Consider the following 57040-nt stretch of genomic DNA (forward strand, 5'->3'; position numbering starts at 1 on the left):
CCCCATGATCTCTCGCGTGACCCAGACCACGATGACGCAGACGGCGATGCGCCAGCTGCAGTCCAACCTCTCCGAGCTCGCCCGTCTGCAGGAGCAGGCCACGTCGCAGAAGGCGTTCGCCGCGCCCTCGGACGATCCGGCCGCGGCCGCTGCCGCCCTCGCCCTGCACGCCGAGCAGCGCCGCACCGAGCAGTATGCGCGCAACATCGACGACGGCCTGGCGTGGGTGACCGCGGCCGACACGGCGATCACCTCCAGCACCTCGCTGCTCTCGCGGGTGCGGGACCTCACCGCGCAGGGAGCGAACGACGGGGCGCTGGACGCCGCGGCGAAGGAGGCCCTCGCGGTGGAGCTGGAGGGCATCCGCGATGAGCTGCTCTGGCAGGCGAACACCCGGCTGCTCGGGCGGTCCGTGTTCGCGGGTACCTCGGACACGGCGGCCTTCGCCGCCGACTACTCATACAGCGGCGTCGCCGGCTCCGAGGTCACGCGACGTGTGTCCGATGCGGCGGCCGTCCGCGTCGACACCGACGGGGCGGCGGTGTTCGGCACGGGCGACGACTCGGTGTTCGCCCTCGTCGACCGCATCGTCGCCGACCTCCGCTCCGGCACCAACGTCGGACCACGGCTCGCGGAGATCGACGACCGCCGCACGGCGATGCTGGGCGTGCAGGGCGCGGTCGGCACCAGGCAGGCTCAGATCGAACGCGCCAAGGAGGCGGCAGTGCAGAATTCCGTGTCCCTCGAGTCCCGCCGCGCCGCGGTCGAGGACGTCGACTCGGTCGAGGTGCTCATCCGCCTGCAGGCGCAGGAGCTCGTGTACCGCTCGGCGCTCGCGGTGAACGCGCGCGTGCTGCAGCCGTCGCTGATGGACTTCCTGCGATGACCGCCGCGCTCACCTTCACGGCCCCGCCGCCCGGACTGGCACCCCATGTGGACTTCGCCCTCGCACCGGTCGAGGGCGCCGACGGGCTCTTCGCGATGCGGGCGGTCGAGGACGAGGCCCTGCGGCTCTACCTGGTCGACCCGAACACCGTGCTCACGGAGTACGCGCCGACCCTCACGGACGCGCAGGTCGCCGACCTCGCTCTCTCCTCGGCGGACGACGCCTTCGTGCTCGTGGTCGCCCACCCCGCCGCCGAGGGTGTCAGCGTCAACCTGCTGGCACCGGTCGTCGTGAACCGGGCGACGGGAGCGGCGACGCAGGTCATCCTCGAAGGCCAGGACTACCCCGTGCGGGCGCCGCTGGGCTGACCCGTGCGGGGTCGGATCGCCGGCCGTGACGGGCGGGGTGACGACTACCCTGGAGAGGTGATCCTCGCCGTCGACACCTCCCTTGGCACCGCCGTCGCCCTCATCGACCCGGACGGGACGCGTCGTGCCGAGGCCGGTACCGCCGACCCGCTGGGCCACGCCGAGGTGATCGGCGACCTGGTGCGCGACGTGCTCCGCGAGGGCGGGTCCGACGGCATCACGCACGTCGTGGCGGGAATGGGCCCCGGCCCGTTCACCGGGCTGCGCATCGGCATCGCGACCGCGCGGGCGTTCGCCCTCGGCCGCGGCGTCCCCGTCGTCCCGGTCCCCAGCCACACGGCGGCCGCGCTCACGATCCAGGCCACCGTGACCGGACCGTTCGCCGTCGTCACCGACGCCCGCCGCCGCGAGGTCGCCGTCACCGTGTTCGACGGGCAGGACGAGGACGGGATCCCGCGCACGATCGCCGACACCGTGCTCGTGCGCGCCGCCGACGCCGACGAGCATCTCGCGGGCCTCCGCCGGGTGGACGTGACGACGCTGTCCGCGGTCGACCTCGCCCGGGTGGGGGCGCGGGCGCTCGCCGCCGGCCGGGTCCTCGCCGGCGAGGAGCCCCTCTACCTGCGGCATCCGGACGTCACCCTGCCCGGTGCCCCGAAGAAGGTGGGCGCATGACGCTCCGGGACGCGCGGCCGGACGACCTCGACGCGATCATGGCCATCGAGGAGCGCTCGTTCCCGACCGACGCGTGGAGCCGGGAGACCATGGCGAGCGAGCTGGCGAGCCCGCACGGCCGCTACCTCGTCGACGAGCAGGGCGGGGCGATCGTCGGCTACGGCGGGGTCCGAGCCCTGCAGGGCGGCGCGGACGCCGACATCCAGACCATCGCCCTCCTCGCCGAGGTCCGGGGGCAGGGGCGCGGGCGCGCGCTGCTGCGTGCCCTGCTGCGGACGGCTGCCGCCCGGGGCGCGCACGAGGTGTTCCTCGAGGTGCGCGCCGACAACCCGGCGGCCGAGGGGCTGTATCGCACGGAGGGCTTCGAGGAGATCGGCAGGCGCCCCCGTTACTATCAGCCGGACGACGTCGACGCGATCGTGATGCGTCTGGACCTGCGCCGCCACCCGGCGCCCGCCGATACGCCGGAGGAGGCGACCGCATGAGTGAGCCCCTGGTGCTCGGCATCGAGACGAGCTGCGACGAGACCGGCATCGGCATCGTGCGGGGGCGCACGCTGCTGTCCAACACGATCGCCTCCAGCATGGACGAGCACGCCCGGTACGGCGGCGTCGTGCCGGAGGTCGCCGCCCGCGCGCACCTCGAGGCGCTGCAGCCGGCCATCGACGCCGCCCTGGCCGAGGCCGACGTCCGTCTCGCCGACCTCGATGCGGTGGCGGTGACGAGCGGCCCCGGCCTCGCCGGAGCGCTCATGGTCGGCGTGGGAGCGGCGAAGGGACTCGCCGTCGCCCTCGACAAGCCGCTGTATGCGGTCAACCACCTCGTGGGTCACATCGCGGCCGACATCCTCACCCCGGATGCGGCGCCGCTGGAGTACCCGACGATCGCGCTGCTGGTCTCCGGCGGCCACACCTCCCTGCTCCACGTGCGCGACCTCACGACCGATGTCGAGCTGCTCGGCGAGACCGTGGACGACGCCGCGGGCGAGGCGTTCGACAAGGTCGCCCGGCTGCTGTCCCTGCCGTATCCCGGCGGCCCCGAGATCGACCGGGCCGCGGTCGGCGGAGACCCGGACGCGATCCGCTTCCCGCGCGGGCTCTCGCGTGCCTCGGACCTCGCGAAGCATCGCTACGACTTCTCGTTCTCCGGGCTGAAGACCGCTGTCGCCCGCTGGGTCGAGCGCTTCGAGGCGGAGAACGCCGCCGCGGGCGCCGACGCGCGCGAGCTGCCGATCGCCGACGTCGCCGCGAGCTTCCGGGAGGCCGTCGTCGACGTCCTCGTCACCAAGGCGCTCAACGCCTGCGCCGACCTCGGGGTGCCGCGCCTGCTGCTCGGGGGCGGCGTGATCGCGAATCGCCGGCTCCGCGAGGTCGCGCTGTCGAGGGCCGCCGAGGCCGGGGTCACCGTGCGCATCCCGCCGCTGTCCCTCTGCACGGACAACGGCGCCATGATCGCCGCGCTCGCCGCCGAGCTCATCGCATCGGGGCGTCCCGCCTCGACCCTCGGCTTCGGCGCGGACTCGACGCTGCCGGTCACGGAGATCCAGGTCGCGGAGGCGGTGCCGGCGTGACCGGGCTCGCGCAGGAACCGGAACCGGACGGGGTCGCCCCCCGCGCGCGGGTCGAGCGCGCGAGCGGGCAGGTCGAGCGCCCGGCCGGGACCGCGCGCCTTCCCGGAGCTCCGCGGGAGGGCTACACGAAGCTCCCCACGGGCCCGGTGGGCATCGAGCCCGTGGTCGTGAGCGGGCCCGACCTCGACCACGGGGAGGAGGACGCCTGGGAGCCGGCGTCCGAGCCCGTGCCCGTGGACGACACGCGGCTGGCGCCGTGGGCGCTGCTTGCGGCGATCGTCGCGCTCGGCGCATCGTTCTTCGTGGGCTGGGGGATCCCGGTCGCGGTCGTCGCCGTGATCGCCGCCATCATGTCGCTGCGCCGCCCCGTCGAGAACCGCGCGATCGCGCGCTGGGCGCTCGTGCTGGGGCTGTGCGCGACCGTGTACAGCCTCGGCTGGCTGGTCTGGGCGGGGATGCAGTTCGAGAGACTCGGCTAGGCGGGATGGCCATGACGGACGACGACGATGTCGAGGAGCGCAGGGCCCTGCAGCGCAAGGCCTTCGGCCCGGGCGGAGGCCTCACGGACGCGGAGGCCGCGCGCCTGCGACAGCTCGACGATGCCCGGCGGCGTCCGTCTCCGGGACCGAGCACGTCGGATCCGATGGCCGGCTCTGTGCAGGAGACCCGGCAGCCCGGTCCTCCGCGGTCCCGGCACTCCCTCGCCACTGTGCCGGACGACGGCGAGACTCCGACAGGAGACGACGCTCCCGTGGTGCCGGACGACGAGCCCGTGGACGACGCCACCCGGACCGACCGCCCCGCCGTGACCGAGGCGCGGCACCGTTCGCGCGGGATGCTCGCGCTCGCCGCGGTCGTCATGGTCCTCCTGGGGCTCGGCATCGGGTGGCTCGCCTTCGGCCGGACCGGCGGTGCCGCGGTCGCGCTCAGCGCCGAGCAGCAGGGGTGGCAGTCCGAACTCATCGCATCCGGGAAGTACGACCCCGGATCGGTGCGCGCCGTCGCGACGGAGGAGGGCGCGGTCGTCTGGATGGCGACACAGAACGGCGGGGCGAGCGTCTGCCTGGTCCTCGGATCGGCGGAGAGCACGACGCCGAGCTGCAACCAGCGGGAAGCCGTCCAGAAGGAAGGGCTGTGGGGCGAGGTGACGACGCAGCGGGACGACGAGTACACCCGACAGGTCATGGCGCAGTTGCTCCTCACGCCCGACGGCGAACCGGCGGTGGCCGTCGGCGTCTCGGAGTTCGGCTCCGGTGAGGGCAGCGGCATCACCTATGCGAACGAGGAAGAGACCCGCACGGCCGCGCGTCTGGTCGAGGACGGGTTCGACCCCCACTCGATCTGGGTCGTGGGGTACGACCGCGACGTCCCGATCTGGACGGCCTCCGAGGCCGAGACGGGGCGGCAGTGCCTCGTCTACGACGGGGCGACACCGGACGCGCCGAAAGCCTGTGAGACGACGGAGACGCTGCAGGAGCACGACGGTCGGCTGAGGTTGCAGCTGACCGACGCGGAGACCGGCGGCCTGACGACCTACGAGCTGCCGGGCGGTGGCTCCCCGTCCTTCGTGATCATCCGAGAAGGGAGCGACGTCGGTGCGGGAGGAGACTGACCGACCCCAGTCCAGAGACGACGACGCGGAGCGCCGGGCGCTGGAGCGTGCGGCATACGGCCGTGACGGCGGGCTCGACGCTGCCGCAGCCCTCCGGCTGGAGGAGCTCCAGGCGGAGCGCCGCCGCACGGCCCTGTCCGCGTCCGAGGAGCCGGCGACGTCCGCACCCCCGGACCCCGGCGGTGCGAAGGAGGTCGCGGACGCTCTCCCGGAGCCGGAGAAAGGGCCGGTCGCGGAAGACGCCGCGCCGGAGGACACGGAGGACGTCTCCGCGTCCGAGGCGCCGGCCGCGAACCGCCGCGGTCTCGTGCCGGTCCTCGTGGCGTCGGCGGCTCTCCTCGCGATCGGCGTGGGGGCCGGGTGGGCGCTGTTCGCCCCGCGACCGGACGCGTTCCCCCTGACGGAGGCGCAGGAGGACCGGCGGATCGAACTCGCCGGGGAGGACTACGATCCCGGCTCCGTCCGCCCGGTGGGAGAGGCGGAGGGGGCGCTCGCCTGGTTCGCCACACAGGACGACGGGGCCACCCGGTGCCTGATCCTCGACGTGGGCGCCGACTCCCAGTCGACCTGCCTGGCCGGGGAGGAGGTGGGGACGGGCCTGTACGCCTCGCTCCCCGTGCCGGTCTCCTCCGCGGACGACGAGGAGAGCTCCTTCTCCTTCGACAGCGTGACGGCGGTCATGCTCTTCTCCACCACGGACGAGCCGATGGTGAGCATCCAGCGCTGGGGAGGCAGCTCCACGCTCGTCGCCCAGTTCGGCGAGGCGGAGCGCGCGAGGGCGGAGGAGCTCGTCGGCGACGGTTACAACCTCAACCTCTCCGTCCTCGGGTCGTTCCGCGAGCAGCCGGTCTGGCTCGGCGACCGCAGCACGGAGAGCGGGCCCTCCCAGCGCTGCCTGATCGTCGACGCCGACGGCTCGCGTCAATGCGCCACGATCGACGAAGCCGTCCAGTCCGGGCTCCGCGTGCAGCTCCTCGACGTCGATCAGGAGACCGGGGAACTGCTGTCGGCATCCGTCATCGAGGTGGACTTCACGCGCTGGCAGACGCCCTACCTCACCGTGACCTCGGGCCCCGCCGTCGTCGACGCGGCGACGGGCGAGTCCTACCTCGTGACCACCGGCCCGCCCGGGGATCCGATCCGCGTCGACATCCCGGGCCGCGACCCGGAGGGCTGACCCGCTCTCAGTCCGCGGCGGGCACCCGGTCGGCGAGGATCGCGCGGCGCTGATCGCCGAACCGGGCGAGGATCAGGGTCGCCTCGGCGTCGCCGCGCAGGGTCAGCTTGCGCCGGAAGGCCGCCGGATCGACGTCCACCCCGCGCTTCTTGATCTCGATGCGGCCGATGCCGTGGGTCTTCAGGGCCGCGTTGATCGTCTTCGGCGTGATCGGCAGCGTCTCCCGGACGCGGAAGGACTGCACGAACGGGCTCGTCAGGGCGGCGTCCGAGGTCAGGTACGCGATGCGCGGATCGAGCATCCCCGCATCGAGGCTGCGGGCGACGTCGCCGATGAGCCGGGCCCGGATGACGGCCCCGTCCGGCTCGTGGAGGAAGGCCCCGAGCGCACGGACCGGCGCGTCCTCGGCATCCGCGGATCCGGTGAGCTCGTGCGAGCGCTCGCCGCGGATGACGAGAGCGGAGCGCCGCACCCCTTCCCTCGCGAGCTCGCGCGACCACACCACGAGCTCGACCACGCTCCCGTCGGCGCTGACCCACTGCGTCTCCGCGTCCGCGGGCAGGGCGTCGCGGTCGTGGGCGGGGCCGAGCTTGATCCCGGTGGGGCGCTGCGCGGCGACGGCGAACGCCCAGTCGAGCGACGGCGAGTAGACGTCGGCGGAGACGCGCCGGGTCTCGCTGTGCCCGGAGGTGCGGCGGGCGGGGTCCATCCAGATCGCCTGGCCGGGGACCGGTTCCCCGAGCGCCTCCTCCGCGGTCGCGTGGCGCACTGTGGCGTCGTCCCCGAACGGGGCGAGGTTGTAGGCGGCGAGGGCCGCGGTCACCTCGTCGGCGTCCACGGCGTGCACCGCCAGTCCGGCGCCGGCGAACGCGAGGGCGTCGCCGCCGATCCCGCAGCCGAGGTCGGCGACGCTCGTGAGGCCGGCCCGGCGGATCCGCTGGGCGTGGCGGGCGGCCACTCCGAGGCGGGTGGCCTGCTCGAGGCCCGCGCGGGTGAAGAGCATGCGGGCGGCGAACGGGCCGAACTTCGCCGTGGCCTTGGCGCGCAGGTGCGCCTGGCCGACGACGGCGGAGACGAGGTCGGGGGAGTGGCCGGCGGCGCGCAGCCGGGAGACGGCTGCGGCCGCCTCGGCGGTGGAGGTGACCGGCCCGAGCGCATCGAGCAGCTCGAGGCCGGCGGGGGTCAGCAGGGCGCGCAGCTCGGACATCTCCACCCTCCCACCCTAGGACCCGGTGGCCGCCGGAGCGGGGTTGGCACTCGCATTGCATGAGTGCCAGCCGACCGCCTACACTGGCATTAGCACTCTCGGGTTGAGAGTGCGAACGAGTCTTTCGTGTCAGCGTCAAGAAAGAAGAGGTAGACCGTGTCGGTTTCCATCAAGCCGCTCGAGGACCGCATCGTCATCAAGCAGGTCGAGGCCGAGCAGACCACCGCGAGTGGCCTGGTCATCCCCGACACCGCCAAGGAGAAGCCCCAGGAGGGCGAGGTCGTGGCGGTCGGCCCCGGCCGTATCGACGACAACGGCAACCGCGTTCCGCTCGACGTCGCCGTCGGCGACCGCGTGCTCTACAGCAAGTACGGCGGCACCGAGGTGAAGTTCGGCGCGGACGAGTTCCTCGTCCTGTCGGCTCGCGACGTCCTGGCGGTCGTCGTCCGCTGATCGCACACCCGGTTCCCTCCGCTCGCCGGACGGGAACCCGGTCCGCAGAAGAGGGCCCGGATGCATCGGCATCCGGGCCCTCTTCTGCGTCCCGAACGGCGCGTCGCCCGGCGGCGCAGGCATAGGGTTGTGCGGTGACCGTTGAGACGACCCGCGCCACCCGGACGGCGGGCGTCGCCTACGCCGGGAGCGCCTACCTGCTGTGGGGCGTCCTGCCCCTCTACTTCCTCCTGCTGCAGCCCACCGGTCCGTGGGAGGTCGTCGCCTGGCGGGTGCTGCTCTCCTTCGTCTTCTGTCTCCTGCTGCTCACGGTCACGAGGGGATGGGCCGCCTTCCTCGCGATCGTCCGGAGTCCGCGGCTGCTGGGGTGGACGGCCCTGGCCGGCCTCCTCATCTACGTCAACTGGCAGGTCTTCGTCCTCGGCACGCTGAGCGGGAACGTGGTGGAGACGGCGCTCGGCTATTTCATCAACCCGATCACGACGGTGCTGCTCGGCGTCTTCGTGCTCAAGGAGCGCATCCGCCGGCTGCAGTGGGTGGCCGTCGGCATCGCGGCCATCGCGGTCGTGGTCATCGTCGTGGCGTACGGCCACGTCCCCTGGATCGCCTTGACGCTCACGGCCTCCTTCGGCCTGTACGAGCTCATCAAGAAGAAGATCGGCCCCGCCGTCGACGCGGTCAGCGGGCTGACGCTCGAGTCGTTCTGGCTGATCCCCATCGCGGTGGTGCAGCTCGTGATCGTGGCGACGACGCCGGCCGGCCTGACCATGGGGACTGCGGGCGGGCCGCATGCCGTGCTGCTCGCGTTCGCGGGAGTGGCGACGGCCGTCCCTCTGCTGCTGTTCGCGGCCGGCACGCGTCGCGTCGACCTCGCCGTCATCGGCATGCTGCAGTTCCTCACCCCGATCCTCCAGTTCCTCATCGGGGTCGTCGTGCTGCACGAGCCGATGCCGCCGGAGCGCTGGATCGGGTTCGTCCTGGTGTGGATCGCGATCGCGGTCTTCGTCGTCGATCTGCTCCTCGCCGCACGGCGCGGCCGTCGGGACACCCTCGCCGCGGGGCTCTGATCCCGCCCGCCCACCGGCGGAAACAGCGGTCCTGGATCGTTAACGCACCGAGATACTTGCCCCTCCTGCGCGCGGGGCGCACGCCCTAGTGTTAGAGCACCCGACTGTGGTCACCATCCACGTTCGTTTACGCAAGGGAGCATCATGAACGCACTGAAGGGCTCGCGCAGCGCGAGGATCTTCGCCGGGATCGCGCTGGTCAGCGCCTCCGCCCTCATCATCGCGGGCTGCAGCAGCACGCCGAACGCGGAGCCGTCGGACGGGGGTGGCGACAAGCCCGCCGCCGACCTGACGCTCAAGCTCGGTTCGCTGCTGCCCGCCACCGGTACGCTCGCGTTCCTGGGCGCGCCGATGGAGGCCGGCGTCCAGCTCGCCGTGGACCAGATCAACGAGGCCGACGCCGGCATCACGATCGACCTCAGCACGGCCGACGAGGGCGACCTCGACAACAAGGCCTACGAGACGTCCATCACCAACCTGCGCAACGACGGCATCACCGCCATGATCGGCGCGGCGTCCTCGAGCGTCACCAAGCTCATCCTCGACGGCAACGCGGGCGCGGACATCCTGACGGTGTCCCCGTCCAACACGTCGCCGGACTTCACGGGCATCAACCCGCTGTACTTCCGCACCGCGCCGAGCGACAACCTGCAGGGCGAGGTGCTCGGCAACGAGATCGCCGAGGACGGTCACAAGACGCTGGGCATCATCTACCAGAACGACCCGTACGGCACGGGGCTGTTCGAGGCGATCAAGGCCACCTTCGAGAGCACCGGCGGCGAGGTCGTCGCCGACGCCTCGTACAACCAGGGCGACGGACAGTTCAACGCCCAGGTCTCGGAGATCGCTGCGGCCAAGCCGGATGCGGTCGCCGTCGTCTCCTACGACCAGTTCGCCACGATCGCGCCGCTGCTCGGCAACGCCGGGGTCGACACGGGGTCGCTGTACCTCGTCGACGGCAACCTCAAGGACTGGGGTGCGGACGTGTCGGTCAGCCTCGAGGGCTCGAAGGGCACCCGCGCCGGCGCCGAGCTGCCGCAGGACTTCCTCGACCAGCTGAACGCGGTCTGGACGGCCGAGGGCAACGACCCGATCGACGCCGTGACGTACTCGGCCGAGGCGTACGACGCCGTGGTGCTGATCGCTCTGGCCGCGCTGAAGGCCGGCTCGGTCGAAGGCCCGGACATCGCCGCGGAGATGATCACCGTCTCCGGTGGTGACGGCGACGGCGAGAAGTGCGACAACTACGCCGACTGCGCCGCGATCATCAACGACGGCGGCACGCCGGACTACGACGGCCTCTCCGGTGAGATCACGTTCGACGAGAACAACGACCCGAAGGGCGCTGCCATCGGCGTCTACGAGTTCGACTCCGAGAACGTCACCTCGCGCATCAAGTAACGCAGCGACGACGAAGGCCCCGGATGCTTCGGCATCCGGGGCCTTCGTCGTTCCTGGGCCGCGTCTCAGGCCGCGTCGGTCCCGAGGGTGCCGAGGTAGAGGCCGATGACCTTCGGGTCGTTCAGCAGCTCCCGGCCGGTGCCCTCGTAGGCGTCCTTGCCCTGGTCGAGCACATAGCCGCGGTCGCAGATCTGCAGGCACCGGCGGGCGTTCTGCTCGACCATGATCGTCGTGACGCCCGCCTTGTTGATGTCGGAGACGCGGATGAAGGCGTCGTCCTGTCGCACGGGGGAGAGACCGGCGGACGGCTCGTCCAGCAGCAGCACCGAGGGGTCCATCATGAGCGCGCGCGACATGGCCACCATCTGCCGCTCACCGCCGGAGAGCGAGCCGGCCCGCTGCTTCAGGCGCTTGCCGATCTCGGCGAAGATGCTGCTGACGAACTCGAGTCGCTCCGCGAAGATCTTCGGGTTCTGGTAGAGGCCCATCTCCAGGTTCTCCTGGATGGTGAGCGACGGGAACACGTTGTTCGTCTGCGGCACGAAGGCCACACCGCGGCGCACGAGCTTGTCGGCCTTGAGACCGACGATGCTCTCACCCTTGACCGTGATGTCGCCCTCGCGGACGTTCACCATGCCGAAGATCGCCTTGAGGAGCGTCGACTTCCCGGCGCCGTTCGGGCCGATGATGCCGATGAGCTCACCCTGGCGGGCGACGAGGTTGGCGCCGTTGAGGATGTTGACTCCCGGCAGGTAGCCGGCGTGCACGTCCTTCAGCTCGACGACCACGTCGTCGGCCCGGGCGGCGCCCTCGGCGGGGGTTGCGGTGCTCATGCCTTGCCCTCCTCGGCGGCGTCCTCGGCCTCGACCTCGGCCTCGACCTCGGTCTCGATCTGCTCGCGGATGCGCTCCGCGTCGGCGTCGGAGATCACCGGGAGACGGCCGGTGACGGCGCCGAGGTCCACGTCCTGGTGGGCGCCGAGGTAGGCGTCCACCACCGCGGGGTCCTCCATGACGGTCTCCGGCGGCCCCTCGGCCACCACGCGCCCCTCGGCCATCACGACCACCCAGTCGGCGATGTGACGGACCATGTGCATGTCGTGCTCCACGAACAGCACGGTCATCCCGAGGTCCTTGAGGTCGAGGATGTGATCGAGGAGCGACTGCGTGAGGGCGGGGTTCACCCCGGCCATCGGCTCGTCGAGCATCACCAGGCTCGGGTCGCTCATGAGGGCCCTGGCCATCTCCAGCAGCTTGCGCTGCCCGCCGGAGAGCGACGCCGCGAAGTCCTGCTCCTTGGCGTCGAGCTTGAAGCGCACGAGGAGCTCGTGGGCGCGCTGCTCGATCTCCTGCTCCTGCTTGCGCCAGAGGAAGGGGAACAGCCCTGCCCAGAAGCCCTCGCCGCGCTGGTCCTTCGCGCCGAGCTTCATGTTCTCCAGCACGGTCAGCAACGACAGCGACTTGGTGAGCTGGAAGGTGCGCACCTGTCCCATCCGGGCGACCTTGAACGACGGGATTCCGGACAGGTTCTTGCCGTCGTAGGACCACGTGCCGCTGTTGGGCTTGTCGAAGCCGCACAGGAGATTGAACAGCGTGGTCTTGCCAGCGCCGTTGGGACCGATGAGCGCCGTGATGGCGCCGCGCGGGATCTCGAGGTGGTCGACGTCGACCGCCGTGAGGCCGCCGAAGCGCCGCTGCACGGCGTCCACGACGAGGATCGGGTCGACCTTCTTGACTCCGGGGGCGGCGGGACCCGCGGCGAGGCCGGTGGTCTTGGCGCGGGGAGCGCTCTTCGCGGGCGTGACGGCCGCGTCGTTCTCACTTGACAAAGGTCATCTCCCTCTTGTTCCCCAGGATGCCCTGCGGGCGGAACACGACGATGAGCATCAGCACGATGCCGATGAGGATGTAGCGCACCACGTCGGCCTGAGCGCTCGTCATGGGCAGGTAGCCGGCCGTGGCCATCGCGGGCAGGAGCGCGCCGAGGAAGGCGAACACCACCCAGAACAGGACGGCGCCGAGCGTGGGGCCGAACACCGTGGCCGCGCCGCCGAGGAGCAGGATCGTCCACAGGAAGAACGTCAGCGACGTCGAGTAGCTGCCGGGGATGACCGCCGACGGCAGGACGAAGACGATGCCGCCGAGCGCACCGATCACACCGCCCACCACGAGCGCCTGCATCTTGTAGGCGAAGACGTTCTTGCCGAGCGAGCGCACGGCGTCCTCGTCCTCGCGGATGCCCTTGAGCACCCGGCCCCACGGGCTGCGCATGAGCGCCCAGACCACGAGGATCGTCAGAGCGAGCGTGAGCAGTCCGAACACCCGCACCCAGAGGTCGTTGGCGTTGTACGTCCACGGGCCGAAGCCATAGGTCCCCGGGGGGAACGGGTTGGCGTCGCGGAAGCTCTGGTGGTACCCGGACAGACCGCCCGCGGAGTTCGTCCAGTCCTTGAAGAGCTCGGTGACGAACATCAGGCGGACGACCTCGGCGGCCGCGATGGTCGCGATGGCGAGGTAGTCGGCGCGCAGCCGCAGGGTCGGGATGCCCAGCAGCAGGGCGAAGAGCGCGCCGCCGGTGATGCCGACGAGCACGCCCAGCCACCACGGGAATCCGAAGGTGAGGATCGAGATCGCGTAGCCGTAGCCGCCGATCGCCATGAACGCCGCCATGCCGAAGTTGAGCAGACCCGTGTACCCGAAGTGCACCGCGAGGCCGGTGGCCGCGAGCGCGTAGGCGATCGTCGTCGGGCTGAAGAGGTAGGAGGCGGTGTTGCCGAAGATGCTTCCGAAGTCCATGCGTCAGCCCAACCTTTCCTTGCGTCCGAGGATGCCCTGCGGTCGCACGAGCAGGATGATGATCAGCGCGATGAGGGCGCTGGCGTACTTGAGGTCGGTCGGCACTCCGAGGAGCGTGGAGACCTCGACGGCGAGGCCGACGATGATCGAGCCGATCAGCGCGCCGATCGCGGAGCCGAGGCCGCCGAGCGTGATGGCGCAGAACATCAGCAGCAGCATCTGCATGCCCATGTCCCACTTCACGCCGGGGCGGAAGTACGCCCAGAGGATGCCGGAGATCGCGGCCAGGGTACCGGCGAGGATCCAGACGACGCGGATGACCTTGTCCACGTCGATGCCGGAGGCGGCGGCGAGCTGCGGGTTGTCCGAGATCGCCCTCGTCGCCTTCCCGGTGCGGGTGCGGGTGAGGAAGAACGCGACGCCGAGGATCACGATGATGCTCGTGGCCATGCCGATCATGTCGATGTACGACAGGGAGATCGGACCGAGGCGGATCGGCTCCGGACTCGCGCCGGGCAGCTGGTAGGTGTTGCCGCCGATGATGTACTGCAGGCCGTAGCGCAGGGCCAGCGAGAGGCCGATGCTGACGATCATGAGCTGGACGACGCCCAGACCACGGCGCCGCAGCGGCTTCCAGATGCCGGCGTCCAGCGCCCAGCCGAGCGCCGCGCCGCCGATGACCGCGGCGATGATGCCGGCCCACAGCGGGAGCTGCCAGAAGGAGGTGACGACGAGGGTGATCACCGCACCCCACGTCACCATCTCGCCGTGCGCGAAGTTCGACAGCCGGGTCGTGCCGTAGATGAGCGCGGCGCCCATCGAGGCGAGCCCCAGCAGGAGTCCGAAGTTCAGACCGCCCACCAGGCGCGACAGGAGCTGATCGAGGAAGGAGACGGTCACCCGCTCGCCTTCGCCGAGGAAGAGGTTGACGATCTTCGTCCCGGTGAGACCGAACTCCAGCTCGAACGAGGCGGTGGTGCCGGCGACGGGCTGGATGCCCTCGGGAAGCTGCGTCGCGTCGACGATCACGCCGTCCGGAAGCGTGGACTCGTCCACCGTGAGGGTGTACGTCTCCTTCTCCGGCACGTAGAGGCGCCACTTGCCCTCGGCGTCCGTCTCGGTCTCGGCGTCGAAGCCGTTGCCCTCGATCGTCATGACGACGCCTTCGACGGGCTCGTCGCCGTTGGTGACGACACCGGCGAAGTAGAAGTCGGTGACCTCCTGTCCGTCGTCCGTGGTCTCGGCGGAGGCCGCTGAGGGAGGGAGCAGGAGCGATGCCGCGAGCGCCATCAGGATTCCGAAGAAGGCGAAGGCCCAAGGGCGCTTTCGCGGTCCGGCGAGTGCTGTGGGTCCCACGCAACCTCCACTGTGAGTGCTGTCTCCGCGGGCTCGGGTCGAACCGCGGGGATGGACGACGCACTTGAGCGTAATGGGCGATCGGCGAATCACCTATCGTCCCGGCCAACGGTCCGGTAACGACAGGGCCCTGGGAATGTTCTCGGGCGTGTCTCGCTTAGAATCTCCATACGGGTCACGCCCGCGCACCGGCCGACGTCGACCCCCCCATTCGCACCCGGATCCGCGCCACTCGCGCAGGAGGAGATTCCATGGACCAGCACGATCCCTTCGGCTTCGTCGGACTGACCTACGATGACGTGCTGCTGCTCCCCGGGCACACCGACGTCATCCCCAGTGAGGCCGACACGTCGTCCCGGATCACCCGACGGATCTCCGTCGCGACGCCGCTGCTCTCCAGCGCGATGGACACGGTGACCGAATCCCGCATGGCGATCGCCATGGCCCGGGAGGGCGGCATCGGCATCCTGCACCGCAACCTCTCGATCGCCGACCAGGCCGCGCACGTCGACCGCGTGAAGCGCAGCGAGTCCGGCATGATCACCGACCCGATCACCACGACGCAGGACGCGACGGTGGAGGAGGTCGACGCGCTGTGCGCCAAGTACCGGATCTCCGGCCTCCCGGTCGTGGACGACGAGGGTCGCCTGGTGGGCATCATCACGAACCGCGACATGCGCTTCGTCTCCGGCTTCGAGCGTCAGAGCACGTTCGTCAAGGACGTCATGACGAGGGAGAACCTCGTCACCGCCCCCGTCGGCGTCGCCGCGGGCGAGGTCATCGCGCTGTTCGCGAAGCACCGCGTCGAGAAGCTGCCCCTCATCGACGAGGACGGCAAGCTTGCCGGCCTCATCACCATCAAGGACTTCGACAAGAGCGAGAAGTACCCGCTCGCCACCAAGGACGACCAGGGCCGCCTGCGAGTGGGCGCGGCGATCGGCTTCTTCGGCGACGCGTGGGAGCGCGCCGAGGCCCTCCGCGACGCCGGGGTGGACGTGCTCGTCGTGGACACCGCCAACGGGCAGTCGCAGGGCGTGATCGACCTCGTCAAGCGCCTCAAGGCCGACGAGTCGTTCGCCCACATCGACGTGATCGGCGGCAACGTCGCCACCCGTGAGGGCGCGCAGGCGCTGGTGGACGCCGGTGTCGACGCGGTCAAGGTCGGCGTGGGCCCCGGCTCGATCTGCACCACCCGCGTGGTCGCCGGTGTCGGCGTGCCGCAGGTCACCGCCGTCTACGAGGCCTCGCTCGCGGCGCGCCCCGCCGGCGTCCCGGTGATCGCCGACGGCGGCCTGCAGTACTCGGGCGACATCGCGAAGGCGCTCGTCGCGGGTGCCGACGCTGTGATGCTCGGCTCGCTCCTGGCCGGCACGGACGAGTCGCCGGGCGAGATCGTCTTCCAGTCGGGCAAGCAGTTCAAGCAGTACCGCGGCATGGGCTCGCTCGGTGCCATGCAGACGCGCGGCAAGCAGACGTCCTACTCGAAGGACCGCTACTTCCAGGCCGACGTGCCCAGCGACGACAAGCTGATCCCGGAGGGCATCGAGGGCCAGGTCCCCTACCGCGGCCCGCTCTCGGCCGTCGCCTACCAGCTCGTCGGCGGCCTGCGGCAGTCGATGTTCTACGTCGGCGCCCGCACCATCGAGGAGCTCAAGCAGCGCGGCAAGTTCGTGCGCATCACCTCGGCCGGGCTCAAGGAGTCGCACCCGCACGACGTGCAGATCGTCGTCGAGGCGCCGAACTACAAGAAGTGACCGCGACCCCCGCAGGGGGACGCACGAGGGGCCGGATGCGCTGCATCCGGCCCCTCGCCGTTCGCGGTGCGGTCAGCCGCAGCGGTAGGTGACGCCGCCGACGTCCCAGACCCCGGGGCCGAGCTCGGCGCACGTCCCGATCACGCCGGCCAGCACGGTCGCCAGCAGGATGATGCCGATGATCGCGAAGATCGTCAGGACGGCGCCGATGATGATGCCGGCGATCGCGATGCCCTTGGGAGCCTTCGCCTTGCCGAGCTGCACGGCGGCGATGATGCTGAGGATGAGGCCGACCGGCGGCAGCAGGAACGCCAGCACGAGGCCGATGATCGACAGCACCCGCCCCGGGGGCGACGTCGGCACGTCCTGCGCGGAGGCGGTGCCGGGCGGGGGAGCGGAGGCGGCGGGATACGGCGAGGGCGTGCTGCTGGGCGGCGGCGGGTTGTAGGGCGGCGGGGCGTCGGGCGGCGGTGCGTCAGTCATGATCTCTCCTCGGTTCCGGTCGTAGCCCAGAGCGTAGCGACGGCGGGACGGGCATGCCATCCCCCTTTCGCGGCTCGTGAGCCGCGCGTACGGTGCCGGTATGTGCCGGAACATCGTGCCTCTGAACAACCTCGAGCCCGCGGCCACCGACGAGGAGTGCCGCGAGGCTGCGCTCCAGTTCGTCCGCAAGATCTCCGGGACGACGGCGCCGTCGCGGGCGAACCGTGAGGTCTTCGACCGCGCGGTGGCCGAGATCGCCGTGGCCACGCGGCGGCTGCTCGACGATCTCGTGACCTCGGCGCCGCCCAAGAACCGCGAGGAGCAGGCGGCGAAGAGACGGGCGCGGTCGGCGGAGCGGTACGAGGCGATCCGGCTCTACCAGGAGGAGAAGCGGGCGGCGCGCGCGGGCTGAAGCGCTGCGGGCCGGGGGTGGAGCCCTGTGCCAGAATCGACGTACCCCGCTCGACTTTCCCTGCGGCCCGGTGATGAAGGCACCGCGGTCGCACCGCCGAATCCCCTCGGCAGGGAATCTCCCCAAGGAGAGCTGTACATGGCTGAGGTCCCCCCTCGCATCCTCGTCGTCGACGACGACCACGACGTCGCCCTGCTCGTGAAGACCGTCCTGGAACGGCGTGCGGGCTGCGTCGTCGATCTCGCGGACGACGGCCGGTCGGCGCTCGAGAAGGCCGCGGCGGTGAAACCCGACGTCGTCGTCACCGACATCGAGATGCCGGGACTCAGCGGCCTGGAGCTCCTCGCGGAGCTGCGCCGCCTCATGCCCACCGTGCCGGTCATCGTCATGACGGCGCACGTCTCGGTCGAGTACGCCGTCTCCGCGCTCCGGGCGCAGGCCGACGAGTTCCTCACCAAGCCGCTCGACAACGCCCGGCTCGTGGAGTCGGTCACCCGGCTCGTCGAGGAGTCCCGGCGCCGGACAGCGGAGGCGAAGACGGGTGAGGTCGTCCTCGCGATCGGAGCGCACCCGGACGACGTCGAGATCGGTGTCGGCGGCATCCTCGCAGCCCATGCGGCCGCCGGCGATCGCATCACCATCCTCACGCTCTCCCGCGGAGCGCGCGGCGGTGATGCGGACAGCCGCCAGCACGAGTCCCTCGCCGCCGCCGAGCAGGTGGGCGCCCGGCTGTTCGTGAAAGACCTCGTCGACACCGAGATCTCCGGTGGCGGGTCGACCGTCCGCCTCATCGAGGAGGTCGTGCAGGAGATCCAGCCGACCATCGTCTACACGCACTCGCACCATGACCGCCACCAGGATCACCGCGCGGTGAACGAGGCGACGATCGTCGCGACGCGCCGCGTCGGCACGGTCGCGTGCTACCAGAGCCCGTCCGCGACCATCGACTACCGGCCCACGCGCTTCGTCCGCATCGACCGCTTCCTCGACGACAAGCTGCGGCTGCTGGAGTGCTTCCAGTCCCAGGCCGCCGCGAACCGGGAGTACCTCGCGCCGGAGTTCGTCACGGCCACCGCCCGCTACTGGTCGCGGTTCGGCGGCGGCGTGGCCGTCGAGCCGCTGGAGGTCGTGCGCGAGACCGCCGAGTTCATCGGCGCCCATGAACTGACCCGACGGGAGAGCTGATGACGAAGCGCGTACTGGTCACCGGAGCCGGGGGCCCCGCCGGAGTCGCGGTGATCCGCTCCCTGCTGCGCCGGTCCGATCTGACGGTCTTCGCGGCCGACATGGACGGCTGGGCGAGCGGCATCTACCTCGTCCCGCCGGCGCAGCGTCGTCTGGTTCCCCCGGGGCGGGATGCGGACTTCGTGCCGGCGATCGCGCGGATGGTCGCCGAGGACGGTCTCGACCTCGTGATCTCCACCGTCGACGTGGAGCTGATCGCGCTCGCGGACCGCCGGGACGAGCTGGCCCCCGCGGTCCTCGCCGCGCCGCCCGCCGACACGCTGCACACCGCCCTCGACAAGCTCGCCCTCGCGGAGCGCTGCGCGCCGACCGGTCGTGTGCCGCGCACCGTGCTCGCCGGCCCGGATGCCGCGGAGGTCGCGTGGGAGTTCCCCGTGTTCGCCAAGCCCCGGCAGGGGGCGGGCAGCCGCGGCGTGCGCCTCGTCCCCGACGCGGAGGCGCTCGCCGCCCTCCCCACGGATGAGGGGCTGATCGTGCAGGACTTCCTCCCCGGCGAGGAGTACTCGGTCGATGTGATCGCCGACGCCTCCGGTGGCGTGGTCGCGGCGGTGCCGCGCACCCGTGCCCGGGTGGACTCCGGGGTCGCGATCGCCGGCCGCACCCTCCGCGACCCCGAGCTCGAGGAGACCGCCGCCGCCATCGCGCGGGCGATCGGCCTCGTCGGCGTCGCCAACGTGCAGCTCCGCCGCGATCGGGACGGGCGGGCCGTGCTGCTCGAGGTCAACCCGCGCTTCCCCGGGGCGCTCCCGCTGACGATCGCCGCCGGGGTCGACATCCCGTCGCTCGTCGCCGATCTCTTCCTCGGCCGGGAGATCCCGGTGCAGGTACCCTTCCGTGAGGTCGCCTCCGTGCGCTTCCTGGAGGACGTGATCGTCGAGGTCGACGACGTGCTCGTGTCGGCGCACGCCGGTCACCAGGAGGAGCTGTGAGTCATCCCGCCCTGCGCGGAGACCACCACGTCCACTCCACGTTCTCCGACGACGCGGTCTCCACCCTGGAGGAGAACGTCGCCGCGGCTGCGGCCGTCGGTCTCGACACCGTCCGTCTCGTCGACCACGTGCGGCAGGGCACGACCTGGGTGCCGGAGTACCTCGCCGCCGTCCGCGGCCTGTCCGTCCCGGACGGGCTGACCGTGCTCACCGGAGTGGAGGCGAAGATCCTCGACGCCTCGGGCGCGCTCGACATCCCGGCGCTTCCGGCGGGCATCGACCGGATCCTCATCGCCGATCATCAGTTCCCCGGCGTGGACGGGCCGCTCGGACCCACCGCGGTCCGCGAGCGCATCGCCGCGGGCTGGGCGCCGGCCGACGTCCTCGACCAGTTCGTGGACGCCGTCATCGCCACCATGCGCCGCCATCCGGGCAACCAGCTCGCGCACTGCTTCTCGATCCTGCCGAAGATCGGCCTCGCGGAGGAGGAGCTCGGGGGCGAGCGCCTCGACGCGTGGGCGCGAGCCGCCGCCGAGACGGACACGCTCGTCGAGGTCAACGAGAAATGGGTGTGCCCCGGGGCGGAGGCGCTGAACGCCCTGGAGCGCGCGGGCGCCGGCATCGTGGCCTCCACCGACAGCCACGTGGCCGCAGACGTCGGCCGGTATTCCCGCATCGTCCCGCTGCTCACCGGGACGGAAGGACGCTGATGCCCGAACTGACCTGGATCGAGACGGTCGTCGTCGTCATCCTCCTCCTCTGCGTGCTGATCGGCACGCTGCCGGTCGTCAACACCGGTCTGCAGTTCCTCATGCTGCCGCTGCACGCCTTCCGCAATCACTACGGCAAGGCCGCCCCGTACCACCCGAACGTGGCCGTGGTCATCCCGGCATGGAACGAGGGCCTCGTCATCGGCCCCGCGATCGAGCGGCTGCTCCAGCTCGAGTACCCCGCCGAGCGCCTCCGTGTCTTCGTCGTCGACGACGCCTCCACGGACGACACCCCGGCCATCGTGCAGCAGAAGGCGGCGACCTATCCGGGGCGGGTCGTCCACCTGCGACGCGAGAAGGGCGGCGAAGGCAAGGCGCACACGCTGAATCACGGCCTCGACGTTGTGCTCGCCGACCCGTGGACCGAGGCGGTGCTCATCATGGACGCCGACGTGATCTTCGCGCGCAACTCCCTGCGCAAGCTCACCCGGCACCTCGCGGACGAGGAGGTCGGGGCCGTCACGGCCTACATCGCGGAGGGCAGCAGGGACCGCAACTACCTCACCCGGTTCATCGCGATCGAGTACGTCATCGGCCAGCTCTCGGCACGGCGCACGCAGAACGTCGGAGGAGCGATCGCCTGCCTCGCCGGGGGCGCCCAGCTGCATTCCCGCGCGAACCTCGAGGCGATCGGCGGACGCATCCCGACGGGCACGCTCGCCGAGGACACCATGACGACCTTCGAGAGTCAGCTCCACGGCCGCCGGATGGTGTTCGAGCCGCACGCCGTGGTGCTCGCCGAGGAGCCGCGGACGATCGACAGTCTCTGGAAGCAGCGGCTGCGCTGGGCGCGCGGCAACGTGCAGCTCACCTCGATCTACAAGAAGCTCTGGTTCCGTCCGAGTCGCGACCACAACCTGGGCAGCATCCCCTTCGGGCTGGCCTGGTTCACGATCCTGCTGATGCCGGCGCTCCTGCTCCTCGCCGCCACCGCGATGATCGTCCTCCTGCTCCTGCACAGCGACGTCGCGGAGTTCGTGTTCCGGTTCATGTGGATCGCCGCGGCGGCCATCTACATCTTCTCGATGCTCTACTCCGTCCAGCTCGATCCGCGCATCGGGCGGCAGTCCTGGCGCGAGGCGATCATGTTCCCGGGGCTCGGGGCGCTGATCCTCATGGCCCTGGCGCTGTTCCCCTGGGCCCTGGACGGCCTGATCGGCGCGGCGGGGCAGGAGTCGACGGAGCAGACGCGGGTGCTGTGGCTGATGGCGTTCGCCCTCTGGGGGCCGGTGTCGATGCTCGGCATCTGGCTCGCCCGGGCGGTCGAGCCGCTTCCGGCCGGACGCTTCTTCGCGGGCCTGCTGCTCTACGTCTGTGGGTACGGATCGCTGCTGTGCGCGATCACCGCCGACTCGTACCTCAAGGAGTGGCGTCGCGCGGACGCCTCCTGGATCAAGACCGAGAAGATCGGACGGGTCGACTCATGACCGACGCACCATCGCACGACGCCGAGGTGGAGGAGATCGCCGCCGACGCCCGGAAGGAGCGCCGCCTCATCCCGCAGGCGCTCATCTCCCTCGCCGTCGTGGTCGTGATCGTCGTCGTCCGAGAGCTGCTCCTGCGATGACCGGACGGCCGCTCGCCCTGGTCGTCGAGGACGCTCCGGATCAGGCGACCCTCCTGGGGCGGTACCTCGACCGGGAGGGCTTCGACGTGTTCGTCGCGCCCGATGCGGAGTCTGCCATCGCCGCCTTCCCGGACATCGACCCCCAGGTCGCCGTCCTGGACCTGCTGCTCCCGGGCATCTCCGGGCAGGCCTGCTGCCGCCTGATCCACGAACGCTATCCGGAGTGCTTCCTCATCGTCAGCTCGGTGCTGGACGTCGCGGAGTACCCGCCGGCGGACGCGGCCCTGCCGAAGCCGATCACCGGGGCCGACCTGCATCGCGCCGTGGAACGGGTCCCGCGATGAGGGCGACACCGCTGGAGCGCGCCGAGAACCGCTGGTATCGGGTCGTCGACAACCCGAATCCGATCGTCAAGCAGATCCCGACGCTCGTCGCCGCCGCGATCGCGGGCGTGATGACCTGGGCCATCCCCAGCCTGCCGTTCACCGATGTCGCCCTCGCTCTGGCCGGCCTCGCGATCGTCCTCGTCGCGACGCTCCACGCCGGAGTGCTCAGCGCGTTGCACATCCGGGAGGGCTGGATCGTGCTCCTGGTCCCGATGGTCGACATCCTGGGACTGGGGCTCTTCCGCGCGGGGACGGGAGGCGCGGCCTCGCTCTTCAGCTCGCTCGTGCTGCTCCCCGTGATCTGGATCGCGGCGGCGCCCGGCATCCGCTGGGTCTTCGCCGTCGGCGCGTTCACGTCGCTCGCGCTGCTGATCCCCTACGTCATCGAACCGCCGACGAACGCGGTCGCGTGGCTCCGCGGCGTCGTCGGCCCTCTCGTCTTCGCGGCCGTGGCCGCCGTGGTGAACGAGCTCTCCCGGCAGCAGCGCCTGCGGGTGCAGCAGGCGGAGGAGCTGGTCACGGAGCGGACCAAGGCGCTGTCCGAGAACGTCTCGATGATCGTGCAGCTGCGACAGAAGGAGCACGAGTACCGCGTGCTGCTCGACTCGTTCGAGGGCCTGTGGGCGTCGATCACGGCGCAGGCCGTGATCGGCACCGATCGCGAGGGGCGCGTCACGGCCTGGAACCCCGGGGCTGTCCGCCTGCTCGGGCTCTCTCACGACGAGGCTCTCGACGACGTACGTGTCGATCGCTTCTTCTCGTCGTCGGCGTTGACCATGCTGGCCGAGGACACCGCCGCACGCGAGGGGGTCGCGCGCGCACCGCGCGTGCCCGGTGCGCCCGACGAGCGCGCGGACGTGCCGGAGGGCCTCTGCGAGCTCTTCGCCCAGGCGGACGCGGGGAACACGGTCGACGGCGACATCGAGGTCAAGACCGCGGGCGGCACGACGGTACCCGCCCGGGTGACCGTGACGCCGCACAAGGATCCGTCCGGCGCGCAGCAGGGCTACCTGTTCGTGCTCACCGATGAGACGAGAGCCGTCGAGGTCGCGCGCATGAAGGACGAGTTCGTGGGGATGATCTCCCATGAGCTGCGGACGCCGCTGAGCGCGATCATCGGCTTCCTCGACCTGCTGCAGAACGATCCGGGTCAGCCGCTGACGGAGGACCAGCAGGAGTTCGTCGGCATCATCGAGCGCAACGCGAAACGCCTGCTGAACCTCGTCGGCGACCTGCTCTTCACGGCGCAGGTGGAGTCGGGGCGCTTCCCCCTGGAACGGGACGAGGCGGACGTCGCGGCGCTCGTGCGTACGGCCGTGGCCTCGGCGGGACCGCACGCGCAGCGCGAGGGGATCGAGCTGGACCTGCAGGTCGGGGACGAGCCGATCCCGCTGCTCGTCGATCCCGGACGCCTCGGGCAGGCCGTGGACAACCTCCTCTCGAACGCCATCAAGTTCACCCCGCGCGGGGGTCGGGTGACGGCCGCCGTGCGTCGCCTCGACGGCGGGGTGCAGGTGGCCATCGCCGACACCGGGGTCGGGATCCCGCAGGACGAGCAGCGCATGCTCTTCACCCGGTTCTTCCGGGCCTCGACGGCCACCCGCAACGCCGTGCCGGGGGTGGGGCTCGGGCTCACGATCACGCGGGCGATCGTGCTGGCCCACGGCGGGTCCATGGACGTGACCAGCGAGGAGGGGGTGGGCACCGAGTTCCGGTTCTTCCTCCCGGCGGCGCCCAAGACCGAGGTGCTGCAGACCCTCAGCCGCGCGGACTGACCACGCGAGGACGGGCAGTGGTATCGTGGGTTGATGGATACCACCTTCGTCGCTCCGATGGGAGACCGCGGCCGTCTGGTGATTCCGGCTGAGCTGCGCGCGCGGCAGCACTGGGATCAGGGCGTTCCCCTCCTGATGATCGAAGCGGAGGGTGGCGTCGTCCTCCTCACTCGCGAACAGGCGAAGGCGCTCATCCGCAGTCAGCTCGAGGGGCAGAGCGTCCTGGAGGCTCTGCTCGCCGAGCGCCGCGCGGCCGCTGCGCAGGACGACGCGGCGTGACGGTCCTCGACGCGTCGGCTGTGCTGGCATTCCTTCAGGACGAGCCCGGTGCCGCCCGCGTGGAGCAGGCTCTCGATGGCGGCGTCATCGGTGCGGCGAACTGGTCGGAGGTGGCCCAGAAGGTGCGCGCCGCCGGGGCCGACTGGGGCATCGCCTCCGGACTCCTCCTCAGCTATCGTCTGACGATCGAGCCCGTCTCGCATCGCGACGCGGAAAGGGCGGCAGCGCTCTGGGCCCGGGGCACCGGGCTCTCTCTCGGAGACCGGTTGTGCCTGGCGCTCGCCGAACGGATGGACGCGGCGGTGCTGACCGCGGACCGGGCATGGGGCGACGGCGGGCGCATCGAGCAGCTACGACCGTAGCTCGTCCCGGTCGTCGCGAAGCCCCGCGGACTGATAGCCTGGTCGGCTCGCTGTCCGCGGGCGGAAGGACGGCCACGCCTGTGGGGTACATCGACGCATCCGGAGTCTCGCTGACGCTTCCCGATGGCAGACCTCTTCTCGACGAGGTGTCGTTCCGTGTCGGGGCGGGCTCGACGAGTGCTCTCATCGGACCGAACGGTGCCGGGAAGACGACGCTGCTGCGGATCATCCGCGGCGAGCAGCCGGCCGACGACGGGGTCGTGACCATCGACGGCGGCCTCGGCGTCATGGACCAGTTCGTCGGACACGGCGAGCCGGGCCAGACCGTGCACGAGCTGCTCGTGCGGGTGGCTCCCACCCGCCTCCGTGCCGCCGCGGAGGCGCTGGAGGCCGCGGAGAACGCCCTCATCGACCGCGACGAGCACGACACCCAGATGGCCTACGCCTCCGCGATCGCCGAGTACGCGGATGCCGGCGGCTACGAGCACGAGACCGTGTGGGACCAGTGCACCGTGGCGGCGCTCGGCGTGCCGTTCGAGCGGGCGCGCTACCGCGAGCTCACCTCCCTCTCCGGCGGCGAGCAGAAGCGGCTCGCCCTGGAAGCGCTGCTGCGCGGCCCGGACGAGGTGCTCCTGCTCGACGAGCCGGACAACTACCTCGACGTGCCGACCAAGCGATGGCTCGAGGAGCGGCTGCGCGCCACCGACAAGACCGTGCTGCTGGTCTCGCACGACCGCGAACTCCTCGCCAGGGCCGCCGATCGTCTGATCACGCTGGAGCCCGGCGCGGCGGGGTCGACCGCCTGGGTGCACGGCGGGAGCTTCGCCACCTATAACCAGGCGCGCACCGATCGGATGGACCGGCTCGACGAGCTGCGCCGACGGTGGGACGAGCAGCACGAGAAGCTCCGCGTCCTCGTCGCGAACCTCAAGGTCAAGGCGTCCGCGAACGACGGCTTCGCGTCCCGCTACCAGGCGGCGCAGACGCGGCTGCGGAAGTTCGAGGAGGCGGGCCCGCCCGAGGAGCGGCCCCCGGCGCAGGAGTTCGACATGCGCCTCCGCGGCGCCAGGACCGGCAAGCGGGCCGTCGTCGCGGACCGGCTGGAGCTGACCGGCCTCATGCGTCCGTTCGACACCGAGATCTGGTACGGCGACCGCCTCGGCGTGCTCGGCTCCAACGGCTCGGGCAAGTCGCACTTCCTGCGGCTGCTGGCCTGCGGCGGCACCGACCCGGACCCGTCCCTCGGGCACGTGACCGCGGTCGCGGAGGAGCTCCGTCCCGTCGCGCACACGGGGCGTGCGGTGCTGGGCGCCCGCGTGGTGCCGGGGCTCTTCGCGCAGACCCACGCGCATCCGGAGTTCGTCGGCCGCACCCTGCTCGAGATCCTGCACCGCGGGGACGACCTCCGAGACGGGATGCCCCGCGACGCGGCGAGTTCGGCGCTGGACAGATACGGCCTCGTCCGCCAGGCCCAGCAGCCGTTCGAATCGCTCTCCGGCGGACAGCAGGCGCGGTTCCAGGTGCTCCTGCTCGAGCTCTCCGGCGCGACCCTGCTCCTCCTCGACGAGCCCACCGACAACCTCGACCTCGAGTCGGCCGAGGCGCTGGAGGAGGCGCTCGGACGCTTCGAGGGCACCGTGGTGGCGGTCACGCACGACCGGTGGTTCGCGCGCTCCTTCGACAGGTTCCTCGTGTTCGGCACGGACGGCGAGGTCTACGAGTCCGACGAGCCGGTGTGGGACGAGCGGCGGGTGGCGCGTGCGCGCTGACCGCCGCGGAGGCCGCCGGGTGCCGGGTAGGCTGGACGGGTGACCATGGAGATCGAGCTCGGCCGAGGAAAGCGCGCGCGTCGCGCGTACACGTTCGACGACATCGCGGTGGTGCCCTCGCGGCGCACGCGCAACCCGGAGGACGTGTCCACCGCGTGGACGATCGACGCCTTCGGCTTCGAGATCCCGGTGCTCGGTGCGCCGATGGACTCGGTCGTCAGCCCGCGCACCGCGATCATGCTCGGGCAGCTCGGCGGTCTGGGAGTGCTCGACCTGGAGGGGCTCTGGACCCGCTACGAGGACCCAGAGCCGCTGCTCGCCGAGATCGCGGGCCTCGCGGAGGACCGGGCGACCGTGCGCATGCAGGAGCTCTACTCCGAGCCCATCAAGCCCGAGCTCATCACCCGCCGCCTCGCCGAGATCCGGGAGGCGGGCGTCACCGTCGCCGGCTCCCTCACTCCGCAGCGCACGCAGGAGTTCTACGACACCGTCGCCGCGGCCGGGGTCGACCTGTTCGTCATCCGCGGCACGACCGTCTCCGCGGAGCACGTGTCGAGCGTGGCGGAGCCGCTGAACCTCAAGAAGTTCATCTACGACCTCGACGTTCCGGTGATCGTGGGCGGAGCGGCGACCTACACCGCGGCGCTCCACCTCATGCGCACCGGCGCGGCCGGCGTGCTCGTGGGCTTCGGCGGCGGTGCGGCGTCCACCACCCGTGCCACCCTCGGCATCCACGCCCCCATGGCGACCGCGGTGTCGGACGTGGCGGCCGCGCGTCGGGACTACCTCGACGAGTCCGGCGGGCGCTACGTGCACGTGATCGCCGACGGCGGCGTCGGCACCTCGGGCGACATCGTGAAGGCGCTCGCCATGGGCGCCGACGCGGTCATGCTCGGTGTCGCCCTGGCCCGTGCCACGGACGCCCCCGGCCAGGGGTTCCACTGGGGTCCCGAGGCGCACCACCCCAAGCTCCCGCGCGGACGACGCGTCGAGGTGGGCGGCATCGGCACGCTGGAGGAGATCCTCTACGGCCCCGCTCCGGTCGCCGACGGCACCGCGAACCTCATCGGCGCGCTGCGCAAGTCGATGGCCACCACCGGATACTCCGACCTCAAGGAGTTCCAGCGGGTGGAGGTCGTGCTGGCTCCGTACGAGGCCTGAGGTCTCCGCATCACCGTGACCGCACCTGCTCCCTTCCCGCCGACCCTCCGTGAGGTCATGCTGCGGGGACGCTGGATCGCGATGCTGCTGCTGTGCCTGGTCGTCGCCGGCGTGTTCGCCTGGCTCGGTCAGTGGCAGCTGGAGCGGGCGATCGAGACCGATCCTCCGGCGCCGGGGGCGACGGAGCAGGTCCGACCGCTCGACGAGGTCGTGGAGCCGGGGGAGTACCTGCCCGAGCCCCTCGTCGGACAGCGCGTGGAGACCGAGGGCGTCTGGATCCCCGGAGACTTCCTCGTCGTGGGCAGCCGCTTCAACGACGGCGCCGAGGGGTACTGGGTCACCGGTCAGCTCCGCGTCGACGAGCGCGTCTCGCTGGCGGTGGCGATCGGCTGGGCGCCGGATCGCGAGGCCGCCGATGCCGCGGTGGAGCGCCTCGAAGCCGAGGCGGACGGCGGCGTGGTCCCCGTCGCCGGTCGCATCATCTCGGATGAGGGGCCGGCGGTGCCTCCGCGCTCGGATCCGGAGCAGATGGACCGGATGTCGCCGGCCGCTCTCCTGAGCCGCTGGCACGACACCGAGCAGCTCGACGTCTACCGTCCCTACCTGGCCGCCACGACCGCGACCGCGGGACTCGTGGACATCGCCTCCCCGGCGCCCGACGAGCAGTCGCCGGTCAACTGGCTCAACGTGTTCTACGCCGCCGAGTGGGTCATCTTCGCCGGCTTCGCGTTCTACCTCTGGTACCGCCTGGCGAAGGACGCCTGGGAGCGCGAGGTGGAGGAGTTCGACGAGGCGCAGGGCTCCGCGGCTCCCTGACACCCGCTGCGCATCCGCGCGTCGGATGCTGCGCTTCTGCGCGTCGGGTCGGCCCGGTGTGAACCTTCGTCAGGGGGTGTCGCGGCCATTCGGTGAGCGCTCGGTGACCAATGGGAAAACTCCGTTGAGGATGTCCGAACCGCTCCGTATGCTCGCTCCATGTGCGCACGCTGGGAGTTCCCGATGTGTGCGATGACAGCGTCCTGAGCAGCGCCGGAACACGATCGAGGAGACAGCACCGATGATGTCCGCTCCTGAGCACGGGGAGACCCTGACCCCCGTCTCGCACCGCAGAATCCGAGGGCGCGTGGGCGCTCTCGCAGCGACGTGCGTCGCCGCCCTGAGCCTCGGCTCGCTGGTGGCCGCGCCCGCGTCGGCGAACACCGACGGCACCGGGGTGGTGATCAACGAGGCGTATCTGTCCGGCGGCAGCGCCGGGGCGGCGTTCACGAACAAGTTCGTGGAGCTGTACAACCCGACGACGGCGCCCGTCACCCTGGACGGCCTGTCCCTGCAGTACCGCTCCGCGACCGGGACCGGCGCCTTCAACGGCGTCGCACCGCTGAAGGGGACGATCCCCGCGGGCGGCTACTTCCTCGTGCAGGGGAACAGCAACGGCACCAACGGCGCCGCCCTCCCGACCCCCGACGCCACGACGACGCTGAGCCCGAGCGGCACCAACGGCACGCTGGCCCTCGTCGAGGGCACCGCGGCGGTCACCCTGACTCCCGGCTCGACGGTCGGCGTCGACGGCGTGATCGACCTCCTCGGCTACGGCACCTCGAACACCTTCGAGACGGCGGCCGCCGCCGCCCCCACGAGCAACACCGACGTCCGGTCGCTGAACCGCACGGACGGCGCGGACGCGGACGACAACAAGACGGACTTCGCGCTGTCGGCGACCATCACCCCGCAGAACTCCGGCGGCACCGATCCCGGCACCGACCCGGGCGAGGAGCCGGGGACGGAGCCCACGACCGCCACGATCGCCGAGGTCCAGGGCACCGGCGACGTCTCGCCGCTGGCCGGACAGCGCGTCCGCGTCGAGGGCGTCGTCACCGCCGATCACCGGACGGGCGGCTACAAGGGCATCGTGATCCAGACGCAGGGTTCGGGCGGCGAGACCGACGCGACTCCCGGCGCCTCGGATGGCGTCTTCGTCTTCCTGAACGCGCTCGCGCCCACGCTCGAGATCGGCGACCTCGTCTCGGTGACCGGCACCGTGAGCGAGTACTACGGCCAGACCCAGATCGCTCCCGCCGCGGTGGCCGACGTCTCCGTCGTCACCGCCGGTGTGGGCGTGCCGGCCCTCACGCCGCTCCCGGACACCGTGCGCGGTGCCGACCGCGAGCAGTACGAGAACATGTACGTCGCCCCGACCGGCACCTACCGGCTCGCGTCGAGCCACCAGCTGTACAACTACGGGGCGCTGTGGCTGAACGCCGGCGACGACCTCAACGTCAAGAGCACCGAGACCACGCGTCCCGGGGCCGACGCGGCCGCCATCGCGGCCGAGAACCGCGCCAACCGCATCCTGCTCGACGACGCCTGGTCCATCCAGGTGACCAACAACGGCCACCCGGGCCAGCAGCCGTACTTCACGGAGGACACGGTGGTCCGCAACGGCGACACCGTCGACTTCGGGTCCAACGGCTACGTGCTCCAGTGGGGCTTCGACGACTGGCGCCTGCAGCCTGTCGTCCCGATCGACGACGCCTCCCCGGCGGAGCGCAAGGTCACCTTCGAGCCGACGAACCCGCGCCCCGAGAAGGCTCCCGAGGTGGGCGGCGACGCGCAGGTGGCGTCGTTCAACGTCTACAACTACTTCACGACGCTGAAGAGCGAGAACGCGGACGCCCGCGGTGCGGCGAACGCCGCCCAGTTCGCGATCCAGAAGTCCAAGATCGTCTCGGCCATCAACGGCCTCGACGCGGAGATCGTGGCGCTGATGGAGATCGAGAACTCGGTCAAGCTCGGCAAGCCCGTCGACACCGCCCTGAAGGATCTCGTCGCGGGCCTCAACGCCGACGCGGGCGCGGACGTGTGGGACTACGTGCGCACGCCCAAGGCGCTGCAGGACCCGGCGACGACGGACTACATCACCAACGCGATCATCTTCAAGAAGGACGCCGTCAGCACGGTGGGCGACAGCGCCACCGTCACCGACGAGTCGGTGTGGGGCAACGCCCGCGAGCCGATCGCGCAGGCGTTCGACATCGACGGCCGCGTCGTCACCGTCGTCGCCAACCACCTGAAGTCGAAGTCCCCGCCGCAGGGTGCCGGCGCGGAGCCGGCCGACGGCCAGGGATTCTTCAACGCCGACCGGGTGAAGCAGGCGCAGGCCATCCTCGCCTTCACGGATGAGCTGACCGAGAGCAGCGGCAGCAGCGACATGCTGCTGATCGGCGACTTCAACGCCTATGGGCAGGAAGACCCGATCGACGTGTTCACCTCGCAGGGGTGGAGCGACGTGGCCGCCGACAGGGCCGCAGGGCAGTACACGTACACGTTCGACGGGGAGCTCGGCTCGCTCGACCACGTGATCGCCTCGCCGTCGCTCGTCTCCTCGATCACGGGCGCCGGTGTGTGGGGCATCAACTCGCCGGAGTGGAGCGACCGCGGCTACGCGTTCGGCGCCACCGAGGAGGGCACCCCGTACCGGTCCAGCGACCACGACCCGATCCTCGTCGGCGTCTCCTCGGAGGTCCCGCCGGTGAACATCGACGTCGTGACGGTGAACGACTTCCACGGCCGTATCGAGGCCGACGGGGCCGCGGCCGGCGCCGCCGTGCTCGCGGGGGCGGTGCAGCAGTTCCGTGCGGCGAACCCGAACACGATCTTCGCCGGAGCCGGCGACCTCATCGGTGCGTCGACGTTCACCTCCTTCATCAACGACGACAACCCGACCATCGACGCGCTCAACGCCGCCGGCCTGGACGTGAGCGCCGCGGGCAACCACGAGTTCGATCAGGGCTGGGAAGACCTGCGCGACCGGGTGCAGGAGCGCGCGGACTGGGAGTACATCTCCTCGAACGTGTTCCTCACGGAGACCGGTGAGCCCGCGCTCGCCCCGGCGTGGGTCAAGGAGCTCGACGGCGTGCGCGTCGGCTTCGTGGGCGCCGTCACGGAGGATCTCGACTCGCTCGTCTCGCCCGAGGGCATCGCGGATCTCGAGGTGCGCAGCATCGCCGACTCGGTGAACGCCGTGGCCGACGACCTGCGTGACGGGGATCCGGCCAACGGCGAAGCGGACGTCGTGATCCTGCTCGTGCACGAGGGTGCGGAGAGCACCGCGCTGTCCGCGATCACCGAGGACTCGCCGCTGGGCGAGATCGTCTACGGAGTCGACGACGACGTGGACGCGATCGTCTCGGCGCATACGCACCTGGCCTACAACCACGTCATCGACGGCCGACCGGTCGTCTCGGCGGGGCAGTACGGCGAGAACCTCGGCCTCATGAACATCCAGGTCGACCCGAAGACGAAGGAGCTGCTCTCGATCACCAACGAGATCAAGCCCCTCACATCCGCGGGCAAGCCGCTGTACCCGGCGGTGCCGGAGGTGCAGGCCATCGTCGATAAGGCGAAGGCGGAGGCCGACGTGCTGGGAGCGGTGAAGGTGGGCGACATCACCGCCGACTTCAACCGCGCGCGGCAGACCAACGGCTCCGAGAACCGCGGTGGCGAGTCCACCATCGGCAACTTCGTCGCCGACGTGCAGAAGTGGTCCACGGGTGCGGACATCGCTCTCATGAACCCCGGTGGCATCCGTGCCAACCTGACCTACGCGTCGAGCAACCCCGAGGACCCCGACGGCAACGTCACCTATCGGGAGGCGGCGACCGTCCAGCCCTTCGCCAACACGCTCGTCACGCTGACCCTCACCGGCACGCAGCTGAAGGGTGTGCTGGAGGAGCAGTGGCAGCCCGCCGGATCGGCCCGACCGTTCCTCAAGCTCGGCGTCTCCGAGGGTCTGGTCTACACGTACGACCCGACGGCGGCCGCGGGTTCGCGGATCACCTCGATCACGCTGAACGGCACCGCGATCGACCCGAACGGGGAGTACACGGTGGCGGCGAACTCCTTCCTCGCGGCGGGCGGCGACAACTTCGCCACCTTCAAGGAGGGGGCGGGCAAGCGGGACACCGGCAAGATCGACCTCCAGTCGATGGTCGACTGGTTCGACGCGAACAAGACGGCCTCGCCGGACCTCGCCCAGCGTGCGGTCGGTGTGACCGTCAGTCCGGCGGACGCCGACGGCTACCGCGCCGGCGACCAGGTGACGGTCTCGCTCTCCTCGCTGGCGTTCAGCGGTGGTGAGGCGGCGCCGGGAGCGGTCACGCTGTCGCTCGGCGACACCCAGCTCGCGGCCGGCACGGTCGACCCGACCATCGTGGACACCACCGACGAGGGCGGCCGCGCCACCCTCACCTTCACGGTGCCGTCCGGGGTGTTCGGTGAGCAGCAGCTCACGGTCGAGGTCCCGGCGACGGGCACGACGGTGCAGGTGCCGTTCACGATCGCCGGCGAGGAGGAGTTCGCGGGGACCATCGCGCTCGGCTCGTCGAAGGTGGCCGCGGGCAAGAAGCTCGACGTCACGGGCAAGGACTACCAGCCCGGCGAGACGGTCACGGTCGAGCTCCGGCCGAAGAAGGGCCAGGGCGTCCAGGTGGGCACGGTGCAGGTCCGTCAGGACGGCACGTTCAGCACCTCGGTGACGGTGCCGAAGAACGCCCAGCCCGGCAAGTACACCGTCGCGGTGGCTCAGGCCGACGGGGACGAGGCCACGGCCACGGTCACCGTCAACCGCGCCGGCGGCATCGGCGGGATCATCAAGGACATCGTCGACTGGCTGTGGGACCTCCTGACCGGATGGTTCTGATGCCGATCGGCGGATGACGAGGCGGAGGCCGTCGGGGAGACCCGGCGGCCTCCGTCGTTTCCGCGGGGTCGGGGCGTCGCCCGCCGCCGACTAGACTGGGGGCATGCCCGAACCGAAAGTCGCCAGATTTCCGGCGATCCGCGGTGCGCTGAAGTTCTACCAGATCGCGTCGATCATCACGGGAGTCATGCTGCTCCTGCTGCTCGCCGAGATGGTGCTGAAGTACACGCCCATCCACCTCGAGCTCTTCGCCGGAGGATCGGGCGGCCCTCTCTGGTTCGCCGGCGTCATCGCGGGGCCGGACTGCCAATGGTGGTCGCTGTTCGCGCCGTGGACGAACTCGTGCGAGATGACCTCCCTCGGGGACGGCTTCAACATCTCGCTGTTCATCCTCGTCGCCCACGGCTGGTTCTACGTGGTCTACCTCTTCGCGTGCTTCCGCATGTGGAGCCTGATGCGCTGGCCGTTCCGCCGGTTCATCCTCCTCGCGCTCGGCGGCGTCATCCCGCTGCTGTCGTTCTTCATGGAGGCGATCGTCGCCCGTGAAGTCAAGACCTATCTCGCCACCCGGGAGGCCGCTGAGGCCTCCGCGATCGCCCCGGAAGGTGTCCGTTGACCGAACAGTCCGAGACCCAGCAGCGCCCCGCGCTCGTCGTCGACTTCGGCGCCCAGTACGCGCAGCTCATCGCCCGCCGCGTCCGCGAGGCCGGGGTCTACAGCGAGATCGTGCCGCACACCGCCACGGCGGAGGAGATCGCCGCCAAGAACCCCGTCGCGATCATCCTCTCCGGCGGACCTTCGTCGGTGTACGAGGAGGGCGCGCCGAAGCTCGACCCGTCGGTCTTCGACCTCGGCGTCCCCACGCTCGGCATCTGCTACGGCTTCCAGTACATGGCCCAGTCCCTCGGCGGCGAGGTCGCGCACACCGGCCTCCGCGAGTACGGCGCCACGGATGCCGTCATCTCCGGTGACGGCGGCACGCTGCTCAGCGGGCAGCCGACCGAGCAGAACGTGTGGATGAGCCATGGCGACCAGGTCGCGAAGGCACCGGAGGGCTTCGAGGTGCTCGCGACGACGGAGGCCACGAAGGTCGCCGCCTTCGCGAACGAGGAGCGCGGCTTCTACGGCGTGCAGTGGCACCCGGAGGTCAAGCACTCGGATCACGGTCAGCGCGTGCTCGAGAACTTCCTCCACAAGGGTGCGGGCCTCGCGTCCGACTGGAACCCCGACAACGTGATCGCCGAGCAGATCGAGCGCATCCGCGAGCAGGTCGGCGACGCCCGGGTCATCTCCGCGCTGTCCGGCGGCGTGGACTCCGCCGTCTCGACCGCTCTCGTGCACAAGGCCATCGGCGACCAGCTCACTGCCGTCTTCGTCGACCACGGTCTCCTCCGCAAGGGCGAGCGCGAGCAGGTCGAGAAGGACTACGTCGAGTCCACCGGTGTGCGGCTCATCACGGTCGACGCCGCGGAGACCTTCCTCGGTCACCTCCAGGGCGTGACCGACCCCGAGGAGAAGCGCAAGATCATCGGCCGCGAGTTCATCCGCGCGTTCGAGAAGGTGCAGCTCGACCTCGTGGAGGAGGCGAAGGCCGACGGCGGCGCCCCGGTGAAGTTCCTCGTGCAGGGCACGCTCTACCCGGACGTGGTGGAGTCGGGCGGCGGTGCGGGCACCGCCAACATCAAGTCGCACCACAACGTGGGCGGTCTTCCGGACGACCTCGACTTCGAGCTCATCGAGCCGCTGCGGGCCCTGTTCAAGGACGAGGTCCGCGCGATCGGCCGCGAGCTCGGCATCCCCGAGGCGATCGTCGGGCGCCAGCCGTTTCCGGGGCCCGGTCTCGGCATCCGGATCATCGGTGAGGTCACCGCTGACCGCCTCGAGATCCTGCGTGAGGCCGACGCCATCGCCCGCGAGGAGCTGACCAAGGCCGGGCTCGACCAGGAGATCTGGCAGTGCCCGGTCGTGCTCCTCGCCGACGTGCGCTCGGTGGGCGTGCAGGGCGACGGCCGCACCTACGGCCACCCGATCGTGCTGCGTCCGGTCTCCAGCGAGGACGCGATGACCGCCGACTGGACCCGTCTGCCGTACGACGTGCTCTCGAAGATCTCGAACCGGATCACCAACGGTGTCCGCGACGTCAACCGGGTGGTGCTGGACGTCACGTCGAAGCCGCCGGGGACGATCGAGTGGGAGTAGGGGGCGCGATGCCCCCGGTCTCGGCACCGGTCCTCCCGGACGCCGAGTACCTGGTGCTGTCCAGCCGTCTGATCCCCGGGCTGGACGGCGGGTACACGATCGCGACACTCGCGCGAGCCCGGCTGCTCGCCGGAGCGGGCGCCGGCGAGGGCCGGGGTCCGCAGCTGCTGACCTTCGATCCGGGGACGATCGCCGATCACGCCGAGCATCGCCGCGTGTTCGCCGACCGCGGCGCGCTTGCGGACCCGGATCGTCTGCGGAACCTCTTCGACGAGGCCGTCGCCCCGGAGGGCGGAGCCGCCGCCTGGCTGCGAGACGCGGCTGATGACGCGGTGACGGCCGACCCCGACGTGGAGTACCGGGTGCTCGCGGACCCGGAGGGTCGTCCCTTCGTGGCCCTCCCGGTGATCCCCGGCGACCCGGACTGGCACCTCACGGACGAGCCCGTCCTCGTCCACGACGAGAGCGGTGCGGTCGTCGGGGCGTTGCACGGCTTCCGCGGGCTCTACGGTGCCTGGCTCGACCACATCACGGCGGCGCTGGGCGACCGGCCGATCGTCGTGATCTGCGAATCGCGTCAGCTCGGCGAACTGGTCGCCGACTGGGACGACCCGCGCGTGCGCATCCTGCACCCCATCCACACCATGCACGTCGAGGCTCCCTACACGCCGGACGCACCCATGAACACGCTCTGGACGCGGTGGTTCCGCCTGGCCGACCGCTTCGACGCGGTGATCTGGCCGACGGCCACGCAGCGCGACGACGTGGTGGCGCGATTCGGCTCCTCCGCGAACCACGTCGTGGTGCCGAACCCCATCGAGCCCGTGGAACGTCGGGAGAGTCTGCGCGAGGACGGCCTCGTCGTCGTGCTGGGCCGACTCGCGGCGGGCAAGCGCGTCGACCACGCGATCCGCGCCTTCCTGGCGGCGGACGTGCCGGGCACCCGGATGGAGGTCTGGGGCACGGGTGCGGAGGAGCAGCGGCTGGCGGCGCTGATCGCCGAGCTCGACGGCGCCGACCGCGTGCGGCTCTGCGGGTACACCGCCGATCCGGCGACCGTGCTCGATCGTGCGTCCGTCCTGGTGACCTCGACCGCGTTCGAGGGACAGCCGCTCGGCGTGGTCGAGGCGCTGCTGCACGGCACCCCTGTGGTGTCGTACGACGTGCGGTACGGCATCCGCGATGTGCTCGGCGCCGGCGGAGGTGTGCTCGTGCCCGCCGGTGACATCACGGCGCTGGGGGAGGCCCTGCGGGACCTCCTGACCGATCCGGACCGGCTCGCGGCGCTCCGCGCGGAGGCGCCGCTCGTCGCGGCGGCGTGGAGCCCGGCGCGCTCCGTGGAGGCGCTGACCGCGACGATCGCCGCGGCCGTCCGCGCTCCCTCGCGGCGCTGACCGTCCGCGACCCGGTCGACCGCCGGGGAGTCGCGGACGACGCCCCGGCGGTCGACGGTCCTATCGCGTGCGCCGCCGGAAGGCGGTCACTCCGACCGTGACGGCGCCGGCGGTCAGCAGCAGTCCGCCCAGGAGCAGCGCCATCGTCGGGACATCGCCGCCGGTCGCGGCGAGGTCGCCGCGGTCGCCGCGCGACGCGCCGCCGACGGGAGAGGCAGCGGCGTCATCGTCACCCCCGGAGTCCGGGTCCTCCGGCGTGCCGGGGTCGGTGGGATCCGTCGGAGTTCCCGGATCGGTGGGATCCACCGGCTCGTCCACCGCGACAGCCATCGGCGCGCTCTCGACGGCGGCCGCGTCCAGCGCGGTCACCACCCAGGTCTCCGTCGCGGCGCGCGCGGCGGCCGGGGCCTCGTCGGCGGGGAGGGGGAAGCGGAACGACGCCGCACCGCCTGCCCAGACCGTGTCGACCAGCGCGCCCGGGGTGGTGACGATCTGCGCCGGATCGCCGGTACCGCGATAGATCGCATACTGGCGGGCCTCCCGCGCGTCGCCGGCCTGCCAGCGGAGCTCGCCGTCGACGACCTCGGGGGCCACCGGGGCGGCCACCTGTCCGTCCGAGAGCCAGGGCTTGGCCGGAACGAGCGTGGGGTGGGCGAAGGCCTCGCCCTCGAGGAGCTCGATCGCGGTGTTCTTCGCCTCGTGCTTGGGCTGCTGATCCGCGGGCAGAGCGGCCAGGTCGCTCGGCTTCATGTCGTTGTAGCTGAACAGGACGCTGCCCTCGATGCCGTCGAGCTTCTGGTTGTACCGGATCTGATTCGGCACCTCTTCCGGATTCATCCAGGCCTGCTCCCAGCCGCCGTTGTTGACGTGCTTGTAGAGCGCATGCCCCACGTAGACCTGGGTGCGGCTGCCGGCGGCCACGTCGCTCCACCACTGCGCCAGCTCCCCGTACGGGGCGGCCGCCTGATCGAAGCTCCAGTAGATCTGCGGCACGATGTAGTCGATCAGCTCGTCCTGCACCCACCCGCGGGTGTCGGCGAAGACCGCCTGACTGTACGTCTGCGACGAGCTCGTCGGCGTGTGGGATCCGGCCGGGTCGATCGCCTCGTGCTCCCAGATCCCGAACGGGCTGATACCGAGCTGCACGGCGGTGCCGCGGGCCGCGTTGCCGGCGTCGATCGCGTCGCCGACGAGGGTGATCAGACCCGTGATGTTGTCGCGCCGCCACGCCTCGATGCCGGCGACGGTGTCGGGATAGCCCGCCGTGAGGCCGAACTCCTCGAACGTCGCCCGGTCCTCGCCCTGCGCGCCGAAGAACACGTTCTGACCGTCGACGGTGATCCGGTACGGGTAGAAGTAGTCGTCGAAGTGGATGGCGTCGACGTCGTAGTTCTCCGTGATCTCGGCGACGGTGGCCGCGACGTACGCGGGGACCTCGGGCTGGCCGGGGTCGAGGAACAGCTTCTCCTCGAAAGACAGGACCCAGTCGGGGTGCTGCACGGCGAAGTTGTCGTCGGCGAGGATGCCGGCGTCGTTCAGTGCCGCGATGTACTGCGGGATGGAGAGTGCCTTCACCTGGTCCGCGGTGAGGCCGAGGGCGGTGAGGATCCCCGGCGAGGTCATCTTCGCGTTGGTCACGCGATAGGGGTTCAGCCACGCGTGGAACTCCATGCCGCGGGCATGGGTGGCCTCGACCATGCGCTGCAGCGGGTCATAGCCGGGATCGGCGCCCTGGGCGCCGGTGAGGAACTCGGACCACGGGTTGAGCGCCGACGGGTAGTAGGCGTCCAGCAGCGGACGCACCTGGAAGATCACGGCGTTCATGTTCCAGGAGGCGAAGTCGTCGAGCACCGTCGCGTAGCGGGCGTCGAAGTCCGCCGCGTCGGCGGGTTTGCCGAAGTTCAGGTTGCCGATCGTCCCGACCCAGGCGCTGGAGAAGCGGCGGTTCTCCGGCGTCAGCGTCGTGGGGATGGCGACCTGCTCGCCGGATCCCGGATAGGTGTACACGGGCTCCGTGCCGTAGCCGTACGTGCCGGAGGCGTGCTTGACGTACCGGGTCAGCGGCTCCTCGTCGGGGGCCGCTCCGGCGGTCGTGGGGAGCGCCAGCAGGAGCAGGGCGGCCGCGGCGGTGGCGGCGATGCGTCTCTTCATCGAGTCCTCGTTCGATCTGGAAAAGAATTTCCACTGAAAGGGATTGAACTGAAACTCTATGCCGATGTGGCTCTCGGCAGAAGACCGGGAGGAATTCTCGCCCCGATGTCGATCTCCGCCGTTCCTGTTCGACGTCTGTGATGAGAGGGTCGAGGAACGGCCCTTCGGAACAAGGAGAACATCATGAAGTTCATGCTCATCATGCGCGCGACCGACGACGCGGTGGCGGCCTATCAGGAGATGCCCTTCGAGCAGGTCATCGAGGCCATGGGCCGCTACAACGAGTCGATGATGAAGGCGGGCGTCCTCGTCGCCGGGGAAGGCCTGACCGACGCGGCGGAGGGCTTCGTCGTCGACTTCAGCGCCGAGAAGCCGCTCATCACGGACGGCCCCTACGGGGAGACGAAGGAGCTCTTCAACGGCTTCTGGATCATCGAGGTCTCCTCGCGTGAGGAGGCCGCGGAATGGGCGAGCCGGGCGCCGCTCGGACCGGGATCGTTCCTCGAGGTGCGCCGGGTGACCGGCCCGGAGGACTTCCCCGCCGACAACGAGTGGATCGAGAAGGAGGCGGGCTGGCGGGAGGAGCAGGCCCGCCGCGCCGAGCAGGCGTGACCCCCGTCCGCTGATGGACGGCTTCCCGGGCCCCGCGACGACCTCGGCCGCCTCTGCGCAGGAGGCGGCCGAGCGCGCAGTCGCGGCCGTGTGGCGCATCGAGTCCGCGCGCATCGTCGGCGCACTGACGCGGATGGTCGGCGACTTCGGCCTGGCGGAGGATCTCGCGCAGGAGGCCCTGATCGCCGCGCTGCGGCAATGGCCCGCCGAGGGCGTGCCGCAGAACCCCGCCGCGTGGCTGACGGCCGTGGCGAAGCGGAAGGCGGTGGACGGATGGCGCCGCCGCGAGCGGCTGGACGACCGTCTGGCGCTGATCGCGCACGACCTGGAACAGGAGCAGGCGCAGGGGCACGAGCTGCCGTGGGACCCGGATGCCGTGGACGACGATGTGCTGCGCCTCCTCTTCATCGCGTGCCACCCGGTGCTCTCCCGGGAGGCGCAGGTCGCGCTGACGCTGCGGGTCGTGGGCGGTCTGACGAGCGAGGAGATCGCCCGCGCCTTCCTCGTCCCCACGGCGACCGTGCAGCAGCGGATCGTGCGCGCGAAGAAGACGCTGGCGGCCGCGCACGCGCCGTTCGAGGTGCCACCGCGGGAGGAGCATGCGGCGCGGCTCGGCGCGGTCCTCGGGGTGCTCTATCTCATCTTCAACGAAGCGCACGCGGCCAGCAGCGGTCCGGAGTGGATGCGGCCGGAGCTGAGCGACGAGGCCATTCGTCTCGCCAGGGTGCTCGCCGCGCTGCAGCCCCGGGAACCGGAGGTGCACGGCCTGCTCGCGCTCCTGGAGCTCACGGCCGCACGCTTCCCGGCGCGGACCGACCGGAACGGCGACCCGGTGCTGCTCGCGGATCAGGACCGTCGGCGGTGGGACCGCAGCCGCATCGCGCGGGGGAGAGCGGCTCTGGCCCGGGCGGACGGACTCGGCCGCGGACGCGGGCCGTACAGCCTGCAGGCCGCCATCGCCGAATGCCATGCCGTCGCGCCGTCCGTGGACGAGACCGACTGGGACCGCATCGTCGTGCTCTACGAGGCGCTCGGCCGGCTCACCCCGTCCCCGGTGGTGGAGCTCAATCGCGCGGCCGCCGTGGCCATGGCCACCGGGCCCGCCTCCGCCCTGCGGCTGCTCGACGACCTGGCCGGGTCCGGCGCGCTGCGCGGCTACCACCTGCTCCCGGCCACGCGCGGCGAGCTGCTGCGCCGACTCGGGCGGGAGAGCGAGGCGCGCGGCGAGTTCGCGACCGCCGCGGCACTGGCGGGCAACGACCGCGAGCGCGAGCTCCTAGAACGCAAAGCGCGAGGGGCCGAGCGCTGACCTGACCGTCTGCGGCACGAAAAGACCCGCCCCTCACGGATGCTCTCGCAGCCGTGAGGGACGGGCGTGGGTGACGCGGAGCGCGTCGAGTGGGGTCTGCGTCAGTCGTTGACCCGCTGGCCGCGGCCGGCGATGAGACCGTAGATCAGCAGCACGATGATCGAACCGCCGATGGCGAGGAGCCAGGTGCCGAGGTCCCAGAACTCGGTGAGCGGACGGTTGAGGATCAGGCTGCCGAGCCAGCCGCCGAGCAGGGCGCCGACGACGCCGAGCAGCAGGGTGATGAACCATCCGCCGCCCTGCTTGCCGGGCAGGATCAGCTTCGCGATAGCTCCGGCGATGAGGCCGAGAAGAAGAAAGCCGAGAAAACTCATGGTCAGCTCCTTGGGTCAGGAGCCCCGGGGTGCCGGGGCTTCGTGACACCTACTGTGCCCGGCCGCGGAATCGCGTGCCAACCCCTTGCGCGCTCCCTCCCGGATATGGCAAGAGGCCCGCCTCCCCAGGGAGACGGGCCTCTCATCGCGACGGATCGCGTCAGTTGTTGCCGCGGGCGATCGCGATGATCCGCAGGATCTCGACGTAGAGCCAGACGACCGTGACCATGATGCCGAAGCCGCCGAGCCAGCCGTACTTGCGCGGAGCGCCGTTGCGGACGCCCTGCTGGATCTGGTCGAAGTCGAGCACCAGGGAGTACGCCGCCATGATCACGACGAGGACGCCGATGATGAGGCCGAGCGGGATGCCCATGATCTCCTGGCTGAACAGTCCGAACGCGTTGGTGTTGACGCCGGTCCACATGAGGACGAGGTTCAGGAGCGAGAAGACCAGGTAGCCGATCATCGCGATCATGAAGATCTTTGTGGCCTTCTTGGACGCGCGGATCTTGCCACTGGCGAAGAGGGCGAGGGTCACGCCGACGACCGAGACGGTCGCGAGCGTCGCCTGGAAGACGATGCCGGGCCAGCGGACCTCGAAGAACGCCGAGATGCCGCCGATGAAGAGACCCTCGAAGGCCGCGTAGGCGAAGATCAGCGCGGGGCGGACCTTCTTGCGCGAGGTGAAGGTGATGACCATCGCCAGCACGAAGCCGCCGAGCGCCCCGAGGGCCCAGGGCAGCACGTTGACGGCGGCGGGGTTGTACGGGTCGTAGCGCGGCACGTCGAGGCCGCCGAGCGTCAGCACCCAGCCGACGACGGCGGTGACGAGGAGGATGCCGAAGAGGCCGGCGGTCTTCCACACGGTGTCCTCGACGGACATCCGGTCGGTCTCGAGCGCGCCTGCGGCGGGAGCGGCGTACATGCCCTCGAGCTGGGCGTTGGCGGCGGCGTCCATCGCGCCGTGCTGGAGCGACGCGGCCTGCGCGCCCTGAGCGCCCTGGGGCGCACCCGGGTAGGTCGCGACGTTGCGCGGGTCCTGCTGCTGGAAAGCAGGATTGTTGAAAGCGAAGTTGCTCATCAGGTGGGCCTCACTCCAAAAGGGGGGTCGTAGGTCGCTTTCCTCCACGATACCCGTGAGGCGACACTCCCGGGGTGCCTTACGCTGTGAGCGTGCCCAGCAAATCTCCGCTCGTCATCGGGCATCGCGGTGCCCCGGGTCACCGACCGGAGCACACCCGTTCGTCTTACGAGCTCGCTCTCGCGATGGGGGTCGACGCGGTCGAGCCGGACGTGGTCGCCACCCAAGACGGTGTCCTGGTCGTGCGGCACGAGAACGAGATCTCCGGCACCACGGACGTCGCCGATCACCCGGAGTTCGCGGATCGCCGCACGACGAGGCGCGTGGACGGTGCCGCACTGACCGGCTGGTTCACGGAGGACTTCACCTGGGCAGAGCTGTCCACGCTGCGCTGCCGGGAACGGCTGCCGAAGCTCCGGGCGTCCAGCGCCTCCTTCGACGGCACGGAACCCATCCTGCGCCTGCGCGACGTCCTCGACCTCGTGCGGGCGGCCGCGCAGGAGCAGAGTCGGCCGATCGGCGTCGTGCTCGAGGTGAAGCACGCCACGCATTTCGCGAGCATCGGACTCGACCTCGCGCCCCTCATCGCGCGGGAGCTGCGCGACGCCGGATGGGCGGCGGGGGAGCTGCCGCTGATCGTGGAGAGCTTCGAGTCGACCGTGCTCGGGCAGCTCCGCGCCGCGGGCGTCGACGCGAGCTTCGTCTACCTCATCGAGGCGGCGGGACAGCCGTACGACCTGCTCGTCGCCGAGGGATCGAAGGCCCTGAGCTACCCGGAGACCGTGACCCCCGGGAATCTGGATCGCCTGGTCGGTCAGGTCGACGGGATCAGCGTCGACAAGAAGATGCTCCTGGCGCCGGGCACGACGCTGGTCGCCGATGCCCATGCCCGCGGCCTGACCGTCTTCACGTGGACCTGTCGTCCGGAGAACGCCTTCCTCGCGGCGCCCTACCGCGGTCCGGGAGGCAAGAGCGCGTTCGGGCACTACGAGGCCGAGTGGGGCGTGATCGCCCGGCAGGGCGTGGACGGCGTCTTCGTCGACCACCCCGATCTCGGCGTGGCGTTCTTCCGCGGCTGACCCGTCGGGGTCAGAGCGTGCGGTCGAACGCGCCCTGACGGGTGGAGACGATCTCCTTGCCGAGCGGCATGAGCGACACCGGGACCATCTTGAAGTCGGCGATGCCCATCGGGATTCCGATGATGGTGATGCACAGCGCCAGTCCCGACACGATGTGGCCGAGCGCGAGCCACCACCCCGCGAGGATGACCCAGAGCACGTTCCCGAGGAACGAGCCGACGCCGGCCGTCGGCTTGCTGACGACCTCGCGGCCGAACGGCCAGATGGCGTAGGCGGCGATGCGGAAGGACGCGATGGCCCACGGGATCGTGACGATCGGGATGCACAGCAGCAGGCCGGCCAGCACGTAGCCGAGGAAGAGCGCCCAGCCCGCGAGGATGACCCAGATGATGTTGAGGATCGTGCGCATACAGCGATTGTGTCACCCGCGGGGCGGCGCGGCTGGGCATCAGCCCGGAGGTCCCCGGCGCTCGCGCCCGGCGATGCCAGACTGACCGCATGACCGGAATAGTGGTGGACGACGTCAGCAGGGCGTTCGGGGACGTGCAGGCCGTGCGAGGGGCCACGCTGCGCGCAGAGGCGGGAAGGGTGACGGGCCTGGTGGGCCCAAACGGCGCGGGCAAGACGACGCTGCTCCTGATGCTCGCCTCGTTGCTCGCCCCCGACAGTGGCTCGATCCGCATCGGCGGCATCGACCCCGAAGCCGATCCGCTCGCCGCCCGTCGCGTGCTGGGGTGGATGCCGGACGCCCTCGGCGCCTGGCCCTCGCTCACGGCCCGCGAGACCATCGTGACCACGGCCCGCCTCTACGGGATCGACCGCGCGGACGCGGAGCGGCGGGCGCAGCACCTCCTCGGTCTCGTCGGCCTGGGAGAACTCGCGGACTCCGCCGCGAAGGTGCTCTCCCGCGGGCAGAAGCAGAAGCTCGGCCTCGCCCGCGCTCTCGTCCACGACCCGCAGGTGCTGCTTCTCGACGAGCCGGCGTCGGGCCTCGATCCCGAGGCCCGCGTGCAGCTGCGGGTGCTGCTGCGCCGCTTCGCGGCCGAAGGGCGCACGGTCCTCATCTCCAGCCACGTGCTGTCCGAGCTGGAAGAGGTCGTCGACGATGCCGTCTTCCTCGTCGGCGGGGCCGTGGTGGATGCCGCTCCGGCGCAGAGCACGGTCCGCGCCTGGCGGGTGCGGCTCGCCGGTGCCACCGCGGAGCGCCTGAACGCGGACACGTGGCAGGTCGCGTCGACTCTCGGGCTGGCACCTGAGTCCCTCGCCGTGGACCGCGGCGCCGTCCTCGTCGGCTTCCCCGGGGAAGACGCCGCCGCCCGGTCGCTGCGTCTCCTCGTGGAGGCGGGGCTGCCGGTCGCGGAGTTCGCACCCGCGCAGAGCGATCTGGAGCACACGTTCCTCGCACTCCGGCACCCGCAGCCGCCCGCGGCGACGACCCCGCCGCCCCCGCCGCCTGCAGCGCCCCACGGAACGGAGGCGGGAGCATGAGCCTCGCGAACATCGGCGTCATCGCGCGCCTGGAACTGACCCAGCGGCTGCGGAGCATCGGCTGGTACGTGCTCCTCGGCGTCTTCGCGCTGGTGCTCCTCGGCGTCACCGGCCTGTCGTTCGCCGTGTACTCCTGGGGGGAGGACGTCGGGGCGGGCGTGTCGTCCATCGTCGTCAACGTGGTCCTGCTGCTCGTCGTGCTCGTCTCGCCGACGCTCAGCGGCAACGCCATCAACGGCGACCGGGATGCGGCCACGCTCGCGCCGATCCAGGTCACCGCGGCATCGACCGGCGACATCATGCTGGGCAAGCTGCTCGCGGCGATCGCGACGGGCGGCGCGTTCCTCCTGGTGGCGGTTCCCTTCCTCGCGGCGTCGCTGCTGGCGGGCGGGACCGATCCGATCGTGCTGTTCGTGGCGCTGCTCATCCTCGCCGTCGAGATCGTCATCGTCGCCGCGATCGGCGTGGGGCTGAGCGGCCTCATCGCCCGCCCGCTGTTCTCCGTCGCGTCCACCTACCTCGTGGTCTCGGCGCTCGTCATCGGCACGATCATCGTCTTCGCGCTCGGCGGCCTGGCCGTGCGCAGCGAGGCGACGAGCTACAGCCGCCCCTACGACAGCAACGGCAACGTGGACTGCGAGAGCTGGGAGAGCTACACGTACGAGGCGCCGCGGTTCGACCTCGTGTGGTGGGCGCTCGCCGCCAACCCGTTCGTCGTGCTCGCCGACGCGACCCCCACCGAGTTCAGCAAGGACGGCTACCCGGTCGACCTCTACGGGCAGATCAAGTGGGGCGTCCGCAGCGCGCAGCTCTCGCCGCTGGAGCAGCGCTGGGACGACTGCGATCCGGAGAGCGGCTCTCAGACCGCCGAGGAGGTGATCGACGAGACCGTGCCGAGCTGGTTCGTCGGGCTCGGCGTGCAGGTCGTGCTCGCCGGGGCGCTGTTCGCGGGAGCATGGGCCCGCACCCGGACGCCCGCGCGGCGGCTGCCGCCGGGCACCCGCATCGCCTGAGCGTCGGGGCCGAGGAAGACGCCACCGACCGTTCACCGGCCGTCCACCGACGGGTCGACGGACGGCCATGCGGCAGCGGTGGTCTGGACGGGTACCCGTCTGCGCTCAGTCGAGCCTTCTTCCAGGAGCCCCCATGCCCCGACTGCACTCCGTGGCGGCCGTCACGGCGGCGTGCGCGCTGAGCGTCGCCGCCCTGATCGCCACCCCCGTCGCCGCCTCCGGTGCCATCCCTCCCGGCGAGCCCGCGCCGACCGGCGAAGCAGGGCTCGTCCTCAACGAGATCGTGTACGACGACGCGGCGACCGGGCTCGCCGACCAGATCGAGATCTACAACGCGGGCTCGGCGAGCGTCGACCTGACCGGCTGGCGGGTCTCGGACGAGAAGCGCGACAGCTTCGGCGCGGCACCGGCCGGGACGGTGCTCGCACCGGGCGCGTTCCTCGTCCTGGTGAAGGACGTGGACTTCGCCTTCGGGCTGGGCAAGGGGGACGAGGTCGTCCTCCACGACCCGGAGGGGGTCGAGGTCGATTCCTACGCCTACGCGAACACCGCGCCGCTGGCGGTCTGGGCGCGCTGCGCCGACGGGACGGGCGACTGGGCGCATGCCATGGCGGCGACACCGGGCGCGCCCAACGACTGCCGGGTCGCGCCGGTCGCGGGGTCGATCCGCATCAACGAGGTCGACTCGCAGCCGGCCGACTGGGTCGAGTTCCACAACTCGGGGACGGAGGCGCTCGATGTCTCCGGATACGAGATCCGCGACAACTCCGATGACCACCGGTGGCGCTTCCTGCCGGGCGCCACGATCGAACCAGGAGCGTTCCTCGTCGTCGATGAGGGCACGATCGGGCTCGTCGACGGCGTGGAGGCGGCGTTCCGCGACTCCATCGGGATCGGCAGCGCCGACCGCATCCGCCTCTTCGACACCGCGGGCACGCTCGTCGACGACACGCAGCCCTGGGAGGGACACGCCGCCATCGACGGGGACTTCGCCGCCGCCACGCTCGCGCGCTGCCCGGACGGTGCCGGCGCCTTCGTGCTCGCCCACGCGACCCCCGGAGCGGCGAACTCCTGCGTCCTCCCGGACATCGCGATCAACGAGATCGAGTCCAACGGCGACGCGACCGACTGGGTGGAGGTCGTGAACACCGGCAGCGCCACGGTCGACCTGTCCGGCTGGACCGTCATGGACGGCGATCCGGTCGGACACGCCTCGGAGACGACGCCGCTGCCGGCGGGGACGCTGCTGCCCCCGGGCGGATACCGGGTCTTCGATCAGCCCACCGACTTCGTCTTCGGGCTGGGCAACGGCGACACCGTGACGCTGCGGGACGCGAACGGACTCACCATCGACGAGCACGTCTACTCCGCGCATGCCGACGGCGTCTGGGCGCGCTGCGCCGACGGGACGGGCACGTTCATCGACGCGCCGGCAGCGACGAAGGGGCAGCGCAACGCCTGCGGGAACCCGGTGCGGATCAACGAGGTCGAGTCCGACGGTGGGGCGCCGGACGACTGGATCGAGCTCGTCAACCCGACCGGCGCCTCGCTCGACATCGGTGGCGCCGTCGTGAAGGACGACGACGCCCACGCCTACACCGTTCCCGTCGGCACGACGATCCCGGCCGGAGGCTTCTTCGTCATCGAGCGTTCGGCCCTCGGCTTCGGGCTGGGCGCGGGCGACGCCGTCCGCCTCTTCGACGGTGAGCTGCTCATCGACGAGACCGCCTGGGGCGAGGGCCACGCGGCGACCTCCTGGGGCCGCTGCCCTGACACCACGGGAGCCTTCGCGGCGACCGCGACGCCGACGAAGGGCGCGCCGAACGTGTGCGCGGGCGAGGTCGCCGTCGGCACCTGGCCGGGGGCGGCCGAGGTGCGGGTGCTCGACGACGTGCCGACGTTCCTCGAGGACAGTTCCGGCCTCGACGTGCAGGAGACCGCGGACGGGGCATTCCTCTGGGCCGTGGACAACGGCGAGGGGCGCATCTGGAAGCTCGAGGCCCACGCGGACGGCTCGGTGGAGAAGGCCGCGGGCTGGGACGAGGGCAAGCGCGTGCGCTTCGCCAAGGACGCCGGGAACCCGGGCGCCGCAGGGCCGGACACCGAAGGCATCACGGTCGACGGGAGGGGCCTGGTCTACGTGGCGTCCGAGCGCGACAACAGCGCCAAGGGTGTGAACCAGAACGTGCTGCTGCAGGTCGATCCGGACGCGGCGGCCGGCGAGCTCGTGGCGCAGCGGGAATGGGATCTCACGGCGATGCTCCCGGCGGTCGGCGCGAACCTCGGCATCGAGGCCGTGCAGTGGGTGCCGGACAGCGCGCTGGTCGGAAAGCTCTTCGACGACACCGCCGGGACGGCCTACGACCCGGCCGTGCATCCGGGACACGGCGACGGTCTCTTCTTCGTCGCCGTGGAGGACGACGGGCGCGTCTACGCCTTCGCGCTCGCCGCGGACGGCACGGCCACGCTCGTCTCTGAAATCTCCCCCGGGCTCACCGGTGTCATGGCGCTCGACTGGGATGGCGTCCGCGGCACCCTGTGGGCGGTGTGCGACGACGGCTGCCAGGGCCGCTCCGCCGAGCTCAGCCTGAACGGGACCGCCCAGCCCGGGATCGCCCACTACGCACGGCCCGCGGGCATGCCCGACATCAACAACGAGGGCTTCACCACGGCTCCCGCATCGCTCGCGGTCGACGGACAGCGTCCGGTGTGGTGGTTCGCCGATGGCTTCGCCTCGGAGGCGCTGCGCACCGGCACGCTGCCGGGCGGCACAGGCGCCGAGAACCCCGGCGGCGAGAACCCTGGTGGGGAGAACCCTGGTGGGGAGAACCCTGGTGGGGAGAACCCTGGTGGGGAGAACCCGCCGCTTCCCGGCTCGGAGCTCGAGGACGGCAACCGCCACGGCGTCACCGTCGATCCGGCGGTGGCCGCACGGGGGCAGCGGGTCACCGTCACGGTCGGCGCGGATGCCGTCGGAGCGCGGGCGGAGGTCTGGATGTACTCCGACCCGGTCCGCCTGGCTGCGGGGACGCTTTCGGCGACGGGTGCCCTCACGGTCACCGTTCCGATGGACGCGCCGCTGGGCGCGCACCGCATCGCCGTCTACGCGGCGGATGGGACGCTCCTCGGCTGGGCCGACCTGCGCGTCACTGCCGCGGGCGAGGGGCTGGCCGCGACCGGAGCGGACCTGCCGGTGGCCGCCACCGCGCTCGCGCTGATGCTCCTCGCGACCGGGGTCCTCGCGCTGCGCCGTCGGAAGCGCACCGCCTGACCGGGGGAGGGGTGCGGGCGGTCGCCTGCATCCCTCCCCGGCGGGGACCTCGATGTCGGTGCCGCCGCCTAGACTCGAGAGGTCATGACCGAAGCCCCTCTCATCGTCCCCGGTTCCGTCGGCCCGCAGTCCTCCGGCGCCCCCGCGCAGGACGACCTCCTCGCCGGCCTCAACCCCCAGCAGCTCGAGGCCGTCACGTATCGCGGCCCCGCGCTGCTCATCGTCGCCGGTGCCGGCTCGGGCAAGACGAGCGTGCTCACGCGCCGCATCGCCTCGCTCCTGCGCAGCCGCGAGGCGTGGCCGAGCCAGATCCTCGCCATCACCTTCACCAACAAGGCCGCCGGCGAGATGCGCGAGCGCGTCGAGGGGCTCATCGGCGACGCCGCGCGCGGCATGTGGATCTCCACATTCCACTCCGCGTGCGTGCGGATCCTCCGCCGCGAGGCGCAGCAGTTCGGGTTCACCAAGAACTTCACCATCTACGACTCCGGAGACTCCCGCGCCCTCCTCAAGCGGTTGGTCAAGGAGCACGAGGCCGACGCCTACGGGCTCACCCCGGCGGCGGTCCAGGGGCGCATCTCCAAGCTCAAGAACGAGCTCTCCGATGCCGAGTCCTACGCGCGACAGGCCAACATGAGCGACCCGGCCGAGCGCGTCTTCGTCGAGGTCTTCGCCGACTACCAGCGCCAGCTCCAGAAGGCCAACGCCTTCGACTTCGACGACCTCATCGGGCAGACGGTCTACCTGTTCCGGGCGTTCCCCCAGGTCGCCGACACCTACCGCCGCCGCTTCCGGCACATCCTCGTCGACGAGTACCAGGACACCAACCACGCGCAGTACGCGCTCATCCACGAGCTCACCCGTCCGGTGTCCGGCGTCGGCGCGACCCCCGAGCCCTACGCCTCCAACGGCATGATGATCTTCGAGCCCGACCCCGAGCCGGCGCCGGGCGCCGGTGAGGCCGGGGCGTCGCTGACGGTGGTCGGCGACTCGGATCAGTCGATCTACGCCTTCCGCGGCGCGGACATCCGCAACATCAGCGAGTTCGAGCGCGACTTCCCGGGGGCGAAGGTCGTGCTCCTCGAGCAGAACTACCGCTCGACGCAGAACATCCTCTCCGCGGCGAACGCCGTCATCGGCAACAACTTCGACCGCAAGGACAAGAAGCTCTGGAGCGACCGCGGCGAGGGCGACAAGATCATCGGCTTCACCGGCTACTCGCAGCACGACGAGGCCCAGTTCGTCGCCGACGAGATCGAGGCCCTGCACCGCAAGGGCATGCCGTACTCGGAGATGGCCGTCTTCTACCGCACGAACTCGCAGTCCCGCGCGCTGGAGGAGATCTTCATCCGCTCGGCCGTGCCCTACAAGATCATGGGCGGCACGAAGTTCTACGAGCGCGCCGAGATCAAGGACGCGCTGGCCTATCTCGTGGCGGTCGCCAACCCCGCCGACGAGATGGCGGTGCGCCGCATCCTCAACAAGCCGCGGCGCGGCATCGGCGACGTCACCGAGACCGCCATCGCCCGCTTCGCCGAGGAGCACGGCATCTCCTTCCGCGACGCCCTGTCGCTTCCGGGCCAGCTCGGCGTCGGCCCGAAGATCCAGGCCGCCATCGCCCAGCTCGACGCCGTGCTCGCCGAGGCGACCGCGATCACGCTGCCGCCGACGGGCGAGGTGCCGCCGCCCACCTCCGTGGCGGACGGGCTCAGCCTGCTGCTCTCCAAGAGCGGCTACCTCGACGCGCTGCGCGCCAGCCGCGATCCGCAGGACGAGGCCCGCGTGGAGAACCTCGACGAGTTCGTGGCCGTGACCCGCGACTTCGCGCGCAACAACCCCGAAGGCACCATCACCGACTTCCTCACCGAGGTCGCGCTGGTCTCCGACGCGGACGACCTCGACGACGAGTCCGGATCGGTCTCGCTCATGACCATGCACACCGCCAAGGGCCTGGAGTACGACGCGGTCTTCGTCACCGGCGTGGAGGAAGACCTCATCCCGCACCGCATCTCGGCGGGGGAGCCCGGGGGACCGCAGGAGGAGCGACGCCTGTTCTACGTGGGCATCACCCGCGCCCGCAAGCGCCTGCACCTGTCCCTGGCGATGACCCGCGCGCAGTTCGGCGAGGTGACGGTCGCCATGCCCAGCCGGTTCCTGCAGGAGATCCCGGCCTCCCTCATCGACTGGAGGCAGTCCCCGGGCGACGTGAACTCCCGCGGGGGCATGCAGTCGCGTGCGCTGAACGCCCGTCGCTCCGGTGGGTCCGGCGACCGCTTCGGCGTGAAGGCCCTGCCCCGCGAGTCCCTCAAGCCGCTCTCCACGGCGATGGACAAGATCCCCAACCGCGTCACCGCCAAGATGCGCGACAACGGCGACCTCGAGCTCGCCGCCGGCGACCGCATCCGGCACGACGACTTCGGCGAGGGGAGGGTCGACGCCGTCACGGGCGAAGGCGCCAAGCGCATCGCCCATGTCCGGTTCGACACGGCAGGGCAGAAGAAGCTGCTCATCAAGGTCGCCCCGATCCAGAAGCTCTGACGTCGCGGCGGAGAGGGCGGGGAGACACGGTTAGGCTGGCTCCCATGGCCCTCTTCTCCCGCCGCAAGAAGTCCGGCGACGACGCCGTCGCTCCCGCCCCCTCCGCCGCTCCGGCCACCGAGAGCGAGGAGGACGCGAGCACGGCGACCGAGGAGTCGGAGGCTCCGACGGCCGAGGCCTCGCCCACCGTCGGCATCTCGGTGCAGGCGTTCCGCGGTGTCGGCGCCGAAGCCGGGCCCGAGGTCGCGCTTCCGGATCCGGAGGCCGCAGCGGCAGCCGCAGCGCCCGCTGCCGCGCCGACGCCGCCGAGCTCCACCGCGGAGCCCGCGGCACGGCCGGCCGAGCGGAAGCTCCCGCTCGCTCCCGCGCTCCCGCCGGAGCAGACCGAGACCGTGGCGGGGATGAAGGACAACGTCCTCCTGCGCGAGTCCCTGGCGCAGATCGAGGCGGGGGCCTCGAACGCGCAGCTCCTCGGGGTGCTCCGCCAGGCTCTCCAGGGGCACCTCTACATCCGCGTGAACGGCGATGCCCGCGCACAGATCAGCGAGGGCAAGCCGCTCGCCGTCGCCGTGGTCCGCGACGGGGAGCGCCAGTTCATGCTGGCGTTCAGCTCGGCGGCCGCCGTCCGGGATTCCGTGCAGCTCGAAGCCGATCCGTCCGCGACCTCCGCTGTCGCCCAGCCGACGACCTCGGTGATGCAGCAGGTCGTCTCCGGCGACTTCGCAGGTCTCATCATCGACAACGCGTCCGCGCCGCATCGTGTGGTGTTCCCCACCGAGCTCCTGCAGAAGACGCTCGAGCAGGCCGACGTCGACATGACCGTGAAGTCTCTGCTCGCGGCACCGCGGGAGCAGGACTCGCCCGCCAAGGTGGGCGAGGCTCTCGCCACAACGCGCATGTGGGTGGCCGTGAACGACGGATCCGGAACCGGGCAGGTCGGCATCGCCGAGGCGCAGACCGCCGACGGCCGCCGCTTCCTCCAGCTCTTCTCGCACCCGCTGGAGGTCATCGCGCTCGGCCGGGGCGATCGCCCGCTGCCGTTCGAGCCGGACCAGCTCGCGAAGGTGCTGTCGAGCCACTCCGAGATGGCCGGCGTCATCATCGACTCCGCAGGGCCCTCCATGGTGGTGGAGCGCGACGCCCTCGCGCCGGTGCTCGTGCGCGCGGTGCGGATCGAGGACTGACGGCGCGCGCACCCGGAGTCGCCGGGGGTTCCGCGGGTCGTGACCGCGCCCTAGGGTCGGAGCATGGCCTCTGAACGCGTGACCCTGACCGTCGCCGACACCGATGGAGAGCGTGAGGTCGCGCTCTCCAGCCCGAACCGGGTCGTCTGGCCCGACCTCGGCATCACCAAGGCCGAACTCGCCGAGTACGTGCAGCTCGTGTCGGTGCCGTTCCTCGCGGCGAACGGCAACCGGCCGGTGTCCCTGGAGCGCTTCCGGGACGGCGTGGGGACCGCCGGAGGACCGCGGCCGGAGGGCTTCTTCTCGAAGAACCCGCCCAAGGGCACTCCGGACTTCGTCGACGCCGTCACGGTCACGTACAACAGCGGCCGCCGCCATCCTCAGATCGTCCTGAACCGCACCAGCGCGATCGTGTGGGCGGTGCAGATGAACACCATCGTCTTCCATCCCTGGGCGTCGTTGGCGACCGATTCCGACAACCCCGTCGAGCTGCGGATCGACCTCGACCCGCAGCCGGGCACCGGCTTCGCCGAGGCCGTCCCCGCGGCCCACGCCCTGCGGGAGGTGCTGCGGGAGGCCGGCCTCGAGGCGTTCGCGAAGACGAGCGGCAACCGGGGCCTGCACGTCTTCGCCCCGATCGAGCCCACCCACGAGTTCCTCGACGTGCGGCATGCCGTGATCGCCGCCGGCCGGGAGCTCGAGCGCCGGATGCCGGACCGGGTCACGACGAACTGGTGGAAGGAGGAGCGCGGCGAGCGCCTCTTCGTCGACTTCAATCAGGCCAACCGCGACCGCACGATGGCCGGCGCGTACAGTCCGCGTGCCCTCCCCGGTGCGACCGTCGCGACGCCCGTGCACTGGGAGGAGCTCGACGATCTCGACCCGCGCGCCTTCACCGTGCGGAGCATCCCGCAGCGGCTCGAAGAGGTCGGCGACCCGTGGGCCGACATGCAGGCGAAGCCCGGGCGCATCGACACGCTCCTGGAGTGGTGGGAGCGCGACACGGCGAACGGCCTCGGGGAGCTGCCCTTCCCGCCGGAGTTCCCGAAGATGCCGGGCGAGCCGCCGCGCGTGCAGCCGAGCAAGAAGAACGCCGCGAACTGGGACGCCGACGGCAACCCCGTCGACGACTGAGCGGGCTCAGCTCAGGACGTCGGCGAGGTCATAGCCCTCGACGGTGTCGAGCTGGTCGTACGTGCAGGAGCGGGCGTCGCGGTCCGGCCGCCACCGCTCGAACTGCACGGTGTGACGGAAGCGGGCGCCCTCGAGCTGGTCGTACCGCACCTCCAGCACCCGCTCGGGACGCAGCCGCACGAACGAGACATCCTTCGACCCGCTGAACCGCGAGCGCTCGCCCTCGCCGGTCACCGCCGCGCCGTCCTCGTCACGCTCGACCAACGGTGCGAGCTCCTCCACGAGCTGCTTCCGCTTCGCGTCGCTCCATGCCGCGACCCCGCCGACCTGACGCAGGGTCCCCTCGGCGTCGTAGAGCCCGACGAGCAGCGACCCGACCCCGGTGCCGGACTTGTGGATGCGGTAGCCGAGGGCGACGACGTCGGCGGTCCGCGCGTGCTTGATCTTGAAGAGGGTGCGCTTCCCCGGTGCGTACGGCTGCGCCAGCGGCTTGGCCACGACGCCGTCGAGGCCCGCGCCCTCGAACTCCTGGAGCCAGCGGACGGCGGCGTCACGGTCGCGGGTGGTCCTGGTCAGGTGCAGCGGGTGCTCCACGGACTCCATGAGCGTCTCCAGCCGGGCCCGCCGCGTCTCGAACGACTGGTCGCGCAGGTCGTCCTCACCGGAGGCGAGCAGGTCGAACGCGATGAACAGGGCCGGGGTCTCGACGGCGAGCTTCGCGACCCGGGAGGCGGCCGGGTGGATGCGCTGGCTGAGGGCCTCCCAGTCCAGACGCTGCGCGCCGTGCGGACCCGTGGCCACGACGATCTCGCCGTCGAGGAGGCAGGGCACGGGCAGCAGCTCAGGGATCGCATCGACGAGCTCCGGGAAGTAGCGCGTGAGGGGCTTCGCGCCGCGGGACCCGATCTCGACCGTCTCGCCGTCCCAGGCGATGAGCCCGCGGAACCCGTCCCACTTCGGCTCGTAGAGCAGCCCGCCCGGGGTCTTGTCGGGGTCGGGGACGGCCGCGACGGCCTTGGCGAGCATGGGGGCCGGGATCTCGTAGCGCATGCACCCATCCTGGACCGGGCGGCGAGCGGGGGAAAGGGCCGGGTCAGCCGAACAGGTCGTCGAGTTCCGCGGGCGTGCCGGCGTCGTGGAGCACGGTGTGTGCCGCGTGCCACCCGGCCATGCCGTTGACCGCGGGTCCGGGCGGAGTGGAGGCCGACGCGAGGTACACGCCCGGCATCGGCGTGCGCCACGGCGCGGGGGAGAGGACGGGGCGGCGCAGGGCCTGACGCATATCGAAGACGCCGCCGGAGATGTCGCCGCCGATCTCGGCCGGGTTGATCGCCTCGCGGGAGGACGCCGGCACCGCGTGGTGGGCGAGGATCCGGTCGCGGAAGCCCGGCGCGAACCGCTCGACCTGCGCGGTGATGAGCTCGGTCGGGTCGAGGTCGGAGCCGTTCGGCACATGGATGTACGCCCAGAGCACGGCCTTGCTGTCGGGCGCCCTGGTCGGGTCGAAGAGCGAGGGCTGGACGGCCAGGACGTACGGGCGCTCGGACACGCGACCCACGGCGACCGCGTTCTCGCTGTTCCACACCTCGTCCCTCGTCCCGGCCACGTGCACGGTGGGCGCGTTCCGCACGTGCTCGTTCGTCCACGGGATGGGGCCGTCGAGCGCGAAGTCGACCTTGGCCGCCGCGGCGCCGTAGCGGTACCCACGGAGGGCACGGGCGTACGACGCCGGGATGTCCGGGTGGGTGAGGGCGAGCCGGGGGGAGGTGTTGAGCAGGAGCACGTCGCCGCGGTCGGGGTCTCCCCAGTCCAGCGCGGCGAGGTCGGTGACCCGGGTGCCGGTCTCGATCGAGCCCCCGTGAGCCTCCAGGTCGGCGATGAGGGCGTCGGCGATCACCTGCGAGCCGCCGCGGGGATAGGGCCAGCCGCCGGCGTGGGCGAGTCCGGCCAGCAGGAGCCCGGCCGCAGCCCCCGCGAGCGTGGGCTGGGGGGAGTTCGCGTGCGCGACGACTCCCGCCATGAGCGCGGCCGACTCCTCGGTGCGGAAGGCGGCGCGCGCCAGGGGAGTGCCCTGGTCGAGCATGCGGATCGCGTAGCGGACCGCGGTGACCGGGTCGTGCGGGAGGCGGAGGAGCTGGTTCCCGGTGAAGTCCGTGACGCCGTCGATGTGGGTGCTGAGGGGGCGGAGCCGGCGCCGCCACGCGTCGCCGTCGATGCCGAGCTCGGCCGCGGTGCGCTCGATGTCGCGCCAGGCGATGGCGGCACGGCCCCCGTCCAGCGGATGGGCGAACGAGATCTCGGGGCGGATCCACTCGATCCGCTCGTCGAGCCCGAACGCCTGGAAGAACGGCGAGGCCACGGCCGCAGGGTGGACGGCCGAGCAGACGTCATGACGGAAGCCGGGGAGGGTGGCCTCCTGGGTGCGCAGGCCGCCTCCCACCGTGTCCGCGGCCTCGAGCACGCGCACCCGGTAGCCGGCGCGGGCCAGGGAGACGGCGGCGGCGAGGCCGTTCGGTCCGGATCCGATGATCGTCGCGAGTGCCATGCGGCCAGTCTCGCACGCGAGCCCGCGGTCAGCGGAGGGGGTTGCGCCGTGCGATCCTGGAAGGGATGAATGAAGTCCAGGGCCCGACCCCCGCCGGCACCTCCCGTCCGTACCGCTCGCTTCCCGAGGCGCTCCGCGCCCATCGCATCGATCCGGTGAACCACGCGTTCATCACCGAGATCGTCGAGGCCGCGGGGGTGACCTCGCTGATCGACCGCGGTCGCTACATCGAGGCGATCCGCCGCGAGGGGGCGGCGCTGCACATCGGCCGCACGTACACTAACGGCTTCACGGAGGACGAGGTCGTGACCGTCGGGTCCACCCGCCTCCGCCTGCAGCCCAGCGAGGGGCGCGCGCCCTACTTCTACGTCACGCACCCGAGCGAATTCGCCCCGCAGGCCCCGGTCAAGGCCAAGCGCTCCACGACGCCGCGCACCCCCGCCGCTCCCCGCACGCCCGCGGCTCCGAAGCCCGTCGAGCGCGACTACGGCGTGTGCGACGTGTGCTTCAT

General features: G+C 71.2%; 51 protein-coding genes (1 of these 51 cut by a window edge). 39 read left to right on the forward strand and 12 right to left on the reverse strand.

All coding sequences use genetic code 11. The annotated features are described in order from the left end of the window. Positions 1-4: 4 nt before the first annotated feature. Genes flgL through IZR02_RS04055 form a run of 8 tightly spaced genes read left to right on the forward strand, consistent with a single transcriptional unit; the run spans position 5 to position 6288 of the window. Entirely contained in the window at positions 5-886 is an 882-nt protein-coding gene (gene flgL / locus IZR02_RS04020) for a flagellar hook-associated protein FlgL (RefSeq protein WP_025104339.1), read from the forward strand. After that, complete coding sequence (locus IZR02_RS04025) at positions 883-1254, forward strand: flagellar assembly protein FliW (RefSeq protein ID WP_025104338.1); 372 nt, start codon at positions 883-885, stop codon at positions 1252-1254. Before flgL ends, IZR02_RS04025 begins: the two co-directional genes overlap by 4 nt. Before the next feature lie 57 nt (positions 1255-1311). Continuing rightward, on the forward strand, positions 1312-1929 hold the full coding sequence (tsaB, locus tag IZR02_RS04030; protein WP_025104337.1) for a tRNA (adenosine(37)-N6)-threonylcarbamoyltransferase complex dimerization subunit type 1 TsaB: 618 nt from the start codon (positions 1312-1314) through the stop codon (positions 1927-1929). Beyond that, positions 1926-2414 (forward strand): ribosomal protein S18-alanine N-acetyltransferase, encoded by a 489-nt coding sequence (gene rimI, locus IZR02_RS04035; RefSeq protein WP_025104336.1) that lies wholly within the window; start codon positions 1926-1928, stop codon positions 2412-2414. The genes tsaB and rimI overlap by 4 nt, the downstream gene beginning before the upstream one ends. Further along, positions 2411-3499 (forward strand): tRNA (adenosine(37)-N6)-threonylcarbamoyltransferase complex transferase subunit TsaD, encoded by a 1089-nt coding sequence (gene tsaD / locus IZR02_RS04040; RefSeq protein WP_025104335.1) that lies wholly within the window; start codon positions 2411-2413, stop codon positions 3497-3499. Before rimI ends, tsaD begins: the two co-directional genes overlap by 4 nt. Then, positions 3496-3978, forward strand: a complete 483-nt coding sequence (locus IZR02_RS04045; RefSeq protein WP_025104334.1) for a hypothetical protein — start codon at positions 3496-3498, stop codon at positions 3976-3978. The genes tsaD and IZR02_RS04045 overlap by 4 nt, the downstream gene beginning before the upstream one ends. Positions 3979-3989: 11 nt before the next feature. After that, entirely contained in the window at positions 3990-5111 is a 1122-nt protein-coding gene (locus IZR02_RS04050; RefSeq protein ID WP_157544437.1) for a hypothetical protein, read from the forward strand. Then, the gene (locus tag IZR02_RS04055) at positions 5095-6288 is read left to right on the forward strand and encodes a hypothetical protein (protein ID WP_025104332.1); all 1194 of its coding nucleotides are present in this window, start codon (positions 5095-5097) and stop codon (positions 6286-6288) included. Before IZR02_RS04050 ends, IZR02_RS04055 begins: the two co-directional genes overlap by 17 nt. Positions 6289-6295: 7 nt before the next feature. On the opposite strand, the gene IZR02_RS04060 is transcribed toward IZR02_RS04055, so the two are convergent. Continuing rightward, positions 6296-7501 carry a THUMP-like domain-containing protein gene (locus tag IZR02_RS04060; protein ID WP_025104331.1) on the reverse strand — a complete coding sequence of 402 codons (1206 nt, stop codon included), beginning with the start codon at positions 7499-7501 and terminating at the stop codon, positions 6296-6298. Positions 7502-7651: 150 nt separating this feature from the next. Here IZR02_RS04060 and groES point away from each other — a divergent pair, with 150 nt between their 5' ends. The 3 genes from groES (at position 7652) to IZR02_RS04075 (ending at position 10416) form a co-directional block, all read left to right on the forward strand. Then, on the forward strand, positions 7652-7948 hold the full coding sequence (groES, locus tag IZR02_RS04065; protein ID WP_017203655.1) for a co-chaperone GroES: 297 nt from the start codon (positions 7652-7654) through the stop codon (positions 7946-7948). Between the two features lie 134 nt (positions 7949-8082). Next, complete coding sequence (gene rarD / locus IZR02_RS04070; protein ID WP_025103728.1) at positions 8083-9015, forward strand: EamA family transporter RarD; 933 nt, start codon at positions 8083-8085, stop codon at positions 9013-9015. 144 nt (positions 9016-9159) lie between these two features. Further along, positions 9160-10416 (forward strand): ABC transporter substrate-binding protein, encoded by a 1257-nt coding sequence (locus IZR02_RS04075; protein ID WP_025103729.1) that lies wholly within the window; start codon positions 9160-9162, stop codon positions 10414-10416. Between the two features lie 65 nt (positions 10417-10481). On the opposite strand, the gene IZR02_RS04080 is transcribed toward IZR02_RS04075, so the two are convergent. The 4 genes from IZR02_RS04080 to IZR02_RS04095 are packed head-to-tail and all read right to left on the reverse strand — an operon-like array spanning position 10482 to position 14501. Beyond that, positions 10482-11249 (reverse strand): ABC transporter ATP-binding protein, encoded by a 768-nt coding sequence (locus IZR02_RS04080; protein ID WP_025103730.1) that lies wholly within the window; start codon positions 11247-11249, stop codon positions 10482-10484. Continuing rightward, a complete protein-coding gene (locus tag IZR02_RS04085; protein WP_025103731.1) occupies positions 11246-12244 on the reverse strand; it encodes an ABC transporter ATP-binding protein in 999 nt (332 codons plus the stop codon). Before IZR02_RS04085 ends, IZR02_RS04080 begins: the two co-directional genes overlap by 4 nt. After that, entirely contained in the window at positions 12234-13211 is a 978-nt protein-coding gene (locus IZR02_RS04090; RefSeq protein WP_025103732.1) for a branched-chain amino acid ABC transporter permease, read from the reverse strand. Before IZR02_RS04090 ends, IZR02_RS04085 begins: the two co-directional genes overlap by 11 nt. Before the next feature lie 3 nt (positions 13212-13214). Beyond that, positions 13215-14501 carry a branched-chain amino acid ABC transporter permease gene (locus tag IZR02_RS04095; RefSeq protein WP_025103733.1) on the reverse strand — a complete coding sequence of 429 codons (1287 nt, stop codon included), beginning with the start codon at positions 14499-14501 and terminating at the stop codon, positions 13215-13217. A 317-nt stretch (positions 14502-14818) separates the two neighbouring features. Here IZR02_RS04095 and guaB point away from each other — a divergent pair, with 317 nt between their 5' ends. Further along, positions 14819-16321, forward strand: a complete 1503-nt coding sequence (guaB, locus tag IZR02_RS04100; RefSeq protein ID WP_025103734.1) for an IMP dehydrogenase — start codon at positions 14819-14821, stop codon at positions 16319-16321. 72 nt (positions 16322-16393) lie between these two features. Here the strand turns inward: guaB and IZR02_RS04105 are convergent, their stop codons facing one another. Beyond that, complete coding sequence (locus IZR02_RS04105; protein WP_157544439.1) at positions 16394-16804, reverse strand: DUF4190 domain-containing protein; 411 nt, start codon at positions 16802-16804, stop codon at positions 16394-16396. 100 nt (positions 16805-16904) lie between these two features. Here IZR02_RS04105 and IZR02_RS04110 point away from each other — a divergent pair, with 100 nt between their 5' ends. The 17 genes from IZR02_RS04110 (at position 16905) to IZR02_RS04190 (ending at position 36750) form a co-directional block, all read left to right on the forward strand. Then, a complete protein-coding gene (locus IZR02_RS04110) occupies positions 16905-17216 on the forward strand; it encodes a DUF2277 domain-containing protein (RefSeq protein ID WP_025103736.1) in 312 nt (103 codons plus the stop codon). Between the two features lie 138 nt (positions 17217-17354). Continuing rightward, complete coding sequence (locus tag IZR02_RS04115) at positions 17355-18401, forward strand: response regulator (protein ID WP_025103737.1); 1047 nt, start codon at positions 17355-17357, stop codon at positions 18399-18401. Further along, positions 18401-19390 (forward strand): ATP-grasp domain-containing protein, encoded by a 990-nt coding sequence (locus IZR02_RS04120; protein ID WP_025103738.1) that lies wholly within the window; start codon positions 18401-18403, stop codon positions 19388-19390. Before IZR02_RS04115 ends, IZR02_RS04120 begins: the two co-directional genes overlap by 1 nt. After that, positions 19387-20100, forward strand: coding sequence for a PHP domain-containing protein (locus IZR02_RS04125; protein ID WP_025103739.1), 714 nt, complete (start codon positions 19387-19389; stop codon positions 20098-20100). The genes IZR02_RS04120 and IZR02_RS04125 overlap by 4 nt, the downstream gene beginning before the upstream one ends. Beyond that, positions 20100-21587, forward strand: a complete 1488-nt coding sequence (locus IZR02_RS04130; RefSeq protein ID WP_025103740.1) for a glycosyltransferase family 2 protein — start codon at positions 20100-20102, stop codon at positions 21585-21587. The genes IZR02_RS04125 and IZR02_RS04130 overlap by 1 nt, the downstream gene beginning before the upstream one ends. Then, positions 21584-21727 (forward strand): hypothetical protein, encoded by a 144-nt coding sequence (locus IZR02_RS04135; protein WP_157524008.1) that lies wholly within the window; start codon positions 21584-21586, stop codon positions 21725-21727. The genes IZR02_RS04130 and IZR02_RS04135 overlap by 4 nt, the downstream gene beginning before the upstream one ends. Continuing rightward, positions 21724-22071 (forward strand): response regulator, encoded by a 348-nt coding sequence (locus tag IZR02_RS04140; protein ID WP_025103741.1) that lies wholly within the window; start codon positions 21724-21726, stop codon positions 22069-22071. Before IZR02_RS04135 ends, IZR02_RS04140 begins: the two co-directional genes overlap by 4 nt. Further along, complete coding sequence (locus tag IZR02_RS04145; RefSeq protein WP_025103742.1) at positions 22068-23888, forward strand: sensor histidine kinase; 1821 nt, start codon at positions 22068-22070, stop codon at positions 23886-23888. Before IZR02_RS04140 ends, IZR02_RS04145 begins: the two co-directional genes overlap by 4 nt. A gap of 33 nt (positions 23889-23921) precedes the next feature. Then, positions 23922-24167, forward strand: coding sequence for an AbrB/MazE/SpoVT family DNA-binding domain-containing protein (locus IZR02_RS04150; RefSeq protein WP_025103743.1), 246 nt, complete (start codon positions 23922-23924; stop codon positions 24165-24167). Further along, positions 24164-24529 carry a type II toxin-antitoxin system VapC family toxin gene (locus tag IZR02_RS04155; RefSeq protein WP_025103744.1) on the forward strand — a complete coding sequence of 122 codons (366 nt, stop codon included), beginning with the start codon at positions 24164-24166 and terminating at the stop codon, positions 24527-24529. The genes IZR02_RS04150 and IZR02_RS04155 overlap by 4 nt, the downstream gene beginning before the upstream one ends. An 80-nt stretch (positions 24530-24609) precedes the next feature. Next, on the forward strand, positions 24610-26298 hold the full coding sequence (locus IZR02_RS04160; protein ID WP_025103745.1) for an ABC-F family ATP-binding cassette domain-containing protein: 1689 nt from the start codon (positions 24610-24612) through the stop codon (positions 26296-26298). A 45-nt stretch (positions 26299-26343) separates the two neighbouring features. Next, a complete protein-coding gene (locus IZR02_RS04165; protein ID WP_025103746.1) occupies positions 26344-27459 on the forward strand; it encodes a GuaB3 family IMP dehydrogenase-related protein in 1116 nt (371 codons plus the stop codon). Between the two features lie 57 nt (positions 27460-27516). Next, positions 27517-28275: an SURF1 family protein gene (locus IZR02_RS04170; RefSeq protein WP_025103747.1), complete on the forward strand. Its 759-nt coding sequence runs from the start codon at positions 27517-27519 to the stop codon at positions 28273-28275. 241 nt (positions 28276-28516) lie between these two features. Further along, a complete protein-coding gene (locus tag IZR02_RS04175) occupies positions 28517-33157 on the forward strand; it encodes an ExeM/NucH family extracellular endonuclease (protein ID WP_025103748.1) in 4641 nt (1546 codons plus the stop codon). 103 nt (positions 33158-33260) lie between these two features. After that, positions 33261-33773 carry a DUF3817 domain-containing protein gene (locus tag IZR02_RS04180; RefSeq protein WP_025103749.1) on the forward strand — a complete coding sequence of 171 codons (513 nt, stop codon included), beginning with the start codon at positions 33261-33263 and terminating at the stop codon, positions 33771-33773. Next, positions 33770-35356: a glutamine-hydrolyzing GMP synthase gene (gene guaA, locus IZR02_RS04185; RefSeq protein ID WP_025103750.1), complete on the forward strand. Its 1587-nt coding sequence runs from the start codon at positions 33770-33772 to the stop codon at positions 35354-35356. The genes IZR02_RS04180 and guaA overlap by 4 nt, the downstream gene beginning before the upstream one ends. An 8-nt stretch (positions 35357-35364) precedes the next feature. After that, a complete protein-coding gene (locus tag IZR02_RS04190) occupies positions 35365-36750 on the forward strand; it encodes a glycosyltransferase (RefSeq protein ID WP_025103751.1) in 1386 nt (461 codons plus the stop codon). A 60-nt stretch (positions 36751-36810) separates the two neighbouring features. Here the strand turns inward: IZR02_RS04190 and IZR02_RS04195 are convergent, their stop codons facing one another. Further along, positions 36811-38901 carry a glycoside hydrolase family 10 protein gene (locus IZR02_RS04195; RefSeq protein ID WP_025103752.1) on the reverse strand — a complete coding sequence of 697 codons (2091 nt, stop codon included), beginning with the start codon at positions 38899-38901 and terminating at the stop codon, positions 36811-36813. Between the two features lie 183 nt (positions 38902-39084). Between IZR02_RS04195 and IZR02_RS04200 the strand changes: the two genes are divergently transcribed. Both IZR02_RS04200 and IZR02_RS04205 read left to right on the forward strand, forming a co-directional pair. Beyond that, positions 39085-39513 (forward strand): YciI family protein, encoded by a 429-nt coding sequence (locus IZR02_RS04200; RefSeq protein WP_025103753.1) that lies wholly within the window; start codon positions 39085-39087, stop codon positions 39511-39513. A gap of 13 nt (positions 39514-39526) precedes the next feature. Beyond that, complete coding sequence (locus IZR02_RS04205; RefSeq protein ID WP_025103754.1) at positions 39527-40822, forward strand: RNA polymerase sigma factor; 1296 nt, start codon at positions 39527-39529, stop codon at positions 40820-40822. A gap of 101 nt (positions 40823-40923) precedes the next feature. Here the strand turns inward: IZR02_RS04205 and IZR02_RS04210 are convergent, their stop codons facing one another. Further along, a complete protein-coding gene (locus tag IZR02_RS04210) occupies positions 40924-41196 on the reverse strand; it encodes a GlsB/YeaQ/YmgE family stress response membrane protein (RefSeq protein WP_025103755.1) in 273 nt (90 codons plus the stop codon). Positions 41197-41356: 160 nt separating this feature from the next. Beyond that, positions 41357-42277 (reverse strand): Bax inhibitor-1/YccA family protein, encoded by a 921-nt coding sequence (locus IZR02_RS04215; RefSeq protein WP_025103756.1) that lies wholly within the window; start codon positions 42275-42277, stop codon positions 41357-41359. A gap of 92 nt (positions 42278-42369) precedes the next feature. Here IZR02_RS04215 and IZR02_RS04220 point away from each other — a divergent pair, with 92 nt between their 5' ends. After that, entirely contained in the window at positions 42370-43356 is a 987-nt protein-coding gene (locus IZR02_RS04220) for a glycerophosphodiester phosphodiesterase family protein (protein ID WP_025103757.1), read from the forward strand. A gap of 10 nt (positions 43357-43366) precedes the next feature. Here the strand turns inward: IZR02_RS04220 and IZR02_RS04225 are convergent, their stop codons facing one another. Then, on the reverse strand, positions 43367-43765 hold the full coding sequence (locus tag IZR02_RS04225; RefSeq protein ID WP_025103758.1) for a YccF domain-containing protein: 399 nt from the start codon (positions 43763-43765) through the stop codon (positions 43367-43369). 89 nt (positions 43766-43854) lie between these two features. On the opposite strand from IZR02_RS04225, the gene IZR02_RS04230 reads away from it, so the two are divergent. The 6 genes from IZR02_RS04230 (at position 43855) to ligD (ending at position 53984) form a co-directional block, all read left to right on the forward strand. Continuing rightward, on the forward strand, positions 43855-44844 hold the full coding sequence (locus IZR02_RS04230; protein WP_025103759.1) for an ABC transporter ATP-binding protein: 990 nt from the start codon (positions 43855-43857) through the stop codon (positions 44842-44844). Then, positions 44841-45857: an ABC transporter permease gene (locus IZR02_RS04235; RefSeq protein ID WP_025103760.1), complete on the forward strand. Its 1017-nt coding sequence runs from the start codon at positions 44841-44843 to the stop codon at positions 45855-45857. Before IZR02_RS04230 ends, IZR02_RS04235 begins: the two co-directional genes overlap by 4 nt. A 133-nt stretch (positions 45858-45990) precedes the next feature. Then, positions 45991-49128, forward strand: a complete 3138-nt coding sequence (locus tag IZR02_RS04240; RefSeq protein ID WP_025103761.1) for a lamin tail domain-containing protein — start codon at positions 45991-45993, stop codon at positions 49126-49128. Between the two features lie 84 nt (positions 49129-49212). After that, on the forward strand, positions 49213-51666 hold the full coding sequence (locus tag IZR02_RS04245) for an ATP-dependent helicase (RefSeq protein WP_025103762.1): 2454 nt from the start codon (positions 49213-49215) through the stop codon (positions 51664-51666). A gap of 44 nt (positions 51667-51710) precedes the next feature. Further along, entirely contained in the window at positions 51711-52850 is a 1140-nt protein-coding gene (locus IZR02_RS04250; RefSeq protein WP_025103763.1) for an SseB family protein, read from the forward strand. Positions 52851-52913: 63 nt separating this feature from the next. Continuing rightward, positions 52914-53984, forward strand: coding sequence for a non-homologous end-joining DNA ligase (gene ligD / locus IZR02_RS04255; protein WP_025103764.1), 1071 nt, complete (start codon positions 52914-52916; stop codon positions 53982-53984). A gap of 6 nt (positions 53985-53990) precedes the next feature. Here ligD and IZR02_RS04260 read toward each other — a convergent pair whose 3' ends face one another. Together IZR02_RS04260 and IZR02_RS04265 are read right to left on the reverse strand one after the other, a co-directional pair. Beyond that, positions 53991-55034, reverse strand: coding sequence for an ATP-dependent DNA ligase (locus IZR02_RS04260; protein ID WP_025103765.1), 1044 nt, complete (start codon positions 55032-55034; stop codon positions 53991-53993). A 43-nt stretch (positions 55035-55077) separates the two neighbouring features. After that, the gene (locus IZR02_RS04265) at positions 55078-56529 is read right to left on the reverse strand and encodes a phytoene desaturase family protein (protein WP_025103766.1); all 1452 of its coding nucleotides are present in this window, start codon (positions 56527-56529) and stop codon (positions 55078-55080) included. A 65-nt stretch (positions 56530-56594) separates the two neighbouring features. Here IZR02_RS04265 and IZR02_RS04270 point away from each other — a divergent pair, with 65 nt between their 5' ends. After that, a protein-coding gene (locus tag IZR02_RS04270) for a hypothetical protein (protein WP_025103767.1) crosses the window boundary here: on the forward strand, positions 56595-57040 show its 5' portion. Its footprint extends 37 nt past the window's final position; 446 of the gene's 483 nt are visible here — the first part of the coding sequence; the start codon lies at positions 56595-56597; the stop codon falls past the right edge of the window.

The organism is Microbacterium paraoxydans (genome assembly GCF_019056515.1).
GTDB lineage: Bacteria > Actinomycetota > Actinomycetes > Actinomycetales > Microbacteriaceae > Microbacterium.

Coding starts and splice junctions, on each gene's coding strand:
- flgL (WP_025104339.1), top strand. CDS start 5: ATGATCTCTCGCGTGACCCAGACCACGATGACGCAGACGGCGATGCGC.
- IZR02_RS04025 (WP_025104338.1), top strand. CDS start 883: ATGACCGCCGCGCTCACCTTCACGGCCCCGCCGCCCGGACTGGCACCC.
- rimI (WP_025104336.1), top strand. CDS start 1,926: ATGACGCTCCGGGACGCGCGGCCGGACGACCTCGACGCGATCATGGCC.
- tsaD (WP_025104335.1), top strand. CDS start 2,411: ATGAGTGAGCCCCTGGTGCTCGGCATCGAGACGAGCTGCGACGAGACC.
- IZR02_RS04050 (WP_157544437.1), top strand. CDS start 3,990: ATGACGGACGACGACGATGTCGAGGAGCGCAGGGCCCTGCAGCGCAAG.
- IZR02_RS04075 (WP_025103729.1), top strand. CDS start 9,160: ATGAACGCACTGAAGGGCTCGCGCAGCGCGAGGATCTTCGCCGGGATC.
- IZR02_RS04080 (WP_025103730.1), bottom strand. CDS start 11,249: ATGAGCACCGCAACCCCCGCCGAGGGCGCCGCCCGGGCCGACGACGTG.
- IZR02_RS04090 (WP_025103732.1), bottom strand. CDS start 13,211: ATGGACTTCGGAAGCATCTTCGGCAACACCGCCTCCTACCTCTTCAGC.
- IZR02_RS04095 (WP_025103733.1), bottom strand. CDS start 14,501: ATGGCGCTCGCGGCATCGCTCCTGCTCCCTCCCTCAGCGGCCTCCGCC.
- guaB (WP_025103734.1), top strand. CDS start 14,819: ATGGACCAGCACGATCCCTTCGGCTTCGTCGGACTGACCTACGATGAC.
- IZR02_RS04105 (WP_157544439.1), bottom strand. CDS start 16,804: ATGACTGACGCACCGCCGCCCGACGCCCCGCCGCCCTACAACCCGCCG.
- IZR02_RS04110 (WP_025103736.1), top strand. CDS start 16,905: ATGTGCCGGAACATCGTGCCTCTGAACAACCTCGAGCCCGCGGCCACC.
- IZR02_RS04115 (WP_025103737.1), top strand. CDS start 17,355: ATGGCTGAGGTCCCCCCTCGCATCCTCGTCGTCGACGACGACCACGAC.
- IZR02_RS04120 (WP_025103738.1), top strand. CDS start 18,401: ATGACGAAGCGCGTACTGGTCACCGGAGCCGGGGGCCCCGCCGGAGTC.
- IZR02_RS04130 (WP_025103740.1), top strand. CDS start 20,100: ATGCCCGAACTGACCTGGATCGAGACGGTCGTCGTCGTCATCCTCCTC.
- IZR02_RS04135 (WP_157524008.1), top strand. CDS start 21,584: ATGACCGACGCACCATCGCACGACGCCGAGGTGGAGGAGATCGCCGCC.
- IZR02_RS04140 (WP_025103741.1), top strand. CDS start 21,724: ATGACCGGACGGCCGCTCGCCCTGGTCGTCGAGGACGCTCCGGATCAG.
- IZR02_RS04145 (WP_025103742.1), top strand. CDS start 22,068: ATGAGGGCGACACCGCTGGAGCGCGCCGAGAACCGCTGGTATCGGGTC.
- IZR02_RS04150 (WP_025103743.1), top strand. CDS start 23,922: ATGGATACCACCTTCGTCGCTCCGATGGGAGACCGCGGCCGTCTGGTG.
- IZR02_RS04165 (WP_025103746.1), top strand. CDS start 26,344: ATGGAGATCGAGCTCGGCCGAGGAAAGCGCGCGCGTCGCGCGTACACG.
- IZR02_RS04170 (WP_025103747.1), top strand. CDS start 27,517: ATGCTGCGGGGACGCTGGATCGCGATGCTGCTGCTGTGCCTGGTCGTC.
- IZR02_RS04175 (WP_025103748.1), top strand. CDS start 28,517: ATGATGTCCGCTCCTGAGCACGGGGAGACCCTGACCCCCGTCTCGCAC.
- IZR02_RS04180 (WP_025103749.1), top strand. CDS start 33,261: ATGCCCGAACCGAAAGTCGCCAGATTTCCGGCGATCCGCGGTGCGCTG.
- IZR02_RS04190 (WP_025103751.1), top strand. CDS start 35,365: ATGCCCCCGGTCTCGGCACCGGTCCTCCCGGACGCCGAGTACCTGGTG.
- IZR02_RS04195 (WP_025103752.1), bottom strand. CDS start 38,901: ATGAAGAGACGCATCGCCGCCACCGCCGCGGCCGCCCTGCTCCTGCTG.
- IZR02_RS04200 (WP_025103753.1), top strand. CDS start 39,085: ATGAAGTTCATGCTCATCATGCGCGCGACCGACGACGCGGTGGCGGCC.
- IZR02_RS04205 (WP_025103754.1), top strand. CDS start 39,527: ATGGACGGCTTCCCGGGCCCCGCGACGACCTCGGCCGCCTCTGCGCAG.
- IZR02_RS04210 (WP_025103755.1), bottom strand. CDS start 41,196: ATGAGTTTTCTCGGCTTTCTTCTTCTCGGCCTCATCGCCGGAGCTATC.
- IZR02_RS04215 (WP_025103756.1), bottom strand. CDS start 42,277: ATGAGCAACTTCGCTTTCAACAATCCTGCTTTCCAGCAGCAGGACCCG.
- IZR02_RS04225 (WP_025103758.1), bottom strand. CDS start 43,765: ATGCGCACGATCCTCAACATCATCTGGGTCATCCTCGCGGGCTGGGCG.
- IZR02_RS04230 (WP_025103759.1), top strand. CDS start 43,855: ATGACCGGAATAGTGGTGGACGACGTCAGCAGGGCGTTCGGGGACGTG.
- IZR02_RS04235 (WP_025103760.1), top strand. CDS start 44,841: ATGAGCCTCGCGAACATCGGCGTCATCGCGCGCCTGGAACTGACCCAG.
- IZR02_RS04240 (WP_025103761.1), top strand. CDS start 45,991: ATGCCCCGACTGCACTCCGTGGCGGCCGTCACGGCGGCGTGCGCGCTG.
- IZR02_RS04245 (WP_025103762.1), top strand. CDS start 49,213: ATGACCGAAGCCCCTCTCATCGTCCCCGGTTCCGTCGGCCCGCAGTCC.
- IZR02_RS04250 (WP_025103763.1), top strand. CDS start 51,711: ATGGCCCTCTTCTCCCGCCGCAAGAAGTCCGGCGACGACGCCGTCGCT.
- ligD (WP_025103764.1), top strand. CDS start 52,914: ATGGCCTCTGAACGCGTGACCCTGACCGTCGCCGACACCGATGGAGAG.
- IZR02_RS04260 (WP_025103765.1), bottom strand. CDS start 55,034: ATGCGCTACGAGATCCCGGCCCCCATGCTCGCCAAGGCCGTCGCGGCC.
- IZR02_RS04265 (WP_025103766.1), bottom strand. CDS start 56,529: ATGGCACTCGCGACGATCATCGGATCCGGACCGAACGGCCTCGCCGCC.